The 57,671-nt window shown below is 70.5% G+C and carries 48 protein-coding genes and 1 tRNA gene (1 of these 49 only partly in view); 27 read left to right on the plus strand and 22 right to left on the minus strand.

The genetic code is table 11. From position 1 onward, the window contains the following. Window positions 1–499, minus strand: the 5' portion of a protein-coding gene (locus HNR57_RS08305) for an esterase-like activity of phytase family protein (protein WP_184558398.1). Its footprint begins 464 nt before the window's first position; 499 of the gene's 963 nt are visible here — the first part of the coding sequence; its start codon is at window positions 497–499; its stop codon lies beyond the left edge, outside the window. 199 nt (window positions 500–698) lie between these two features. Beyond that, complete coding sequence (locus tag HNR57_RS08310) at window positions 699–1,550, minus strand: serine hydrolase (RefSeq protein ID WP_184558400.1); 852 nt, start codon at window positions 1,548–1,550, stop codon at window positions 699–701. Between the two features lie 207 nt (window positions 1,551–1,757). On the opposite strand from HNR57_RS08310, the gene HNR57_RS08315 reads away from it, so the two are divergent. The 3 genes from HNR57_RS08315 (at window position 1,758) to HNR57_RS08325 (ending at window position 3,408) form a co-directional block, all read left to right on the plus strand. Continuing rightward, on the plus strand, window positions 1,758–1,895 hold the full coding sequence (locus tag HNR57_RS08315) for a hypothetical protein (protein ID WP_184558402.1): 138 nt from the start codon (window positions 1,758–1,760) through the stop codon (window positions 1,893–1,895). A gap of 111 nt (window positions 1,896–2,006) precedes the next feature. Further along, window positions 2,007–2,627 (plus strand): DUF7691 family protein, encoded by a 621-nt coding sequence (locus HNR57_RS08320; protein ID WP_184558891.1) that lies wholly within the window; start codon window positions 2,007–2,009, stop codon window positions 2,625–2,627. Window positions 2,628–2,805: 178 nt separating this feature from the next. Beyond that, on the plus strand, window positions 2,806–3,408 hold the full coding sequence (locus HNR57_RS08325) for a hypothetical protein (RefSeq protein WP_184558404.1): 603 nt from the start codon (window positions 2,806–2,808) through the stop codon (window positions 3,406–3,408). 16 nt (window positions 3,409–3,424) lie between these two features. Here the strand turns inward: HNR57_RS08325 and HNR57_RS08330 are convergent, their stop codons facing one another. From HNR57_RS08330 to HNR57_RS08340, 3 genes are read right to left on the minus strand one after another with little or no spacing between them, the layout of a single operon-like run. Next, a complete protein-coding gene (locus tag HNR57_RS08330; protein WP_184558406.1) occupies window positions 3,425–5,110 on the minus strand; it encodes a thiamine pyrophosphate-binding protein in 1,686 nt (561 codons plus the stop codon). Further along, window positions 5,107–6,087 (minus strand): agmatinase, encoded by a 981-nt coding sequence (gene speB, locus HNR57_RS08335; RefSeq protein ID WP_030838119.1) that lies wholly within the window; start codon window positions 6,085–6,087, stop codon window positions 5,107–5,109. Before speB ends, HNR57_RS08330 begins: the two co-directional genes overlap by 4 nt. A gap of 56 nt (window positions 6,088–6,143) precedes the next feature. Beyond that, window positions 6,144–7,610 (minus strand): sodium:solute symporter family protein, encoded by a 1,467-nt coding sequence (locus HNR57_RS08340; RefSeq protein ID WP_184558407.1) that lies wholly within the window; start codon window positions 7,608–7,610, stop codon window positions 6,144–6,146. Window positions 7,611–7,731: 121 nt separating this feature from the next. Between HNR57_RS08340 and HNR57_RS08345 the strand changes: the two genes are divergently transcribed. Continuing rightward, window positions 7,732–9,213, plus strand: coding sequence for a PucR family transcriptional regulator (locus HNR57_RS08345; RefSeq protein ID WP_184558408.1), 1,482 nt, complete (start codon window positions 7,732–7,734; stop codon window positions 9,211–9,213). Window positions 9,214–9,306: 93 nt separating this feature from the next. Continuing rightward, entirely contained in the window at window positions 9,307–10,095 is a 789-nt protein-coding gene (locus HNR57_RS08350) for a phosphatase (protein ID WP_184558410.1), read from the plus strand. Between the two features lie 82 nt (window positions 10,096–10,177). Here HNR57_RS08350 and HNR57_RS08355 read toward each other — a convergent pair whose 3' ends face one another. From HNR57_RS08355 to HNR57_RS08365, 3 genes are all read right to left on the minus strand, one after another. Then, on the minus strand, window positions 10,178–11,053 hold the full coding sequence (locus HNR57_RS08355; RefSeq protein WP_184558411.1) for an acyl-CoA thioesterase: 876 nt from the start codon (window positions 11,051–11,053) through the stop codon (window positions 10,178–10,180). A gap of 35 nt (window positions 11,054–11,088) precedes the next feature. Continuing rightward, entirely contained in the window at window positions 11,089–12,246 is a 1,158-nt protein-coding gene (locus HNR57_RS08360; RefSeq protein WP_184558413.1) for an acyl-CoA dehydrogenase family protein, read from the minus strand. A gap of 339 nt (window positions 12,247–12,585) precedes the next feature. Further along, complete coding sequence (locus HNR57_RS08365; protein WP_184558415.1) at window positions 12,586–13,179, minus strand: SACE_7040 family transcriptional regulator; 594 nt, start codon at window positions 13,177–13,179, stop codon at window positions 12,586–12,588. An 87-nt stretch (window positions 13,180–13,266) separates the two neighbouring features. On the opposite strand from HNR57_RS08365, the gene HNR57_RS08370 reads away from it, so the two are divergent. From HNR57_RS08370 to HNR57_RS08385, 4 genes are read left to right on the plus strand one after another with little or no spacing between them, the layout of a single operon-like run. Next, window positions 13,267–14,883: a carboxyl transferase domain-containing protein gene (locus HNR57_RS08370; protein WP_184558417.1), complete on the plus strand. Its 1,617-nt coding sequence runs from the start codon at window positions 13,267–13,269 to the stop codon at window positions 14,881–14,883. 14 nt (window positions 14,884–14,897) lie between these two features. After that, the gene (locus HNR57_RS08375) at window positions 14,898–16,814 is read left to right on the plus strand and encodes an ATP-binding protein (protein WP_184558418.1); all 1,917 of its coding nucleotides are present in this window, start codon (window positions 14,898–14,900) and stop codon (window positions 16,812–16,814) included. Continuing rightward, window positions 16,811–17,761, plus strand: a complete 951-nt coding sequence (locus tag HNR57_RS08380; RefSeq protein ID WP_184558420.1) for a hydroxymethylglutaryl-CoA lyase — start codon at window positions 16,811–16,813, stop codon at window positions 17,759–17,761. The genes HNR57_RS08375 and HNR57_RS08380 overlap by 4 nt, the downstream gene beginning before the upstream one ends. Before the next feature lie 5 nt (window positions 17,762–17,766). Beyond that, the gene (locus HNR57_RS08385) at window positions 17,767–18,927 is read left to right on the plus strand and encodes an acyl-CoA dehydrogenase family protein (protein ID WP_184558422.1); all 1,161 of its coding nucleotides are present in this window, start codon (window positions 17,767–17,769) and stop codon (window positions 18,925–18,927) included. Between the two features lie 75 nt (window positions 18,928–19,002). On the opposite strand, the gene HNR57_RS08390 is transcribed toward HNR57_RS08385, so the two are convergent. The 3 genes from HNR57_RS08390 to HNR57_RS08400 form a co-directional block, all read right to left on the minus strand. Next, window positions 19,003–19,434, minus strand: a complete 432-nt coding sequence (locus HNR57_RS08390; protein WP_184558424.1) for a DUF6234 family protein — start codon at window positions 19,432–19,434, stop codon at window positions 19,003–19,005. A 72-nt stretch (window positions 19,435–19,506) separates the two neighbouring features. Next, window positions 19,507–20,028: a hypothetical protein gene (locus tag HNR57_RS08395; protein WP_184558426.1), complete on the minus strand. Its 522-nt coding sequence runs from the start codon at window positions 20,026–20,028 to the stop codon at window positions 19,507–19,509. Between the two features lie 70 nt (window positions 20,029–20,098). Continuing rightward, a complete protein-coding gene (locus tag HNR57_RS08400) occupies window positions 20,099–24,220 on the minus strand; it encodes an SGNH/GDSL hydrolase family protein (protein ID WP_246554327.1) in 4,122 nt (1,373 codons plus the stop codon). A gap of 618 nt (window positions 24,221–24,838) precedes the next feature. Here HNR57_RS08400 and HNR57_RS08405 point away from each other — a divergent pair. From HNR57_RS08405 to HNR57_RS08430, 6 genes are all read left to right on the plus strand, one after another. Continuing rightward, window positions 24,839–25,882, plus strand: a complete 1,044-nt coding sequence (locus HNR57_RS08405; protein ID WP_184558427.1) for an ABC transporter substrate-binding protein — start codon at window positions 24,839–24,841, stop codon at window positions 25,880–25,882. Between the two features lie 34 nt (window positions 25,883–25,916). Further along, window positions 25,917–26,771 carry a siderophore-interacting protein gene (locus HNR57_RS08410; protein ID WP_184558429.1) on the plus strand — a complete coding sequence of 285 codons (855 nt, stop codon included), beginning with the start codon at window positions 25,917–25,919 and terminating at the stop codon, window positions 26,769–26,771. Window positions 26,772–26,930: 159 nt separating this feature from the next. Next, window positions 26,931–28,373: a lysine decarboxylase DesA gene (gene desA, locus HNR57_RS08415; protein ID WP_184558431.1), complete on the plus strand. Its 1,443-nt coding sequence runs from the start codon at window positions 26,931–26,933 to the stop codon at window positions 28,371–28,373. After that, a complete protein-coding gene (locus HNR57_RS08420; protein WP_184558433.1) occupies window positions 28,357–29,634 on the plus strand; it encodes a lysine N(6)-hydroxylase/L-ornithine N(5)-oxygenase family protein in 1,278 nt (425 codons plus the stop codon). Before desA ends, HNR57_RS08420 begins: the two co-directional genes overlap by 17 nt. Continuing rightward, a complete protein-coding gene (locus tag HNR57_RS08425; protein ID WP_184558435.1) occupies window positions 29,631–30,182 on the plus strand; it encodes a GNAT family N-acetyltransferase in 552 nt (183 codons plus the stop codon). Before HNR57_RS08420 ends, HNR57_RS08425 begins: the two co-directional genes overlap by 4 nt. After that, a complete protein-coding gene (locus tag HNR57_RS08430) occupies window positions 30,179–31,948 on the plus strand; it encodes an IucA/IucC family protein (RefSeq protein WP_184558437.1) in 1,770 nt (589 codons plus the stop codon). Before HNR57_RS08425 ends, HNR57_RS08430 begins: the two co-directional genes overlap by 4 nt. 152 nt (window positions 31,949–32,100) lie before the next feature. Here the strand turns inward: HNR57_RS08430 and HNR57_RS08435 are convergent, their stop codons facing one another. After that, window positions 32,101–33,693 (minus strand): beta-N-acetylhexosaminidase, encoded by a 1,593-nt coding sequence (locus HNR57_RS08435; RefSeq protein WP_184558439.1) that lies wholly within the window; start codon window positions 33,691–33,693, stop codon window positions 32,101–32,103. Between the two features lie 94 nt (window positions 33,694–33,787). Here HNR57_RS08435 and HNR57_RS08440 point away from each other — a divergent pair, with 94 nt between their 5' ends. Further along, a complete protein-coding gene (locus HNR57_RS08440) occupies window positions 33,788–34,672 on the plus strand; it encodes a DUF4429 domain-containing protein (protein WP_184558441.1) in 885 nt (294 codons plus the stop codon). Window positions 34,673–34,681: 9 nt separating this feature from the next. Here HNR57_RS08440 and HNR57_RS08445 read toward each other — a convergent pair whose 3' ends face one another. Further along, a complete protein-coding gene (locus HNR57_RS08445; protein WP_184558443.1) occupies window positions 34,682–36,247 on the minus strand; it encodes a purple acid phosphatase family protein in 1,566 nt (521 codons plus the stop codon). A 186-nt stretch (window positions 36,248–36,433) separates the two neighbouring features. Here HNR57_RS08445 and HNR57_RS08450 point away from each other — a divergent pair, with 186 nt between their 5' ends. Together HNR57_RS08450 and glmS are read left to right on the plus strand one after the other, a co-directional pair. After that, the gene (locus HNR57_RS08450) at window positions 36,434–36,691 is read left to right on the plus strand and encodes a hypothetical protein (protein WP_030838058.1); all 258 of its coding nucleotides are present in this window, start codon (window positions 36,434–36,436) and stop codon (window positions 36,689–36,691) included. 12 nt (window positions 36,692–36,703) lie between these two features. Beyond that, window positions 36,704–38,521, plus strand: coding sequence for a glutamine--fructose-6-phosphate transaminase (isomerizing) (gene glmS / locus HNR57_RS08455; RefSeq protein WP_184558445.1), 1,818 nt, complete (start codon window positions 36,704–36,706; stop codon window positions 38,519–38,521). A gap of 153 nt (window positions 38,522–38,674) precedes the next feature. Here the strand turns inward: glmS and HNR57_RS08460 are convergent, their stop codons facing one another. Continuing rightward, window positions 38,675–39,235: a GPR1/FUN34/YaaH family transporter gene (locus tag HNR57_RS08460; RefSeq protein ID WP_184558447.1), complete on the minus strand. Its 561-nt coding sequence runs from the start codon at window positions 39,233–39,235 to the stop codon at window positions 38,675–38,677. Window positions 39,236–39,350: 115 nt separating this feature from the next. After that, the gene (locus HNR57_RS08465; protein ID WP_010047889.1) at window positions 39,351–39,878 is read right to left on the minus strand and encodes a universal stress protein; all 528 of its coding nucleotides are present in this window, start codon (window positions 39,876–39,878) and stop codon (window positions 39,351–39,353) included. Between the two features lie 305 nt (window positions 39,879–40,183). Here HNR57_RS08465 and HNR57_RS08470 point away from each other — a divergent pair, with 305 nt between their 5' ends. From HNR57_RS08470 to HNR57_RS08490, 5 genes are all read left to right on the plus strand, one after another. Next, window positions 40,184–40,516 (plus strand): hypothetical protein, encoded by a 333-nt coding sequence (locus HNR57_RS08470; protein ID WP_184558448.1) that lies wholly within the window; start codon window positions 40,184–40,186, stop codon window positions 40,514–40,516. Between the two features lie 377 nt (window positions 40,517–40,893). Next, a complete protein-coding gene (locus HNR57_RS08475; RefSeq protein ID WP_184558450.1) occupies window positions 40,894–42,132 on the plus strand; it encodes a helix-turn-helix domain-containing protein in 1,239 nt (412 codons plus the stop codon). Window positions 42,133–42,234: 102 nt separating this feature from the next. After that, the gene (gene orn / locus HNR57_RS08480; RefSeq protein WP_184558451.1) at window positions 42,235–42,837 is read left to right on the plus strand and encodes an oligoribonuclease; all 603 of its coding nucleotides are present in this window, start codon (window positions 42,235–42,237) and stop codon (window positions 42,835–42,837) included. 116 nt (window positions 42,838–42,953) lie between these two features. Then, a tRNA-His gene (locus HNR57_RS08485) sits at window positions 42,954–43,026 on the plus strand. Between the two features lie 96 nt (window positions 43,027–43,122). Further along, entirely contained in the window at window positions 43,123–44,313 is a 1,191-nt protein-coding gene (locus tag HNR57_RS08490; protein ID WP_184558453.1) for an MFS transporter, read from the plus strand. Between the two features lie 181 nt (window positions 44,314–44,494). Here the strand turns inward: HNR57_RS08490 and HNR57_RS08495 are convergent, their stop codons facing one another. Beyond that, window positions 44,495–45,550 (minus strand): LacI family DNA-binding transcriptional regulator, encoded by a 1,056-nt coding sequence (locus HNR57_RS08495; protein ID WP_184558455.1) that lies wholly within the window; start codon window positions 45,548–45,550, stop codon window positions 44,495–44,497. A 410-nt stretch (window positions 45,551–45,960) separates the two neighbouring features. On the opposite strand from HNR57_RS08495, the gene HNR57_RS08500 reads away from it, so the two are divergent. From HNR57_RS08500 to HNR57_RS08515, 4 genes are all read left to right on the plus strand, one after another. Further along, window positions 45,961–47,286, plus strand: coding sequence for an ABC transporter substrate-binding protein (locus HNR57_RS08500; RefSeq protein WP_184558458.1), 1,326 nt, complete (start codon window positions 45,961–45,963; stop codon window positions 47,284–47,286). Between the two features lie 5 nt (window positions 47,287–47,291). Beyond that, complete coding sequence (locus HNR57_RS08505) at window positions 47,292–48,302, plus strand: carbohydrate ABC transporter permease (protein ID WP_184558895.1); 1,011 nt, start codon at window positions 47,292–47,294, stop codon at window positions 48,300–48,302. Window positions 48,303–48,314: 12 nt separating this feature from the next. After that, window positions 48,315–49,220: a carbohydrate ABC transporter permease gene (locus tag HNR57_RS08510; protein ID WP_184558460.1), complete on the plus strand. Its 906-nt coding sequence runs from the start codon at window positions 48,315–48,317 to the stop codon at window positions 49,218–49,220. Window positions 49,221–49,316: 96 nt separating this feature from the next. Continuing rightward, the gene (locus HNR57_RS08515) at window positions 49,317–50,753 is read left to right on the plus strand and encodes a GH1 family beta-glucosidase (protein ID WP_184558461.1); all 1,437 of its coding nucleotides are present in this window, start codon (window positions 49,317–49,319) and stop codon (window positions 50,751–50,753) included. Window positions 50,754–50,808: 55 nt separating this feature from the next. On the opposite strand, the gene HNR57_RS08520 is transcribed toward HNR57_RS08515, so the two are convergent. The 6 genes from HNR57_RS08520 to HNR57_RS08545 all read right to left on the minus strand — a co-directional run bounded on the left by HNR57_RS08520 (window position 50,809) and on the right by HNR57_RS08545 (window position 57,646). Beyond that, window positions 50,809–52,125, minus strand: coding sequence for a glycoside hydrolase family 36 protein (locus HNR57_RS08520; RefSeq protein ID WP_184558463.1), 1,317 nt, complete (start codon window positions 52,123–52,125; stop codon window positions 50,809–50,811). 25 nt (window positions 52,126–52,150) lie between these two features. After that, window positions 52,151–53,038, minus strand: coding sequence for a carbohydrate ABC transporter permease (locus tag HNR57_RS08525; protein ID WP_184558465.1), 888 nt, complete (start codon window positions 53,036–53,038; stop codon window positions 52,151–52,153). After that, a complete protein-coding gene (locus HNR57_RS08530) occupies window positions 53,035–54,018 on the minus strand; it encodes a carbohydrate ABC transporter permease (RefSeq protein ID WP_184558467.1) in 984 nt (327 codons plus the stop codon). The genes HNR57_RS08525 and HNR57_RS08530 overlap by 4 nt, the downstream gene beginning before the upstream one ends. Before the next feature lie 31 nt (window positions 54,019–54,049). Then, window positions 54,050–55,363 carry an ABC transporter substrate-binding protein gene (locus tag HNR57_RS08535; RefSeq protein ID WP_184558468.1) on the minus strand — a complete coding sequence of 438 codons (1,314 nt, stop codon included), beginning with the start codon at window positions 55,361–55,363 and terminating at the stop codon, window positions 54,050–54,052. Window positions 55,364–55,547: 184 nt separating this feature from the next. Beyond that, complete coding sequence (locus tag HNR57_RS08540) at window positions 55,548–56,945, minus strand: sensor histidine kinase (protein ID WP_184558470.1); 1,398 nt, start codon at window positions 56,943–56,945, stop codon at window positions 55,548–55,550. Beyond that, the gene (locus tag HNR57_RS08545; protein ID WP_184558472.1) at window positions 56,942–57,646 is read right to left on the minus strand and encodes a response regulator transcription factor; all 705 of its coding nucleotides are present in this window, start codon (window positions 57,644–57,646) and stop codon (window positions 56,942–56,944) included. Before HNR57_RS08545 ends, HNR57_RS08540 begins: the two co-directional genes overlap by 4 nt. Between the last annotated feature and the right edge of the window lie 25 nt (window positions 57,647–57,671).

Genomic DNA, 57,671 nt, shown 5'->3' on the forward strand with positions numbered 1-57,671 from the left:
CGGGCATCAGGGTGAGGCCCTCGAAGGTGCCGTTGGGCTGTCCCCGGCCCGCGGGGCTCACCCGCAGGTCGTCCGGGACGGGGAGGCGGTCGAGGATCCTGCCGGCGCGAGAGTAGCGGCGTACCGACGGCTCGGTCTCGGAGGTGACGAGGTATGTGCCGTCGCCGTCCACGACCAGGCCCTCGGAGTCGAGCGCGGCTCCGGTCTCGTCGGCGAGCGGGACCACGGACCGGGGGTTCAGGGTCCTCGCGTCCAGGCGGAACAGCGACGAGCGGTCCGAGAGGGCGGCCAGGGAGCCGTCCCGGTCCACGGCGAGCGCCGAGAGGTTGCCGACGAAGGTGCCGTCGTACGTCGTCTTGTCGAGCGCGTCGGAGAAGCGGTCGACGGAGACGGACGGCGAGCAGGCGTGGGACGTCGCCTGGGCGGGGCCGGCGGCGGTCAGGCACGTGGCCGCCGCCAGGCCTGCCGTGAGGAGGGCGAGGCGGGTTCTCAGAGGCATGGGCGTCACCGTAGAGCGGGCCGGTGACGCCGGGTGGACGGCAAGGTGAAGGTCGGCCGTTCCGGTGAGCCGGTCACACGGCGAGCCACTTGCCCCGCCTTATGGATGTTTGCCCGGATATGGAGAACGTCCTTCCCCCGCGCTCTGCACCATCCTCGCCATCGTCAAGAGGCTCCTGGACGTCCTCGGCCGGACCGCGTCAACTCGCCGCCAGATCCTTGTGGATGACCTTGGCCACGGCCTGGATGGTGGCGATGCCGTAGTTCATCGTGCTGTTGCCGTGGGTCAGCACGGTCATCACGTAGTCGTGGCCGCCGCCCTTGAACGCGCCGACGCTGTGCACCCGCCACCCGTTCGTGGAGCGCTGCAGCCAGCCGTTCTTGACGGCCACTGTGACGCCCGAGGGCACTCCGTACGGGGTGCCCCAGCGCTGGGACGAGACGACCTGGCCCATCAGCTTCACGATGTAGGCCCGGGAGTTGTCGCTGAGGACCGCGTTCTTGGCGGTGAGGAGCTTCAGCAGCTTCTGCTCGTCGGTGACGGTGATCTGCGTCAGACCCCAGTAGCCGTTCGCGCCGGGCTTGGTCTGCGTCATGCCGGCGGCCGCGAGGAAGTTCTTGATCTTCGTCATGCCGAGCTGCTTCCACAGGGTGGAGGTCGCCGCGTTGTCCGACTTGGTGATCATCGCCTTGGCGAGGGTGTTCTCGCGGTCGGTGAGGTACCGGTTCGTCTTCTTGGCGTCCCACAGCAGCGCGGCGAGGACGGTCACCTTGACGACGCTGGCCGAGTCGTAGGCGGAACTCGCCCGCAGGGTGCAGGTCGTGTCGGTGCTGCGGTCGTAGAGGCCGACGGCCACCGTACCCTTGCGGGTGGCGAGCGCGGCGGTGATGTCCTTCTTCAGCTTGGCGGCGAGCCCCGCCTTGGCGGACGTGCAGATCACGGCCGGAGCGGCGGCGGAGGCGGGCGTGGCGGTGGCGACGAGCGGCACGAGGACGCCCGTACCCACGGCCGCCGCCAGCACTCTCGCGCGGCGGGATATCCCAGAAGTCATGCACCCCATGACTCCCGGACGGGGGCGAATGGTTGTAGGCGTGACGAAGGCTTGTGCGAGTCGTTACCGGAGGCCGCCCGGTTTCACAGGTTGCGGCCAGCTCCGGCACAGCGGCCTCCCACCACGGCCTCCCACCATGGCCGGCCGTCGCCGGCTTCTGATGGGCCGCGGCCGTGTCGCTGGTCCCGCTTCGAGGTGACGGCGTGGGTGCGGCAGCACGGCACGGTGGTGCGGGAGAGCGACTACCGCAACCGTACGAGTACGGACTCCGGCAACGGCTCCGAATCCTCCTCGCGGTCCGGCCAGTCCGCCGTCTACCGCCTGGACGCGTCCGACGTCAGCTGACCCGAACCACCACACACCGCCGAACGGCCCCGACCCCTCGGTCCGGGGCCGTTCCCGCGTCCCCGATCATGGACACCGGTGTCCGGCGATCGGGTGAAGGGAAGCACAACGGTGGGCTACTGCCTGGAGATGAGCACCGGCGACATGAGAACGGTGGTGCGGCTGCTCACGGCGGTGGAGCGGACCGAGCAGCAGGAGCGCACACTGACCCGGGTGCGCACGGAGTGCGAGCGGACCGACGCCCGTTTCCGGGAGCAGGGCATCGACCTGGACGTCTCCATCAGCCGCGCCCTGGACGAGCTGATCGACGGCACCCCGAGTACCGACCTCTGCCCCGCCTACAGCTACGCCTTCTACCAGGCCGTCGCGGCGCACTTCTCCGACCCCACCGACCTCGGCGCCTGGCGCCGCCCGGCGTGGTTCTACGCCATGGACGACGAACTGGCCCGGCACGGCGTACCGTCCGACCTGCTCCCGGGCACGTTCCTGTTCAGCGGTCCGCCGCTGCGGCTGCCCCACCCCGGTGACGCGGTGCCCGCGATCGGCACCCTGCCGGCCCAGCGGGCCTCCGCTCTGGCCGATGCCTACGGGTCCGTGCTCGGCCGCCTGGATCCCGAATTCCGCGACGCGGCCCGCCGGTTCGCCGAGGTCATGCGGTTCGAGGCGGAGGAGTGGGAGAGCGCCCGGAAGCTCGGGGCGAATCCGGACACCCTGCTCTTCTGGTTCCACTGACCGCTGCCGGAACTCTTGACGCCGCCTTTCCCACCGGGATACTTGCGGTCGACAGCGCGCCAACTGCCGTGTCATACAAGGGTTTTGTGTGGACGGCGGCGCCGCTTGTACGAGATCCCGAACGTCGTGCGAAGTTTCGCAAGTTTCGTGACGACCACCCCCACTGGAGGATCCGCACATGAGCCCACGCAAGGCACTCATAGCCGCCCTGACCGCCGCACTGCTGGCCGGACCCGGCGTCGCCCAGGCCGCCACGGTCCAGGCACCGCCCGCCCCCGCCCGGGAACGCGCCGCGGCGGCCACCATCACCTGGTCCCTGGTCCGCGCGAGCAACCCCACCGCGGACCAGCGCTCGGCCTACGACCTCATCACCAAGGCCATGAACGCGGCGGTGGCCCGCTACAACAACCTCAGCGACCTGGGCAAGACCATCACGGTCCGCTACGAGCCGGGGGTCCCCACCGCCGACGGCAACATCAACGGCACCATCCGCTTCGGCAGCAACCGCAGCTACATGAACGAGCGGACGGCGCTGCACGAGATCGCCCACACCATCGGCGTGGGGACCAGCTCGGGCTGGTCCCGCCTGGGCGGCAGCGGCACCTGGACCGGCGGCCAGGCCACCGCCCTCGTCAAGCAGTACGACGGCTCCGGCGCAAAGATCTCCACCGGCGGCGGCCACTTCTGGCCCTACGGCCTGAACTACGACAACGAGTGGTCGGGAACGGCCGCCGACCGCCACGTCCACATCGTCGCCGCGATGGTCCGCGACGGTCTCTGACCGGTCCGGCCGGCGCTCACCCCAGGTGCGTCGGCGCGAACATCCGCAGCACGGCCGGGAGCAGGACCACCGAGGGCCCGGGCGCCCGGAGCGCCTTGGCGAGGTCCTGCTCCAGGTTCTCCGGGGTCGTCCTGACCCCGGGCACACCGAAGGACTCCGCGAGGGCCACGTAGTCGGGCCGGGCCAGTTCCGTCGCGGTCGCCTGGCCGAACGCGTCGCTCATGTACTCGCGCAGGATGCCGTAGCCGCCGTCGTCGACGATCAGCCAGGTGACGTCCAGGTCGTACTGGCGGGCCGTCGCCAGCTCGGCGATCGAGTACAGGGCCCCGCCGTCGCCGGAGACGGCGAGGACCGGCCGGGTCGGGTCGGCCGCCGCGGCGCCGAGTGCCGCCGGGAAGGCGTAGCCGAGGCCGCCCGCGCCCTGCGCCGAGTGCATGTGGTTGGGGCCCTTGGCGTCGAAGGCCGACCAGGCCCAGTAGGCGAGGATCGTCATGTCCCAGAAGGACGGGGAGTCGGCGGGCAGCGCCTTGCGGACGGAGGCCAGCACGTCCTGTTCCAGGGTGAGTTCCTGGGCGGCGATGCGGTCGGCGACCTTGGCGAGCACCTCCCGGACCCGGTCGGCGGCCGTCGCGTCCTCGCGGGCCGGCACCGTCTCCAGCAGCGCCTGCAACGCCAGGCGGGCGTCCGCGTGGATGCCCAGTGCCGGGTGGTTGGACTCCAGCTTGCCGAGGTCGGCCTCGATCTGGACGACCCGGCCCCGGGGCTTGAACGTGTGGTAGTTCGAGGAGAGTTCGCCGAGGCCCGAGCCGACGACCAGGAGGACGTCGGCGTCCTCCAGGAAGTCGGTGGTGTGCCGGTCCTCGATCCACGACTGGAGCGACAGCGGGTGCTTCCAGGGGAACGCGCCCTTGCCGCCGGGGGTGGTGACGACCGGCGCTTGGAGCCGCTCCGCCAGCTGCCGCAGCTTGCCGGAGGCGTCCGCCCGGACCACTCCCCCGCCCGCGATGATCGCCGGACGGGCCGCCTTGGACAGCAGATCGGCGGCCACGGCGGTCAGTTCGGGGCGCGGCGGCAGCTCCTCGGGGAAGGCGTCGCCGCCCGTGACGACCGGTACGGCCGTCTCGGCGAGCAGGACGTCCTGCGGGATCTCCACCCACACCGGGCCGTGCGGGGCCGACAGGGCCGACGTCCAGGCCGCCTCGATCGCGGAGGGGATCTGGGACTGAGTGCGGACGGTGTGGACGGACTTGACCACGCCACGGAACGAGGCGGCCTGGTCCGGGAGTTCGTGGAGGTAGCCGTGCCGGCCGCCGCCGAGGCCCGCCGTCGGCACCTGGCTGCTGATCGCCAGCACGGGCGCCGAGGCCGCCGCCGCCTCCTGGAGCGCGGCGAGCGAGGTCAGCGCACCCGGCCCCGTCGACAGCAGCAGCGGCGCGGCCTCACCGGTGATCCGGCCGAATGCGTCCGCCGCGAACCCGGCGTTGTTCTCCACCCGCAGGCCGATGTACCTGAGGTCAGAGCGGCGCAGCGCGTCGAACATGCCGAGCGCGTGCTGGCCGGGCAGTCCGAACACGGTCGTGGCGCCGAGAGCGGCCAGCGTCTCCACGACCAGGTCTCCGCCGCGTCGGCCGGGAGGAGGGTTCAGGGCGGCCTCCGTCTGGGCGGGCGTGGGGCGGAGCACCAGGTCGTGGTCGTGAGTCACTTCGCTTCCGAGTCCTTCCGGGCCGCGGCGATCTGGCGCGACATGATCGTGGTCAGTTCGTACGCGGTGTGCGACGCCGCCACCGACGTGATCTCCGCGTGGTCGTACGCGGGGGCCACTTCGACGACGTCGGCCGACACCAGGTTGCAGGATGCCAGGCCGCGCAGGATCTCCAGCAACTCGCGCGAGGTCATGCCGCCGGCCTCGGGGGTGCCGGTGCCGGGGGCGTGGGCCGGGTCGAGGCAGTCGATGTCGATGGAGATGTACAGCGGGCGGTCGCCGATGCGCTGGCGGAGCTGGTCGGCGACCTCGTCGGCGCCGCGCCGGTAGACGTCGGCCGAGGTGACGATGCCGAAGCCCATCTTCTCGTCGTCGGTCAGGTCCTGCTTGCCGTAGAGCGGGCCGCGGGTGCCGACGTGGGACAGGGCGGAGGTGTCGAGGATGCCCTCCTCGACCGCGCGGCGGAACGGGGTGCCGTGGGTGTACTCGGCGCCGAAGTAGGTGTCCCAGGTGTCGAGGTGGGCGTCGAAGTGGAGCAGGGCCACCGGGCCGTGCTTCTTCGCCACCGAGCGCAGCAGGGGCAGCGCGATGGTGTGGTCGCCGCCGAGGGTCATCAGGCGGGCGCCGGTGCCGAGCAGGTCGTCCGCGGCGGCCTCGACGGTCTCGACGGCCTCGTTGATGTTGAACGGGTTCACGGCGATGTCGCCGCCGTCCGCCACCTGCGCGAGGGCGAAGGGCGAGGCGTCCTGCGCCGGGTTGTACGGGCGCAGCAGCCGGGACGCCTCGCGGATCGCATTGCCGCCGAAGCGGGCGCCCGGACGGTACGAGACGCCCGAGTCGAACGGCACGCCCACCACCGCGACATCGGCCCGGCCGACCTCGTCCAGCCGGGGCAGGCGGGCGAAAGTCGCCGGTCCCGCGTACCGGGGAACACGGGAGGAGTCGACGGGCCCGCGCGGAGTCTCGTTGCTGCTCATGGAGAAATGCCTTCTTTCCTACGCTTCATCGCGTATGTACTGCTTGCCCTATGACTCTACTGGGAAGCCGGAACCGGTTCGGACGCGAGTTCGGCAGAGCGCCCGGCGAGCCGCTCGCGCCAGGCGGCCAGCACGGCGGCGTCGGTGGCCGGAGTGGCCAGGGAGACGATCAGGTACGCGGCGAGCGAGGCGAGCAGACCGTAGTAGACGGGCTCGTTGGCGAGGATGCCGTAGGTGGCCATCAGCACGACGACCGCGACTCCGCCGGCCACCACGGAGGCCAGGGCGCCGTACACCGTGCCGCGCTTCCACACCAGGCCGCCGAGGATCGGCACGAGCAGTCCGCCGACGAGGAGGTTGTACGCGACGGTCAGGGCCTCCACGACGTTGTCGATCGCGATGGCCGTGGCGATCACCGCCAGGCCCATGAGCAGGATGAAGGCCCGGTTGCCCTTCACCTCGTCGTGCTCGCCGGCCGGCGCGTTCCCGCCGATTCCGCGCAGCCGCGACCAGATGTCGTTGTTGGCGACGGTGGCGCAGGCGATCAGCGCGCCGGACGAGGTCGACATCACGGCGGCCAACGCCGCGGCGAGCACCAACCCGCGGACACCCACGGGAAGTTCGTCCTTCACGATGGTCGCGAAGGCGTCGTCCGCGCTGCCGAGCTTCGGGTACAGCACCTTGGCCGCGGTCCCGATGACGGCACCGGCGAGGGCGTAGGCGAGGCAGTAGGTGCCGGCGACGGTCCCGCCCCACTTGGCGGTCCGGTCGCTGCGGGCGGTGAAGACGCGCTGCCAGATGTCCTGCCCGATGAGCATGCCGAAGGTGTAGATCAGCACGTACGTGAAGATCGTCTCGCCGCCGATGCCCAGCGGGTCGAAGTACTCCGTGGGCAGCTGCGCCTTCATCTCGCTGAACCCGCCGGCCTTCACGACGGCGATGGGCAGCAGCAGGAGCAGCACCCCGACGGTCTTCACGACGAACTGCACCATGTCGGTCAGGGTGATCGACCACATGCCGCCGAGGGTCGAGTACGCCACGACGATCGATCCGCCGAGGACGATCGCGGCCGTGCGGTGCATGTCGAACAGGACGTCGAAGATCGTGGCGTACGCGATGGTCGAGGTGACCGCGAGCATCAGCGTGTACGCCCACATGACGACACCGGAGATGATCCCGGCCCGGCCGCCGCCGTAGCGCAGGTCGAGCATCTCGGAGACGGTGTAGACCTTCAGCCGGGCGATGCGGGCCGAGAAGAAGACGGACAGGGCGAGCAGGCCGAGGCCGATGGTGAAGACCATCCAGGCGCCGGACAGGCCGTACTGGTAGCCCAGGCCCACGCCGCCGATGGTTGAGGCGCCGCCGAGGACGATCGCCGCCATGGTGCCGGAGTACATGGCCGGGCCGAGGCGGCGGCCGGCCACGAGGAACTCGCTCTTGGAGCGGGCGCGGCGCATGCCCCACCAGCCCATCGCCAGCATGCCGGCCAGGTAGACGACGATGACGGAGTAGTCGACGGCCACGGGGCCTCCTTCGATCGGTCTCGCCGAGGGGGACGAGGACTGACCCTAGGTGGCCGGAAAGCGACTGCGAAGTGTACGTTTCATCCATTCGAGCCGGTGCCGGATGGAGGGAACGCACACCATGCCGGATCCGGCGGTCCCGCCCACCCCGCCCGTACCGCTGACCGCGCTGCTGGCCCGTGAGGACCTGGCGCTGCGGCAGCTCGCGGGGCCGCCCGCCGAGGGGGTCGCCGTCCACTGGGTGCACACCTCGGAGATGGCGGACCCGTATCCGTACCTGCTGGGCGGGGAACTGCTGCTGTCGGCCGGCGTGCACATCCCGGAGGCGGCGGGTCCGGGGACCGCGTACTTCGACGACTACGTCGCCCGGATCGTGGCGGCGGGTGGCGCGGCCCTCGGCTTCGGGGTGGCGCCGGTGCACGACAGGGTGCCGGAGGCGCTGGTCGCGGCCTGTGCGGCACACGGCCTGCCGCTGCTGGAGGTGCCGCCCCGGACCACCTTCTCCGGTGTGGCCCGCGCGGTCTGGCAGCTGATGGCCCGGGCCCGCCTGGCCGAGCTCCGCCGTGTCACCGAGGCCCAGCAGAGCCTGGCCACCGCCGCGTCCCGCCCCGACCCGGTCCCGTCGGTGCTGCGCCGGCTCGCGCAGCGGCTGGGCGGGTTCGCGGTGCTGTACGGGCCGGAGGGGGCGGAGATCGCGCGGGCGGGGCGGGAGCCCGGCGACGAGGTGCGCGAGGCACTCACGCGGCTGGCGGAGGTCGTACGGCCGGCCGACGGCCCGGAGGAACGGCCCGCCCCCGCCTCCGCCACCGACACCGTCGCGGGCAGCCACCTCGCCTCCTACGCCCTCGGCGCCGGGCACGGGTTCGTGCTGGCGGTGGCCGAGCCCGAGCGGGCGGCAGGGGACCACACGATCGCCTCCGCCGCCGCCGTGCTGCTGTCGCTGCTCACCGGCGAGCAGCAGAGCGGCACGGGCGCGGCCCGTTCCTCCGCGCTGGTGCGGCTGCTGCTGGGCGCGCCGCCCGAGGAGGTCGCGCCGCTGCTCGGCGACGGGCCGTGGACCGTCGTGCACGCCCGCCCGGACGGTGACGGCACCCCCGAGCCGCTCGCGGCCTCCGCCCTGGGCGCCGCGCTCGGCTCCGCCCTGGTCGACCCGGCGGGTGACGTCGTGCGCGTCCTGGTCCCGGCAGGCCGGGCACCGGCCCCGCTGCCCGGCTGGACCCTGGGCGTCAGCGCCGCCGTCGCCCCGCACGACTGGCCCGCCGCCGACACCCAGGCCGCCCGCGCCCTGGCCCGGGCCCGCGCCACCCGGAGCCCGCTGCTCCGGCACGGTCCGCGTCCCGCTCTGGCCGACCTCGTCCCGTCCGGTGAGGCGGCGGCCCACGCCCAGGCCCTCCTCGCCCCCGTCGCGGCCCACCCGGCGCTCACCGAGACCCTGCACACCTGGCTCTCCCTGCACGGCAGCTGGGACCGCACGGCCGTCGCCCTGTCCGTGCACCGCAACACCGTGCGGCAGCGCATCGCCCGCTGCGCGGCGCTGCTGGAGACGGACCTGGACGACCCGGACGTACGGATGGAACTCTGGTTCGCGCTACGGCACGTCTGAGTACGTGAGCGGGGTCCCTCTGAGTACGTGACGCACATCCCAGCGCTCGATACGCCAGGGACGCCCCCAGTCGGCTGCCTCACAATGGATGCCATGCCGATACCCGGGACACCCAGCCGCGCCGAACTCGTCGAACACCTCGTCAGGACGCGCATCGCGGGCGACGTCGCCACCCCCCGCGAGAACAACCTCTCCCACTACCGCAAGCTCGCGAACAGCGACCGCCACTACTGGCTCGGGCTGGAACTCGGCGACCGCTGGAGCGACGAGCAGGACGTCCTCGCGGTGATGGCGGAGCGGGTCGGCGTGAACGACGACCCCGAGTACCGGTACGGCCAGGACACCATCGACCCGGAGCTGACCGTCGACGGTCTGGAGCGGATGGCCGGGCGGCTGCGCAAGGCGGCGGACGGGCAGCAGCGCGTCCTCTTCGCCACCGGCCACCCCGGCGGCCTCCTCGACGTGCACCGCGCGACCGCGTCGGCGCTGCGCGCGGCCGGCTGCGAGATCGTCGTCATCCCGGACGGGCTGACGACGGAGGAGGGCTACGTCATGCAGTTCGCGGACGTGGCGGTGCTGGAGCACGGCGCCACCCTGTGGCACACCCACTCGGGCGAACCGATGAAGGCGATCCTGAGGGCCCTGGAGCGCGCGGGCCGCCCGCTGCCCGACCTGGTGGTCGCCGACCACGGCTGGGCGGGCTACGCGGGGCAGCACGGCGTGGACTCCGTCGGCTACGCCGACTGCAACGACCCGGCCCTCTTCATCGCCGAGGCCGAGGGCACCGTGCAGGTGACGGTCCCCCTCGACGACCATGTGGTCAGCCCCCGCCACTACGACCCGATGACGGCGTACCTGCTGGCGGCGGCCGGGCTGGACTGACCGACAGGCCCGGCCGGCCAGGCTCCCCGTCCTCTCCCCAAGGGCGGTACGGGGAACGTCGGGCCGGCCTTGCGCATCCCTGTCAGCGGGGAACGCGCACCACGCCCTCCTGGATGACCGACACGGCGAGCCGGCCGTCCTGGGTGTAGATGCGGGCCTGGCCGAGGCCGCGGCCGCCCGACGCCGAGGGGGACTCCTGGTCGTACAGCAGCCATTCGTCGGCCCGGAAGGGCCGGTGGAACCACATGGCGTGGTCCAGGGAAGCCCCGACGACGTCGCCGACCGCCCAGCCGCCGCGGCCGTGCGCGAGCAGGACCGAGTCGAGCAGGGTCATGTCGGAGACATAGGTGGCGAGGACGATGTGCAGCAGGGCACTGTCGACGGGCCCGTCGAGCTTGCCGTTGGTGCGGAACCACACCTGGGAGTGCGGCTCGCGAGGCTGCCCGAACTGCCCGTAGGGCGGCTCCTCGACGTAGCGCAGGTCGATGGCCTCACGGGCGGCGAGGAAGTGCTCGACGACCTTGGGGTCGAGGTGGTCGTAGCCGCGGAAGCGCTCCCGCGAGGTGGGCAGCGCCGCCGGGTCCGGGGCGGGCGGCATGGGCGTCTGGTGGTCCATGCCCTCCTCGTGCTCCTGGAAGGACGCGGACAGCGAGAAGATCGGCCGGCCGTGCTGGACCGCGACCACCCGGCGGGTGGTGAAGGAGCGGCCGTCGCGGATGCGCTCGACGTTGTAGACGATGGGCGCGCCGGGGTCGCCCATGCGCAGGAAGTACGCGTGGAGCGAGTGGGGCGGCCGGTCCGCCGGGACGGTCCGCCCGGCGGCGACCAGCGCCTGGGCCGCGACCTGGCCACCGAAGACCCGGGGGACCACGGCGGACCGGGACTGGCCGCGGAAGATGTTCTCCTCGATCGGCTCGAGGTCGAGCAGATCGAGGAGATCCTGGAGTGCCTGGCTCATGAAGTCAGTTGTATACGCCAGTGATTGCGGGGGCCTTACAGGCCCATGTCCTTGGCGATGATCGACTTCATGATCTCGCTCGTGCCGCCGTAGATGCGGTTGACGCGGTTGTCCGCGTACAGGCGGGCGATGGGGTACTCGTTCATGAAGCCGTAGCCGCCGTGCAGCTGGAGGCAGCGGTCGATGACGCGGTGGGCGACCTCGGTGCAGAACAGCTTCGCGGAGGCGGCCTCGGCGGGGGTGAGTTCGCCGGCGTCCAGGGCCTCGGTCGCGCGGTCGGCGACGGCCTCGGCGGCGTCCACCTCGGCCTGGCAGGCGGCCAGCTCGAACTTGGTGTTCTGGAAGGACGCGACCGTCTTGCCGAAGACGGTGCGGTCCTGGACGTACTGCTTGGCGAACCGGACGGCGGCCTTGGCCTGGGCGTAGGCACCGAAGGCGATGCCCCAGCGCTCGGAGGCCAGGTTGTGGCCGAGGTAGTAGAAGCCCTTGTTCTCCTCGCCGAGGAGGTCCTCGACGGGCACCTTGACGTCGACGAACGCCAGCTCGGCGGTGTCGGAGGTCTTCAGGCCGAGCTTGTCGAGCTTGCGGCCGACCGAGTAGCCCTCGGACTTGGTGTCCACGGCGAAGAGGGAGATGCCGTGGCGGCGGTCCTCGGCGGTCGGGGCGGAGGTGCGGGCGCAGACGATCATCCGGTCGGCGTGCACGCCGCCGGTGATGAAGGTCTTGGCGCCGTTGAGGACGTAGTGGGTGCCGTCCTCGCTCAGCTTGGCGGTGGACTTCATGCCCGCGAGGTCGGAACCGGTGCCCGGCTCGGTCATCGCGATGGCCCACATCTCCTCGCCGGAGACGAACTTGGGCAGGAACCGCTTCTTCTGCTCGTCGGTGGCGAGCATCTTGATGTACGGCAGGGCGAGCAGCACGTGCACGCCGGAACCGCCGAAGGCGACGCCCGCGCGAGCGGTCTCCTCGTAGAGGACGGCCTCGAACTTGTGGCTGTCCAGGCCCGCGCCGCCGAACTCCTCGGGGACGTTGATGCCGAAGATGCCCAGCTCACCGAGCTTGTAGTAGAAGTCGCGGGGCGCCTGGCCCGCCGCGAACCACTCGTCGTACACGGGTACGACCTCGGCCTCGATGAAGGCGCGAAGGGTCTCCCGGAACGCCTCGTGATCCTCGTTGAACACCGTACGGCGCACGCCGCCACCTCCACGACTTCGCATGTCTAAGCGCTTGCTCAGCCAAAGATACCGGCGAGTATCGAGAGGCGTCCAGGGTGCGGGCGGGGTGGACGGCGTAACGCTCGTCACGCCGGGAGGGGGTGGGGGGTGGATGGGGTGAGGCTCGCGGGGTGGAGTCTGGAGGTGCCGGGGGGCGGAGCCGCTCGGGGTGCTGGGGGCAGAGCTACTCGGGGGGGCAGGGGCGGAGCACCTCGGGGGTGCAGGGGGGCGGAGCCCCCGCCGGGGTACGGGGCGGAGCCCCGGGGCAAGGCCGACCTCTTGGCCGACAGTTCCGGGCGGGTGGGTGGGAAAAGGCCCTCAGACCTCCGCCGCGGCGAACGCCCCCCGGGCCATCCGGTGCAGCAGCTCCGCCGTAGCCCCCCGCCCGGGAAGCGACCCACCCCTCCCCAGATGCGGCGTCGAGTTCAGCAACCCGAACACCGAGTGCACCGCAGACCGCGCCGCCGGCTCCCCCAGCCCCGGGTACACCTCCCGCACGACCCCCACCCACAGCTCCACGTACTGCCGCTGCAACTGCCGCACCATCTTCCGGTCGCTGTCCCGGAGGCGATCCAGCTCCCGGTCGTGCAGGGTGATCAGAGGCCGGTCATCGAGCGCGAAGTCGATATGCCCCTCGATCAGCGAGTCGAGCACCCCCTCCGCCCCACCCCCGTCCGCCTCCGCCAGCCTCCGCTTCGCCCCGGTCAGCAACTGCCCGCTGATCCCCACCAGCAGCTCCGCGAGCATCGCGTCCTTGCCCGCGAAGTGCCGGTACAGCCCGGGCCCGCTGATCCCGACCGCGGCGCCTATCTCGTCGACCCCGACCCCATGGAAGCCCCGCTCGGCGAACAGCCGCGCGGCCTCCTTGAGGATCTGCTCGCGGCGGGTGGGGGCGTCGGTTCTGGTGGCCATGAAAACAATTCTAGACAGGGAGGTTAGCGGTCGTTAACCTGAAGGAAATGCGTTAACGCTCATTAACAAGGTGAGGGGACCCGCAGGATGCACGAGGCACCGGAGCTCACGAGCGCGGCAGACCCCGCGTCGGAGGCCTTTCGGGCCAACGAGGAGGCGCACCACGCCCTCGTCGAGGAGCTGCGCACCAAGCTCGCCACCGCCGCACAGGGCGGCGGCGAGAGGGCCCGCGCCCGCCACACCGCGCGCGGCAAGCTGCTCCCCCGCGACCGCGTGGACACCCTCCTCGACCCGGGCTCGCCGTTCCTGGAACTGGCCCCGCTCGCGGCCGACGGGATGTATGACGGCCAGGCCCCGGCCGCGGGCGTCATCGCCGGCATCGGCCGGGTCAGCGGCCGTGAGACGGTGGTCATCGCCAACGACGCCACGGTCAAGGGCGGCACCTACTACCCGATGACGGTGAAGAAGCACCTCCGCGCCCAGGAGGTCGCCCTCGACAACCGCCTCCCCTGCGTCTACCTGGTGGACTCCGGCGGCGCCTTCCTCCCCATGCAGGACGAGGTCTTCCCGGACCGGGACCACTTCGGCCGCATCTTCTACAACCAGGCCCGCATGTCCGGCGCGGGCATCCCCCAGATCGCTGCGGTCCTCGGCTCGTGCACGGCAGGCGGGGCGTACGTCCCGGCGATGAGCGACGAGGCGGTGATCGTCCGCAACCAGGGCACGATCTTCCTGGGCGGCCCGCCCCTGGTGAAGGCGGCCACCGGCGAGGTCGTCACGGCCGAGGAGCTGGGCGGCGGCGAGGTCCACTCCCGCGTCTCGGGCGTCACGGACCACCTCGCGGAGAACGACGCGCACGCCCTGCGCATCGTCCGCACGATCGTCTCCACCCTCCCCACCCGAGGCCCCCTCCCCTGGGAGGTCACCGAGGCGACGGAACCCAAGGTCGACCCGCTCGGCCTCTACGGCGCGGTCCCGGTCGACTCGCGCACCCCGTACGACGTGCGCGAGATCATCGCCCGCGTCGTCGACGGCTCCCGCTTCGCCGAGTTCAAGTCCGAGTTCGGCCAGACCCTGGTCACCGGCTTCGCCCGGATCCACGGCCACCCGGTGGGCATCGTCGCCAACAACGGCATCCTGTTCTCCGAGTCCGCCCAGAAGGGCGCCCACTTCATCGAGCTGTGCGACCAGCGCGGCATCCCCCTGGTCTTCCTGCAGAACATCTCGGGCTTCATGGTCGGCAAGGACTACGAGGCGGGCGGCATCGCCAAGCACGGCGCCAAGATGGTCACGGCGGTGGCCTGCACCCGCGTGCCGAAGCTGACGGTCGTGGTCGGCGGCTCCTACGGCGCGGGCAACTACTCCATGTGCGGCAGGGCGTACTCCCCCCGCTTCCTGTGGATGTGGCCGAACGCCAAGATCTCGGTCATGGGCGGCGAGCAGGCCGCCTCGGTCCTCGCGACCGTCAAGCGGGACCAGCTGGAGGGCCGCGGCGAGTCCTGGCCCGCGGAGGACGAGGACGCCTTCAAGGCCCCGATCCGCGCCCAGTACGAGCGCCAGGGCAACGCCTACTACGCCTCGGCCCGCCTCTGGGACGACGGTGTGATCGACCCGCTGGACACCCGCCAGGTCCTGGGCCTGGCCCTGACCGCGTGCGCCAACGCGCCCCTGGGTGACCCCCAGTTCGGCGTCTTCCGGATGTGAGGGGACGGACGACGATGTTCGAGACAGTTCTGGTGGCCAACCGCGGCGAGATCGCCGTACGGGTGATCCGTACGCTGCGGTCGATGGGCGTGCGCTCGGTGGCCGTCTTCTCCGACGCGGACGCCGACGCCCGGCACGTCCGCGAGGCGGACACGGCGGTGCGGATCGGCCCGGCCCCCGCGTCCGAGAGCTACCTCTCGGTGGAGCGCCTGCTGGAGGCGGCGGCCCGCTCGGGCGCGCAGGCCGTCCACCCGGGCTACGGCTTCCTCGCCGAGAACGCCGCCTTCGCGCGCGCCTGCGCCGAGGCGGGCCTGGTCTTCATCGGCCCCCCGGCGGACGCGATCGCGCTGATGGGCGACAAGATCCGCGCCAAGGAGACGGTCCGGGAGGCCGGGGTGCCGGTCGTCCCGGGCGGCCGCGACCCGGAGCTCGCCGAGGCGGCCCGCGAGCTGGGCGCGCCGGTGCTGCTGAAGCCCAGCGCGGGCGGCGGCGGCAAGGGCATGCGCCTGGTGCGTGACCTCACCCGGCTGGAGGAGGAGATCGCCTCGGCCCGGCGCGAGGCCCGGGCCTCCTTCGGTGACGACACACTCCTCGTGGAGCGCTGGATCGACCGCCCCCGCCACGTCGAGATCCAGATCCTGGCCGACGCCCACGGCCATGTGGTCCACCTAGGCGAGCGTGAGTGCTCCCTCCAGCGCCGCCATCAGAAGATCATCGAGGAGGCGCCGAGCGTCCTCCTCGACGAGGAGACGCGCTCCGCGATGGGCGAGGCGGCGGTCCAGGCGGCCCGCTCCTGCGGTTACCGGGGCGCGGGCACGGTGGAGTTCATCGTCCCCGGCAACGACCCGTCGTCGTACTACTTCATGGAGATGAACACCCGCCTCCAGGTGGAGCACCCGGTCACGGAGCTGATCACCGGCCTGGACCTGGTGGAGTGGCAGCTGCGCGTGGCGGCCGGCGAGCCGCTCGGCTTCACCCAGCAGGACGTACGGCTGACCGGCCACGCGGTGGAGGCCCGCATCTGCGCCGAGGACCCGGCCCGCGGCTTCCTCCCCTCCGGCGGCACGGTGCTGCGGCTGCGCGAGCCGCAGGGCGACGGCGTTCGCACCGACTCGGGCCTCACCGAGGGCACGGAGGTCGGCAGCCTCTACGACCCGATGCTGTCCAAGGTCATCGCGTACGGCCCGGACCGCGCGACGGCCCTGCGCAGACTCCGCGCGGCCCTGGCGGAGACGGTCACGCTCGGCGTGCAGACCAACGCCGGTTTCCTGCGCCGTCTGCTCGCCCACCCGGCGGTGGTGTCGGGCGACATGGACACCGGCCTGGTCGAGCGCGAGGTCGAGGGTCTGGTTCCGACGGACGTGCCCGAGGAGGTGTACGAGGCGGCGGCGGCCGTACGTCTGGAAGCCCTGAAGCCGGAGCCGGGCGGGTGGACGGACCCCTTCTCGGTGCCGAGCGGCTGGCGCCTGGGCGGCGAACCGAAGCCGGCCGCCTTCCCCCTGCGGGTGCAGGAGCCCCTGGAGTACACCCCGCGCGGCACCGCCACGGTCACCGCCGACCGGGTCGCCGTGACCCTCGACGGCGTGCGCCACACCTTCCACCGCGCCGCCGACTGGCTCGGCCGTGACGGCGACGCCTGGCACGTGCGCGACCACGACCCGGTCGCCGCGTCCCTCACCCGCGCCGCCCACGCGGGCGCCGACTCGCTGACCGCGCCGATGCCCGGCACGGTGACAGTGGTGAAGGTCGCCGTCGGCGACGAGGTGAGCGCCGGTCAGAGCCTGCTGGTGGTGGAGGCGATGAAGATGGAGCACGTCATCGCGGCGCCGCACGCGGGCAAGGTCACCGAGCTGGACGTGGCACCCGGCACCACGGTCGCCATGGACCAGGTGCTGGCGGTCATCGCACCGCACGAGGAGGCGGCGGAATGACGGTCCCAGGACTCCCGATGGCCGTCCCGAGCAGGGACCTGCCCACGCGCGTCCGCATCCACGAGGTCGGCGCCCGCGACGGCCTGCAGAACGAGAAGGCGACGGTCCCCACGGAGGTCAAGGCGGAGTTCGTCCGCCGCCTGGCCGGCGCCGGCCTGACCACGATCGAGGCGACGAGCTTCGTCCACCCCAAGTGGGTCCCTCAGCTGGCGGACGCCGAAGCGCTGTTCCCGATGGTCGCGGACCTCCCCGTCGCGCTCCCGGTCCTGGTCCCGAACGAACGCGGCCTGGACCGCGCCCTGGCGCTGGGCGCCCGGCGGGTGGCGGTCTTCGCCAGCGCCACGGAGTCCTTCGCCAAGGCCAACCTCAACCGCACGGTGGACGAGGCCCTGGCCATGTTCGAGCCGGTGGTGAGCCGTGCGAAGGCCGAGTCGGTCCATGTGCGCGGCTACCTCTCGATGTGCTTCGGCGACCCGTGGGAGGGCGCGGTCCCCGTCCCCCAGGTGGTGAAGGTCTGCCGGGCCCTGCTCGACATGGGCTGTGACGAACTGAGCCTGGGCGACACGATCGGCGTGGCAACGCCGGGCCATGTGGTGGCGCTCCTCGCGGCGCTGGACGAGGCGGGCGTCCCGCCCACCGCCCTCGGCGTGCACTTCCACGACACCTACGGCCAGGCCCTCGCCAACACGCTCGCGGCGCTCCAGCAGGGCGTCACCACGGTCGACGCCTCGGCGGGCGGCCTGGGCGGCTGCCCGTACGCGAAGTCGGCCACGGGCAACCTCGCCACCGAAGACCTGGTGTGGATGCTGCGGGGCCTCGGCATCGACACCGGAATCGACCTCGGCCGCCTCGTCGCCACAAGCACGTGGATGGCCGCCCAACTGGGCCGACCGAGCCCGTCCCGCACCGTCCGAGCCCTGTCCCACGAGGACAGCGAGGAGCACTGATCACCATGGACTACCGTCTCTCCCCCGAGCTGGAGGAACTCCGCCGTACGGTCGAGGAGTTCGCGCACGAGGTGGTGGCGCCGAAGATCGGCGACTTCTACGAGCGGCACGAGTTCCCGTACGAGATCGTCCGGGAGATGGGCCGCATGGGCCTGTTCGGGCTGCCGTTCCCCGAGGAGTACGGCGGCATGGGCGGCGACTACCTGGCCCTCGGCGTGGCCCTGGAGGAACTGGCGCGGGTCGACTCCTCGGTGGCGATCACCCTGGAGGCCGGCGTCTCGCTCGGCGCGATGCCGATCCACCTCTACGGCACCGAGGCCCAGAAGCGCGAGTGGCTCCCCCGCCTCTGCTCGGGCGAACTCCTGGGCGCCTTCGGCCTGACGGAGCCGGACGGCGGCAGCGACGCGGGCGCGACACGCACCACGGCGCGACTGGACGAGTCGACGAACGAGTGGGTGATCAACGGCACGAAGTGCTTCATCACCAACTCGGGCACGGACATCACGGGCCTGGTCACGGTCACGGCGGTCACGGGCCGCAAGCCGGACGGCAAGCCGCTGATCTCCTCGATCATCGTCCCGTCCGGCACCCCCGGCTTCACGGTCGCGGCCCCGTACTCCAAGGTCGGCTGGAACGCCTCGGACACCCGCGAGCTGTCCTTCTCGGACGTCCGCGTCCCGGCGGCGAACCTCCTGGGCGAGGAGGGCCGCGGCTACGCCCAGTTCCTGCGCATCCTCGACGAGGGCCGCATCGCGATCGCGGCCCTGGCGACGGGCCTGGCGCAGGGCTGCGTCGACGAATCGGTCAAGTACGCCCTGGAACGCCACGCGTTCGGCAAGCCGATCGCCGCGAACCAGGCCATCCAGTTCAAGATCGCCGACATGGAGATGAAGGCCCACACGGCCCGCCTCGCCTGGCGTGACGCGGCGGCCCGCCTGGTGTCCGGCGCCCCGTTCAAGAAGGAAGCGGCCCTGGCGAAGCTCCACTCGTCGACGGTGGCCGTCGACAACGCCCGCGAGGCCACCCAGATCCACGGCGGCTACGGCTTCATGAACGAGTACCCGGTCGCCCGCATGTGGCGCGACTCCAAGATCCTCGAAATCGGCGAGGGCACGAGCGAGGTCCAGCGGATGCTGATCGCCCGGGAGTTGGGGCTGGCCGGCTGAGCGACGCCGAAGGGCCTGCGCCGGCCACGGCGCGGGCCCTTCGGATGCGGGAGGCCGGCGGGGAGCCGCCCCGGATCACCTGGCCGTCATCGAGGCTGCCTCGGCCCGGGTACCGCGGTGTTCGTCGATCTGTGCGCCACCCACCGCGGCGACCAGTACGGCGATGCCGAGGAGCACCTGCAGGCAGGTGCTGACGATGGCGCGGAGCCGGTACAGCAGGGCTGCGGTCAGCAGCATGACACCCCCGGCGATGCCCACGTACAGCCAGTTGGGGGCGAGGGTGATGTCGGAGTTGTCCGCGCCGGGATCGAACGGCTTCCAGCCGCTGTAGTCGATGCCGAGCAGGAAAGCCGCCACGGCCCCGATGCCGTCCAGGACGAGCAGCCCTGCGGCCAGGGCGATGTCACCGGCGAGGGGCAGCCACCGGCGTCGGCTGTGCGGGGGCGGCACGTTGTCACCACGGAACTGCGGCAGGCCGGGGGACCTCGGAGAGGCGGGGTCGGTCATGGGTACGAGTCTGCCTCGAAGGCCGGGCCGGGCCCTGAGTACCTGTACTCAGGGCCCGGCGGTGTGCGGTGGTCAGCCGTGGATCAGAGGCGAACCGAGGAGCTCCTGGGTGATGGCACCCTTGCCGTCGCCCTCGATGTCGTAGACGATCGTCGCGTCGGTCGACCACCACAGCTCGCCGTCGTACACGGCGGACGGCGCGACGCAGGTGTTCGCGGGCTCGGTCCGGAACCACGAGTAGTTGTCGTTGACGAGCTTGGTCAGGTCACACGTCTTCGACGTGTGGACGTGGTCCTCGCCGGTCTTGGTCAGACGCTCCTCGATCCGCGTCGTGATCTTGAAGCTGGTGAACCGCTTGGAGTTGTCGACGACCTGGTCGTCGATGATCTGCCACCTCATGACCGACTTGCCGGTCAGGCTGCTGGAGAGGGTCGCGGTGTTCTCGACGTAGTACGTGGTCTGCGGCTTGTCGCCGGGGAAGACCACGTCGAAATCCGAGTCGGCCGTGCCGGCCGCGGCCGGCGCCGCGGCCAGGGCGACGAGGGCGAGGGCGGCGGCGCCGCCCGCGACAGCGGTGGACAGGCACTTCTTCATACTGGTGTCCCTTCCAAGGTGAGATCGGGTGGGGCCCCGCCCGTGCGGGGCCCCGGGGACGACGGTGGGCTTACAGGCCCATGCCGGCGAGGGTGCGCTCCAGGGAGTCGGCGTACAGGCGGGCGCCGCCGATCTTCGGGTGGAACGACTGGGCCGACAGGCCGTAGCCGCTGATGATCGGGTAGTCCATGGCCGGCTGGTCGGAGTCCACCAGCGTCTTGACGATGCCGTGGACGGTCTCGGGGTTACCGCAGACGGCCTTGCCCGCGAAGTTCTGCTTCGGGTTGGAGAACCAGGCCTTGATGCCCTTGGCCTTCGCGTCGTCCACAGCCCGCTGCATCGAGGCCGCGAGCGAGTCGGCCACGCTGTTGAGCCAGTCCGTGGACGAGGCGGACAGACCGATCTGGCCGAGGCCCGGGACCGTGACGCTCATGCACGCACCCCTGTCCTCGATCAGTGGCGGGTAGCCCATCAGCACGATCTTGGCGTTGGGCGCCTTCTGGCTGATCTCCGTCAGGACCTTGGTGATGTCCGGCCGGACGACTTCGTTGATCACACCGACCGCGGCCTTCTCCAGCGGCTGCCCGATGAACTTGCGGTCCCGACCGCCGACGGACTGGTCGACGTCACCGTCCTCGAAGGTCTTGTCCTTGCAGTTGCCGCCGTTGAACGCGACCAGGCACTTCTGGATGACGTCGGCGAAGCGTGCGTCGTTGCCGCCGATGGAGATGGTGACCAGAGTGGTGTTCTGGTCCAGGTAACCCTTGTCGATCTGCGTCACCTCACCACCGTTGGACTGCACGATCCCGTTGTGCACCACGTTGTAGGTGCGGGCGCCCGAGCAGGCGATCAGGTGGTAGTCCATGGCGGTGCCGTGGCTGTCGGCCAGGGCGCCGACGGACTGCGAGCGGCCCGGGATCTTCGCCTGGCGCGACCACGCCTGGGTGGAGCGGTGGCAGGCGTTGCGGGTCTTCTTGTTCTGCTCGTCGAGGTAGTTGGTCTCCGGGTAGTAGTCCCGGTTGCCCTCGGACGCGCCTTCACCGGAGGAGTACGAGTCGCCCATGCCGACGACGAAGTCCTTCGGCTTGGCCGACAGCGGCTGGAAGGCCACCGAGTCCCAGGCGATGTCCTCGTCGCCGGTGCCGTCCTCGGTGTCGGAGTCCAGGGTCACGGTCGGCGTGCCGGTGAAGTTGAACACGCCCAGGTCGACCCACTTGTTGGAGCCGATCCGCTGCGGGTGCACCCGGACCGGCGACGTGGAGTCGGTGCCGCCGACCCGGTAGGCGGCCTGCCGGGTGTGGGCGCCGTGGTCCGGCATGTGCACGAAGACGCGCATCCAGCCGCGCTGGGTGCCGCCCAGCGTCCACTTCCCGGCGACGTTCAGCCGCTTTCCGTCCGAGGTCGCGAGCCAGCGGGTGTGCCCCATCCAGAAGTGGTTGTTGTTGCCCGCGCCGATCTGGTGCAGGTCCATCTTCGACGGGTACTTGCCGCCCTCGCCGGCGAAGGTGAACTGGAATGTGCCCTTCGACGCCACGGTGCAGGTACGTCCCGAGGAGCCCGCGGGGATGCTGCCGCTGGGCAGGTCGTCCACGATCAGCGCCCCGGCCGGCAGGCCGGTGTTGCAGCGGGGCGGGTAGGAGTTCTCGTCGGGCTGCTCGGGATAGGTGTCGTCGAACCGGTGGACCGGGTTGCCGCACCGGGCCTCGGTCGTGCAGTTCTTCCAGGCGACGCGTTGGTTCCACCAGCACTTCAGGTAGAGCGGATTGTCGTCGTGGGGGTCACCGGGCAGTGCGCACGGGCCCTTGCCGTCGTCGTTGGAGGCGCCCTCGGTGATCTTCGTGGGCACGCAGTCGTTCTGTGTGCCGCAGAAGGTGAAGACGGGCGGCTTGGCCGAGGTCCGGGCGTCGTTGGAGTTCCACCAGGCGGCGCGGTAACCCGCCTGCATGTCACCCGGCTTGAACATGGCGGCGATCGGACGGGCGGCCCAGCCGATCACCTTCTCCTCGTACGGCCAGTCCTGTGGGTGCGAGGCGTGGCTGTAGTCGTCCTTGCCAGCGGAGTTCTCCAGGAACGGGGTCCGGTTCTCCTTCCACAGCGGGTTGGCCGGGTTGTTCGTCCAGCCCACGCCCCACTTGCCGTTCTGTGGCGAGGACTTCGGGTAGTACCCGGAGTTGTAGGCCCACAGGGCGTAGAACCAGTTCTCGATGTACTTCGGATGGCCGTCGTTGATCTCCAGGCCGTCCTTGCGCGTGGTGTTCCACTTCTCGATGAGGATGTTGACACCCGACGCGATGTTCGCCGCGTAGTCCAGCGCGACGGCCTCCTGCTGCGCCGTCGTCTTGGGCTTCTCGTCCTTCTTCTCCTTTCCGTGCACCCGCATGCCGTCGGTGACCTGCGTGATGCCGTAGCCGCAGTCGGCCTCGGCGAAGTCGATCGCCCACGGGTCCTGCTGCTGCCCGCTGGCCGCGTACTCGACGCCGTAGAAGTTGCCGATCAGGGAGTTGGCCGTGACACCGGGCACCGCCAGGCGAGTGGCCTGCCACATGTTCGACTCCTGCGCCGTGATGCCGAGCATCACCTGCGCGGGCACGTGCCAGTCCTCCCCGGAGCCACCGGCCAGCGGCGTCAGCGGGAAGAGCGTCTGCGGCGCGTAGGCCGCCATGCCGGTGTTCTTCCAGTTCGCCGGGCGGGTGGCGCCCTTGTTGAGCTTGCCGACGACGGCCTGGTCAACGGCCCACTCGACCTGGCGAGGGGTGGGCTGGAAGGCCTGCTTCTTGGGGTCGTTGCGCGGGACCGAGCAGTAACGGTCGGCTTCGACCGTGTCGTTGCCCGCGGCGCGTGCGCCGAACGAGGCCTTCTCGCCCTGGCCCCTCGCGCCCTGTGCGAGCAGGACCGGGCTCGTCCGGGTTCCCTGCGCGATCTCGCGCTGCCCGCCGACGGGCTCGGAACCGGGGGGAGCGTCGAGGACGACGGTCTTGCGGGTGTCCAGGGTCTCCACCGTGGTGCGGACGGTGCGGGCTTCCAGGGCTTCCTGCGGGCGGATCCGGGAGTCCTTGCCGTCCGCCCAGCGGGCGGCGACGACGGCCTGGCCCCGGCTGGAGACACGGGCGTCCTTGTCGAGGCCGCCGGGGTTGTTCAGCGCGCCGGCCTCGGCGCGGGCGGTGGAGGCGGCCTTGCCGGTCACGTACACGCGGCCCGAGGGGGTGGCGGTGAGGTCGAACTCGTCGAGCTTGCCCTGCGCGAGCCCGGCGGCCCTGCTCCGGCCGTCGGCCTTCTTGATCTGCCCGGGGCTGACCCGGGAGACCGTGGCGGTGTTCTGGGCGGCCGCGGCGCTGCGCGCGTTCGACGGCTTGGGAGCCGGGTCGATGAAGGTGACACCGCCGTCGGCGTCGGCCTTGAGCTGGAACGGCCAGGCCTTCGTGGTGGCGACGTCGCGGGCCTTGCCACCCTCGACCCTCACGATGTGGTTTCCGGCGGCGGCGACGATGCCCTGGTCGGTGGGCACGGCCGAGGTGACCTGCCCGGTGACCGTCTGCTTGGCGCCGACGATCCCCGTGCCGGCGTCGACCGTGACCAGCCGGGTCTGGTTCTTCGCGGACCGGTCGTCGGTCAGCGCCGTGAACACCGCCTCCTCGCCCTGGCCGCAGCCCGGCGAGAAGTAGCCCAGCGTGGCCTGGAAGGGCAGCTTGGTGACATGACCGTCGGTCAGGTCGACGACGGCGGTGAACGCTCCGCGCGTCATCAGCTCCGGCTTGTTGGTGAAGGTGCGGGGCGCGTAGGCGACGGCCGCGTGCTTCCCGGACTCGGTCAGGCAGGCGTTGCCGATCCAGGAGTCGGTGTCGAAGCCGGGCTCGGACAGAGTGGCCGCCGTCTTCCAGGCGTACCCCTGCTTCTCGTCCGCTATGAGGACGTGGAAGCCGGTTCCGTCACCGGAGGTGGTGAAGGCCTGGTCGGACGACTTCTTGTAGTCCTCGCCCAGGACCTCCGGGCGTCGGTCGGTCGGGACGGCGGCGGGTTGGTCGCCGGGCTTGGTCCCCGGGTCGTGGGCGGCCGGTGCCGACCAGCCCTTGGCTTCCCCCTGCGGGTGGGCCGCAGCGAATGCCTGCGTCGTGGCGACACCGGCGGACAGAGCCAGGGTGAGGGCTGCCGTCAGCGGTAACCGCGCACGCCTCAGCATGGCGTTGCGTCTCAAGTGGGTCTCTTTCTACGGATGTGCTTTCCGATTGCGATGGAACGCACGGCGCCGTCAGCGAAGGGAGGAGTTGCTGTCACGCAGAGCGAGAGATCACGCAGTCACCGGCCGCGGTGGTCAGGACGCGGCCGCGCCGGGCACATGAGTGCGATGGGCTGCAAGGTGACACGTAAGGCGTCGCGAGACATAGCGCAGCATTCCCCCGTGAAAAGCGCGCATTGGGAACCGATGTTCGGTTCGGTGGTCACCGGGAACGTATCAGTCCGCCACGCTGGGTGTCACTCACAATTTTCACAGCAGGATCACATGTGACTCACATTACGCATTCCCGGAGCCCTCAACGACTACTGGCCGGCCGCGATTTGAGCGACCGTCCATCACCCCTGTGCAACTGCACACGGCGTGGCGGGATTTCACGCTTGCCTGGGTGAAGTCTCCCTGCCCTTGCGCCTCGTGATCCGGATCACCGCCCCTACGGGCATCGCCTCACACACCTCGGGCACGAACAAGGGGGGCCCTGGACACAAATGCAGGTTAGGCTAACCTAAGCTTGTTTCCAGCCAAGCGGCTGACAGCCGTGCCCGCAGTGGCTCCGTACGCACGAAAGCAGACCCCGTCATGTCGAACGCCAGAACCGCCCGTTTCTCCCGTCGCGGCCTGCTCGCCGCCGGTGGCGCTCTCGGGCTCGGCGCCCTCGTGACCGCGTGTGGCAGTGAGGACTCCAAGAGCGGCGGCTCGGACGCGAAGGGCGCCGCCAAGTCCGGCCCCTGGTCCTTCAAGGACGACCGCGGCAAGACCGTGAGCCTGGACCAGGTCCCCACGAAGATCGTCGCGTTCACCGGCGTCGCCGCCGCGCTGTACGACTACGGCATCGAGGTCGAGGGGGTCTTCGGCCCGACCAAGACCAAGGACGGCAAGGCCGACGTCCAGGCCGGCGACATGGACGTCAGCAAGCTGACCGTCTTCGGCAACCGGTTCGACCAGTTCAACGTGGAGCAGTACGCGGCCTTCCAGCCCGAGGTGCTCATCACCACCACGTTCGACGCGGCCGGCACCCTCTGGTACGTCCCGGAGGCGTCCAAGGACAAGATCGCCAAGCTCGCCCCGAGCGTGGCCCTCTCGGTCTTCGACCGTCAGATGCCGAAGCCGCTGCAGCGCATGGCCGAACTCGCCGAGTCCCTCGGCGCCGACCTGAAGGCCGCGAAGGTCGTCGAGGCGAAGAAGCGGTTCGAGGCCGCCTCCGAGCGGCTGCGCAAGGCCGCCAAGTCCCGCCCCGAGATCAAGGTGCTGGCCGGTTCCGCCTCGGACGCCATCTTCTACGTCTCCGGCTCCAACTTCTCCATCGACCTGGAGTACTTCAAGGCCCTCGGCGTGAACCTCGTCGAGCCCCCGAAGAAGGCCATGGAGGCCAACGGCGGCTGGTTCGAGAACCTCAGCTGGGAGAACGTCGACAAGTACCCGGCGGACATCATCATGATGGACGACCGCGCCTCGACCATCCAGCCGGCCGACATCACCGAGGCGACCTGGAAGAAGCTGCCCGCGGTCAAGGCCGGGCAGGTCATCGCGCGTTCGCCCGAGCCGATCCTGTCGTACGACAAGTGCACGCCGCTGGTGGAGAACCTCGCGAAGGCCATCGAGTCGGCCAAGAAGGTCGCCTGAACCCCCCTCACTTCCTGACGCCCAGGAGCCGCACGTGACTACCGCCGTAGCCGCCCCGTTCCGCTTCTTCTCCCTTCAGGTCGTGCGGACGAGGCGGCTCGGCCCGTCCCTGGTCCGTGTCACCTTCGGCGGGCCGGACCTGCACGCCTTCCACTCCGACGGGCACGACCAGTCCCTGTCGCTGTTCCTGCCGCACCCGGGGCAGCCCGAGCCGGTCGTCCCGCTCGAACTGGGGGACGGCTGGTGGCAGGGCTGGCGCGAACTCCCGGAGGACGTACGGGCCGTGATGCGCTCGTACACCCTGCGCGGTCTGCGCCGTGACCCGGACGAGATCGACATCGACTTCGCCCTGCACGGCATCGAGCCGGGCGCCTCGGTCCAGGCCGGTCCGGCCTCCCGCTGGGCCGCCCGGGCCACCGCCGGGGACCGCGTCCTGCTGCTCGGCCCGGCCGTCGCCGACAACCGGGCGATCCGCTTCCGGCCGCCCCAGGACACCGACCTCGTCGTCGTATGGGGCGACGAGACCGCCGTACCCGCCGCCTCGGCCATCATCGAGGCGCTGCCGGCCGGCACCCGCGCCCGGGTCTGGCTGGAGGTCCCGCACGCCGGCGACATCCAGGACCTGGCGACCGAGGCCGACGCCGAGATCACCTGGCTCGTCAGGGAGGAACGGGGCACCGAGGGCGCTCTCATGGCCCTCGACGCTCTCCGCGCCGCCCGTCTCCCGTCCGCCGAGCGGCCGTACGTCTGGATCGCCGGCGAGTCCGGGTGCGTGAAGGAGCTGCGCCGGCACTTCGTGCGCGAGCGCGGGATCGACCGCCGCAGCGTGACCTTCGTCGGCTACTGGCGCCGGGGCGTGAGCGAGGAGCAGCTGCGGGCCGAGGGGTAGCCGCAGCTCCCACCAGGACCGTGGTGACACGAGTGACCACGGTCACGGCAGAGCCCGCCCTCAACTCGATCAAGTCAGGTTAGGCTTACCTAAGTTTCGGACGCCGGAGATCAGCCCATCCCGTCCCACACCGGACTGTCCCCACCGGAGGACCCCCACATGCGCTCGCACCTGCTCAACGACACCACCGCGGAGCAGTACCGCCGCTCCGTGACCGACGGAGTCGAGCGGGTGGCCGCCAAACTCGCCACCACCGACCGGCCGTTCACCGGCATCACCGTCGACGCGCTCTCCCCGCGCATCGACGAGATCGACCTCGACCAGCCGCTGCACGACACCACCGCGGTGCTCGACGAACTGGAGGACGTCTACCTCCGGGACGCGATCTACTTCCACCACCCCCGCTACCTCGCCCACCTCAACTGCCCGGTCGTCATCCCGGCCGTGCTCGGCGAGGCCGTCCTGTCCGCCGTCAACTCCTCCCTCGACACCTGGGACCAGTCGGCCGGCGGCACGCTCATCGAGCGGAAACTCATCGACTGGACGACCGAGCGGATCGGCCTCGGCCCGGCCGCCGACGGCGTGTTCACCTCCGGCGGCACCCAGTCCAACCTCCAGGCACTGCTGCTGGCCCGTGAGGAGGCGAAGACCGACTCCCTGGCCAAACTGCGCATCTTCGCCTCCGAGGTCAGCCACTTCAGCGTGAAGAAGTCCGCGAAGCTGCTCGGCCTCGGCCAGGACGCCGTCATCTCCATACCCGTCGACCACGACAAGCGCATGCAGACCGTCGCGCTCGCCCGCGAGCTGGAGCGCTGCACGAAGGACGGCCTCGTCCCCATGGCCGTCGTCGCCACCGCCGGCACCACCGACTTCGGCTCCATCGACCCGCTGCCCGAGATCGCCGAACTGTGCGAGCAGTTCGGCACCTGGATGCACGTCGACGCCGCGTACGGCTGCGGCCTGCTGGCCTCCCTGAAGCACCGGGACCGCATCAGCGGCATCGAGCGCGCCGACTCGGTCACCGTCGACTACCACAAGTCCTTCTTCCAGCCGGTGAGTTCGTCGGCCGTGCTGGTGCGGGACGCCGCCACGCTGCGCCACGCCACCTACCACGCCGAGTACCTCAACCCGCGCCGCATGGTGGAGGAGCGCATCCCCAACCAGGTGGACAAGTCCCTGCAGACCACCCGCCGCTTCGACGCCCTCAAGCTGTGGATGACCCTGCGGACCATGGGCGCCGACGGCATCGGGCAGCTCTTCGACGAGGTGTGCGATCTGGCCCGGGAGGGCTGGAAGCTGATCGCCGCCGACCCGCGCTTCGACGTCGTCGTCGAGCCGAGCCTGTCGACGCTGGTCTTCCGCTACATCCCGGCGGCCGTCACCGACCCCGCCGAGATCGACCGCGCCAACCTCTACGCCCGCAAGGCCCTGTTCGCCTCCGGTGACGCCATCGTCGCGGGCACCAAGGTCGGCGGCCGTCACTACCTGAAGTTCACCCTGCTCAACCCCGAGACGCAGGCGTCCGACATCGCCGCCGTCCTCGACCTGATCGCCGGCCACGCCGAGCAGTACCTGGGAGAGTCCCTTGACCGCGCGTCCTGACAACCCGACCAGAACCCATGACTTCGTGGGGATCGGGCTCGGCCCCTTCAACCTCGGCCTGGCCTGCCTGACCGAGCCGATCGACGAGCTCGACGGCGTCTTCCTGGAGTCCAAGCCCGACTTCGAGTGGCACGCGGGCATGTTCCTGGACGGTGCCCACCTCCAGACCCCGTTCATGTCGGACCTGGTCACCCTCGCCGACCCGACGTCCCCGTACTCCTTCCTGAACTACCTGAAGGAGAAGGGCCGGCTGTACTCGTTCTACATCCGCGAGAACTTCTACCCGCTGCGCGTCGAGTACGACGACTACTGCCGCTGGGCCGCGGGCAAACTGAGCAGCATCCGCTTCGGCACGACGGTGACCGAGGTGACGTACGAGGACGAGCTGTACGTCGTGCGGACCACGGCCGGCGACACCTACCGGGCCCGTCACCTGGTCCTGGGCACCGGCACCCCGCCCCACATACCCGAGGCCTGCCAGGGCCTGGGCGGCGACTTCATCCACAACTCCCGCTACCTGGACAACAAGGCGGAGCTGCAGAGGAAGGACTCGATCACGCTGGTCGGCTCCGGCCAGTCGGCCGCCGAGATCTACTACGACCTGCTCAGCGAGATCGACGTCCACGGCTACCGGCTGAACTGGGTCACCCGCTCGCCGCGCTTCTTCCCGCTGGAGTACACCAAACTCACGCTGGAGATGACGTCCCCCGAGTACGTCGACTACTTCCGCGAGCTGCCGGAGGCGACCCGCTACCGCCTCACGGCCGAGCAGAAGGGCCTGTTCAAGGGCATCGACGGCGACCTCATCAACGAGATCTTCGACCTGCTCTACCAGAAGAACCTCGGCGGCCCGGTCCCCACCCGGCTCATCACCAACTCCGCCCTGACCAGCGCGCGTCACGAGAACGGCACGTACACGCTCGGCTTCCGCCAGGAGGAGCAGGGCAAGGAGTTCGAGCTGGCCTCGCAGGGCCTGGTCCTGGCCACGGGCTACAAGTACGCCGAGCCGGAGTTCCTGGCCCCGGTCAAGGACCGCCTGGTCTACGACTCCCACGGCAACTTCGATGTCGCCCGCAACTACGCGATCGACGTCACCGGCCGGGGCGTCTTCCTGCAGAACGCCGGCGTGCACACGCACAGCATCACCAGCCCGGACCTGGGCATGGGCCCCTACCGGAACGCGTACATCATCCGCGAGCTGCTCGGCAGCGAGTACTACCCGGTGGAGAAGACCATCGCGTTCCAGGAGTTCGCCGTATGAGCGCCACCACCGGCATCGGAACGCTCACCGTCCGCCCGCTGGACCCCCTGAGGGACGCCGAGCTGCTGCACTCCTGGGTCACCCACCCCAAGGCGGCCTACTGGATGATGCAGGACGCGAAACTCCAGGACGTCGAGCGCGAGTACATGCGGATCGCCGCGCACGAGCACCACGACGCGTTCATCGGCCTGCACGAGGGCCGGCCGGCGTTCCTGATGGAGAAGTACGACCCCCGGTATGTCGAGCTGGAAGGCCTGTACGACCCGGAGCCCGGCGACGTCGGCATGCACTTCCTGGTCGCACCGACCGACCGTCCGATCCACGGTTTCACCAGGGCCGTCATCACCGCCGTGATGGACGAGCTGTTCGCCGACCCGCGCACCCGCCGGGTCGTGGTGGAGCCCGACGTGAGCAACAAGGCAGTCCACGCGCTCAACGAGGCCGTCGGCTTCGTGCCCGAGCGTGAGATCGACAAGCCGGAGAAGCGCGCCCTGCTCAGCTTCTGCACGCGCGCACAGTTCCTGGCCGCCCGAGGAGTAGCCGTATGACCCTGTCCGACGCCGTAGCGCATCTGTCCCCCCACCGCTGGGCGCGGGCCAACCGCCTCCTGATCCGCAAAGCCCTCGCCGAGTTCGCGCACGAGCGGCTGATCACCCCCGAGGAGGACGGGGAGCAGTACGTCGTCCGCAGCGACGACGGCCTGACGAGCTACCGCTTCACGGCCGCCCGCCGGGCCCTGGACCACTGGCAGGTGGACGCCGAGTCGATCACCCGCCACCGGGACGGCTCCGAACTCCCCCTCGCCGCGCTGGACTTCTTCATCGAACTGCAGAAGTCCCTCGGCCTGGGCGACGACATCCTGCCGGTCTACCTGGAGGAGATCTCCTCCACCCTCTCCGGCACCTGCTACAAGCTCACCAAGCCGCACGTCACGGCGGCCGAACTCGCCCGCGGCGACTTCCAGGCCATCGAGACCGGCATGACCGAGGGCCACCCCTGCTTCGTCGCCAACAACGGGCGGCTCGGCTTCGGCATCCACGAGTACCTGTCGTACGCGCCGGAGACGGCGAGCCCGGTGCGGCTGGTGTGGCTGGCCGCGCACCGGTCCCGTGCCGCGTTCACCGCCGGTGTCGGCATCGAGTACGAGTCGTTCCTGCGCGAGGAGCTGGGCGCGGAGACCGTGGAGCGCTTCCACGGCGTCCTGCGCGAGCAGGACCTCGACCCGGCCGACTACCTGCTCATCCCGGTCCACCCCTGGCAGTGGTGGAACAAGCTCAGCGTCACCTTCGCCGCCGAGGTCGCCCGCCGGCACCTGGTGTGCCTGGGAGAGGGCGACGACGAGTACCTGGCCCAGCAGTCCATCCGGACGTTCTTCAACAGGACCAGCCCCGAGAAGCACTACGTCAAAACCGCCCTGTCGGTCATCAACATGGGCTTCATGCGGGGCCTGTCGGCGGCCTACATGGAGGCCACCCCGGCGATCAACGACTGGCTGGCCCAGCTCATCGAGGGCGACCCGGTGCTGCGGTCCACGGGCCTGTCGATCATCCGGGAGCGGGCGGCCGTCGGCTACCGGCACCTGGAGTACGAGCAGGCGACGGACCGCTACTCGCCCTACCGCAAGATGCTCGCCGCGCTGTGGCGGGAGAGCCCGGTGCCGTCCCTCCGGGAGGGCGAGCAGCTGGCCACCATGGCCTCGCTGGTCCACGTCGACCACCAGGGGGCGTCGGTCGCGGGCGCCCTGATCGAGCAGTCGGGTCTCGCCCCCACGGAGTGGCTGCGCCGCTACCTCCAGGCCTACTTCACTCCCCTGCTCCACAGCTTCTACGCCTACGACCTGGTGTTCATGCCGCACGGGGAGAACGTCATCCTCGTGCTGAAGGACGGGGTCGTGCAGCGGGCGATCTACAAGGACATCGCCGAGGAGATCGCGGTCATGGACCCGGACGCGGTGCTGCCGCCGACGGTCGAGCGGCTGCGCGTTGAGGTCCCGGAGGACAAGAAGCTCCTGTCGATCTTCACGGACGTCTTCGACTGCTTCTTCCGCTTCCTCGCGGCGAACCTCGCCACCGAGGGCATCCTGGAGGAGGACGACTTCTGGCGCACGGTCGCGGACGTCACCCGCGCCTACCAGGCGTCGAAGCCCGAACTCGCCGACAAGTTCAAGCAGTACGACATGTTCGCCCCCGAGTTCGCCCTCTCCTGCCTCAACCGCCTCCAGCTCCGCAACAACGAACAGATGGTGGACCTGTCGGACCCGTCCGGCGCCCTCCAGCTGGTGGGCACCCTGAGGAACCCCATAGCGGACCTCTGATCACCCCGAGCAGACGGGCACCCCGGAGTACGGTCCTCCGGGGTGCCCGTCATCTTGCTTGCGGGGGGCGCCCCTTCAGGGGCGCGGGGAACCGCGCATCTTTCAGGGGCGCGGGGAACTGCGCGACCAGCCCCCACGCACCCGCAGCCGAGTCACCGACCGCCGGCCGCAGGCCACGGCACTTGGGGCGACCGGTAATAGTCGATCCCCAGGGCGTCCCACCGCTCAGCCTGCGCGGCAAGCCGAACCTTGTACCGCTCCCAGTCGTGAGAAGCCGCCGACGACCACCCCAGCTCGGCAACACCGGGCAACCGCGGAAACGCCATGTACTCGATGTGCCGGGAATTCTCCAGCGTCTCCGACCACATCGGCGCCTCGACCCCCCGCACCGCATCCCCCGGCACCCCCGGCAGATACGCCCCGGGATCCCAGTCGTACGACCGCCGCACCTCGACATACCCCGCCCAGGACAGCCCCAGCGGCGTCTCCTTCGTGTACTTCATGTCGAGATACACCCGGTCGGCCGGAGACAGGATCAGTCCCGTCCCGTTCCGCGCGGCCTTCGCGACCCGCTCCTTCTCCTCGGCACTGGTGCCGTCGAGCCCCCAGTACTGCGCGAGAGCGCCCGGCGCCGGGGTCGCCCCGGTCAGCTGGTGCCACCCGACCACGGTCTTGCCGTACTGCGCGACGACCGGCTGCACCCGGTCCATGAACGTCACGTAGTCCTCGTGGCTCGTGGAGTGCGCCTCGTCGCCCCCGATGTGGAGGTACCTGCCCGGCGTGAGCGCGGCGAGTTCCCGGATCACGTCGTCCACGAAGTCATACGTGATCTCCTTGCCGACGCACAGCGAGCTGAAGCCGACCTCGGTGCCGGTGTACAGCGGCGGCGCCACGCCGTCGCAGTTCAGGTCGGCGTACGAAGCCAGCGCCGCATTCGTGTGGCCGGGCATGTCGATCTCGGGCACGACCTCCAGATGGCGCGAGCCGGCGTACCGCACGATCTCCTTGTAGTCGGCCTTCGTGTAGAAGCCGCCGGGCCCGCCGCCGACCTGCGTCGAACCGCCGTAGGTCGCGAGCCGCGGCCAGGAGTCGACGGCGATCCGCCAGCCCTGGTCGTCGCTGAGGTGCAGATGCAGCTTGTTGATCTTGTAGAGGGCCAGCTGGTCGATGTAGCGCTTGACCTGGTCGACGGTGAAGAAGTGCCGGGAGACGTCGAGCATGGCGCCGCGCCAGCCGTAGCGGGGGGTGTCCTTGATCGTGCCGCCCGCGACCAGCCACGGGCCGGGCTGGACGGAGTCCCTCTCGACGCCCGCGGGCAGGAGCTGGCGCAGGGTCTGGACGCCGTGGAAAAGCCCGGCGGGCCGGGCGGCGGTGATGGTGACGCCGCCCCGGCCGCTGTCGAGCCGGTACCCCTCGGCGCCGAAGGGACCCTCGGCGATGCGCAGCCGGATGCCGCCCGCGCCCTGGGCGGTGACCGGGAGGCGGTAGCCGGTCGAGGGGCGCAGGATCCTCGCGAGGTACTCGCCGACACCCCGGGTCTCGCGGGAACCGTCGACGCGGATGTGCGTGCCGCGGGTGATCCGGTACGGGGATCCGCCCGGGTCCGCCGACGCGGGCGCGGGGACCACCCGGTCGAGCGGGGTGGGCGATGCCGCCGGTGCGGGAGCGGCCCCGGTCACCGAGGCGGTCATCGCGACCAGCAGCAGGGAGCCGAGAAGGCGGAGCGTTCTGGGGTGCTGTCTCACACGGCCATCTCTCACAAGCGTGTCCCTTCACGAGCCGTTGAGCTCCAGGAGGTCTGGACCACTCTCTCGTGAGACGGGTGGAACAATCCACCCCATGGCGGAAATCATCCAGAAGGACGGCACATGGGCCTTCGACGGGGACGCACTGCGGCTGACTCCGGGACGGGACAAGAACGTCAGCCTGTTACGCAAGGAGCTGGGTGAACTGGTCGTGCCGCTGGGGGCGTTGGCCGGCATCTCGCTGGAGCAGGGCAAGAAGGCCGGGCGGCTCAGGCTGCGGCTTCGTGACGGCGCCGACCCGCTGCTGCACGCCACCGGCGGCCGGCTCACCGAGCCCCACGACCCGTACCAGCTGATCGTGGAGTCCGACCGGTACGGCGTCGCGGAGTACTTCGTGGACGAGGTCCGCAGCGCCCTGCTCCTCGACCAGGTCCCCGCCGGGCCGGTCGACGCGTACCTGCTGCCGGGCCCCTCCGTCCCCCTGTCGGTGTCCGCCGGGGACGGCACCGCCGGTTTCGACGGCGAGCGCATACGCCTGGAGTGGAACTGGAAGACGGAGGACGCCAAGGCCGCCGCCGGCGCCCGCACGCTGGCGCTCGCCGACATCACGGGCGTGGAGTGGCACCCGGCGGCCGGTCTGGAGAACGGCCATCTGCGCTTCACCGTGCGGCACGCGCCCACCAAGACGCCGCCCAAGTACGACCCCAACGCCGTGGAGCTGTGGGGCTTCAAGAAGGACCCGCTGATGGCGCTGGTCGCGGCGGCGGTCCAGGCCAGGCTTCCGCACCCGGCCCGGTCCGCCGACGACGACCCGGTGGACGCGCGGCCGGCACTGCCTTCCGCTCCGGCCGCGTCCGCCGAGGACGATCACGACGCCCTGCTGCGCCGCCTGCGCGAGCTCGGTGATCTGCACCGCTCGGGCGTGCTGACGGACGAGGAGTTCGCCCTGGCCAAGCAGGCGGTCCTCAAGCGGATGTAGGACGCGCGCCTACTTCGCCCGGCGGGCCACCGTGAAGTGGTCGACCTGGTCACCGTTCTCGGCGATGCCGCGCACCGTCAGCGTGGCCAGGCGTCCCGTCGGCGCGGGGGTGACGTCGACGCGCAGGAAGGAGTAGTCGAGGTAGCGCACCCGTGACCAGGCGACGGTCTCGTTCTGCTTGCCGCCCTTGACGTTGACGAACGAGGCCACGGACTCCACGTCGTGCTCGTTGCCCTCGTACGACAGCGGGGCGCTGAAGGCGTAGAGACTGCGCCCGGCCGCACCGGCCGTCACGTAGACCACGCCCTCGGTCTCGGGGTAGGCCGTGCCGCCGATCGGGAGTTTTTTGGCGACCTTGTCGCCCTTGATCACGTCGGTGCGCTCGTACTGGTGGTTGTGGCCGTTGATGACCAGGTCCACGGTGTACTTCTCGAACAGCGGCACCCACTCCTGCCGCACCCCTCCCTCGGAGGCGTGGGAGGTGGAGGTGCAGTAGGCGCAGTGGTGGAAGAACACGACGATGAAGTCGATGTCGTGCGCGGCCCGGTACTTCCTGAGCTGGGCTTCCAGCCACGTGGTCTGGGTGCCGCCGGAGATGCCCAGGTTGGCCGGGATCTCGAAGGAGATGTCGTTGGCGTCGAGCGAGATGACGGCCGTGTTGCCGTGGATGAAGGAGTAGACACCCGGGAGGTTCTTCCTGTCGGGGCCGTTGTCCGGGAGGGTCCAGCGGGCCTCCTCGCCGCCGTAGCCGTTGGGCGAGTACCAGGCCTCCATGTCGTGGTTGCCGAAGGCGGGCATCCACGGCACGGACTTGGCGACGGACTCCGTCTGGGCGAGGAACTGGTCCCAGATCCGCGAGTCGAAGCCGGTGTCGTCGGTCCTGCCCTGGCCGGCCGGGTCGCCGTACGCGATGTCGCCCGCGTGCAGGTGGAACGCCGGGTTCTGGCCGAGCAGCAGGCTGTTGTTGGCGAGCGCGTGGTAGCTGACGCCCTCGTCGCCGAAGGCCGTGAAGGTGAACGGTTTCTTGTGCGCGGGGGCGGTGGTGAAGGTGCCGAGGGTGCCCAGCAGGTGCGGCTCGGCCGGGTCGAAGCCCTGGTGGCCGACGCCGTAGTAGTACGTCCGGCCCGGGCGCAGGTGGGTCAGCCTGGCGTGGACGTAGTACTGGGTGTGGTTGCCGCTCGCGCCGACACCGGCCGGGGTGAAGAGGGTGCGGACCTCGGCGTCGATCCTGCGGGAGAGGTCCGTGGGGTGGGCGCCGATGCGGATGAACGGCTTCTTGACGGCTACCGGGACCTGCCAGGAGACGGTCATCTCCGTGCGCGGGTCGGTGCCGTAGGCGAGGTGGCGGCCGAAGGGGGCGACGAGCGCGCCGTCGACGGTCTCGGTGGCGGGGGCGGTGCGGGCGGTCGGTACGGCCGCCTGTGCGGTGGCGCCCGGCACGAAGGCGCCACCCGCGACGGCGCCGAGTGTGACGGCTCCGCCTCTGATCATCGTGCGCCGGGAGAACCGGGTGCGCAGGTACTCGTGCTGCTCGGCCATGCTCATGCGCTCGGCGAGCCGCTCGGGTACGCCCATACGAGGAGTGTCCATGGCGTCCAAAAATCGACGCCTCGGGCAACGGAATGCCGGACATCCGGTGGACGCCTCACGAACAGGCGCTCATGACACGTTCAACGTTCCCCCAAGGGATCCCAACAGGCGCTTGCCCGAAAACGGGCAGAATTCTTGCGAAAGAGTCGCCGGTACCCCAGGATCTAGCGAGTGCACGACGAACTCGTTGATCATCTGACGCGGTCCACCGCCCTCGGCCGGGGCGAGGCGCTGCGTGTGATCCAGGACGTGCTCGCCTACTTCGACGAGACGACCGAGGAGTACGTCCGTCGCCGCCACCGCGAGCTCCAGGCCCAGGGCCTGGTGAACGCGGCGATCTTCGAGCGGATCGAGGCGGACCTCAAATACCGCGCGGTGGCCCCGCCGGAGCTCTCGCTCCGGCAGCTGCGGCGCATCGTCTACGGCTAGGAATACGTATATATGTGCGGAATCGTCGGTTACATCGGGAAGCGTGACGTCGCGCCCCTCCTCCTGGAGGGCCTCCAGCGGCTGGAGTACCGCGGCTACGACTCCGCGGGCATCGTCGTCACGTCCCCGAAGGCGTCCGGCCTGAAGATGGTCAAGGCCAAGGGCCGCGTCCGTGACCTGGAGGCGAAGGTCCCGGCCCGCTTCAAGGGCACGACCGGCATCGCCCACACCCGCTGGGCGACCCACGGCGCCCCGTCGGATGTCAACGCCCACCCGCACATGTCGGCCGACGACAAGGTCGCCGTCGTGCACAACGGCATCATCGACAACGCCTCCGACCTGCGCCGCAAGCTGGAGGCGGACGGCGTCGAGTTCCTCTCCGAGACCGACACCGAGGTCCTGACCCACCTCATCGCCCGCTCGCAGGCGACCAAGCTGGAGGACAAGGTCCGCGAGACCCTCCGGCTCGTGGAGGGCACGTACGGCATCGCCGTCATGCACGCCGACTTCCCCGACCGGATCGTGGTCGCCCGCAACGGTTCCCCGGTCGTCCTCGGCATCGGCGAGAAGGAGATGTTCGTCGCGTCGGACATCGCCGCGCTGGTCGCTCACACCCGCCAGATCGTCACCCTCGACGACGGCGAGATGGCCACCCTCAAGGCCGACGACTTCCGCACCTACACCACCGAGGGCACCCGCACCACCGCCGAGCCCACCACCGTCGAGTGGGAGGCCGCCTCCTACGACATGGGCGGCCACGACACCTACATGCACAAGGAGATCCACGAGCAGGCCGACGCCGTGGACCGCGTGCTGCGCGGCCGCATCGACGACCGCTTCTCCACCGTGCACCTGGGCGGCCTGAACCTCGACGCCCGCGAGGCCCGGCGGATCCGCCGCGTGAAGATCCTCGGCTGCGGCACCTCGTACCACGCGGGCATGATCGGCGCCCAGATGATCGAGGAGCTGGCCCGCATCCCCGCCGACGCCGAGCCGGCCTCGGAGTTCCGCTACCGCAACGCGGTCGTCGACCCCGACACCCTCTACGTCGCGGTCTCCCAGTCGGGCGAGACCTACGACGTGCTGGCCGCCGTGCAGGAGCTGAAGCGCAAGGGCGCGCGCGTCCTGGGCGTGGTGAACGTGGTCGGCTCGGCGATCGCCCGTGAGGCGGACGGCGGCATCTACGTGCACGCCGGACCCGAGGTCTGCGTCGTCTCCACCAAGTGCTTCACCAACACCACGGTCGCCTTCGCCCTCCTCGCCCTCCACCTCGGCCGCACCCGTGACCTCTCCGTCCGGGACGGCAAGCGGATCATCGAGGGCCTGCGCAAGCTGCCCGCGCAGATCGCCGAGATCATGGAGCAGGAGGAGGACGTCAAGAAGCTGGCCCAGCAGTTCGCCGAGGCCCGCTCGATGCTCTTCATCGGCCGCGTCCGGGGCTATCCGGTGGCCCGTGAGGCCTCCCTGAAGCTCAAGGAGGTCTCCTACATCCACGCCGAGGCCTACCCCGCCTCGGAGCTCAAGCACGGCCCGCTGGCCCTCATCGAGCCGGCCCTCCCGACGGTCGCGATCGTCCCCGACGACGACCTCCTGGAGAAGAACCGCGCCGCCATGGAGGAGATCAAGGCCCGCAGCGGCAGGATCCTCGCGGTGGCCCACCAGCCCCAGGAGAAGGCGGACGAGACGATCGTCGTCCCGAAGAACGAGGACGAGCTGGACCCGATCCTGATGGGCATCCCGCTCCAGCTCCTGGCGTACCACACGGCCCTGGCGCTCGGCCGTGACATCGACAAGCCCCGCAACCTGGCCAAGTCGGTGACGGTGGAGTAGAGGCCTTCTTCTCAGGGGCGCGGGGAACGGCGCGAACAACCCCAACGCACCTGCACAGGCCGAACGATGAGGACGGACCCCCACGTGCTGCCACCAAGCACAGGGGGTCCGTTTTCATCGCCGGGAAGCCGCCCAACTCCCCGGCCCGCGCGGCTAACCGGTGGCCGTCACGCCCCGGCCGGCAGCACGCCGCGGAAGGGCCGTGGGCCAGTGCGCCGGCATCGCGGTCGCCGCATACCAGGCCACCGCCCCCGCGGCCACGGCGAACCACCCGCCCACCTTGGTGAGTCCGTCGTTGCCGGCGAACTCGGCGACCGCCATGAGCAGCAGCGCGACGAAGAACAGCCCGTACATCACCTGACCGAGCTGCTCCCCGCCCGCGAGCGTCAGCGACAGCGCCGCCAGGGCGAACAACAGCAGGAACAGACCTGCCCCGTTGCCGGAGGCACCGTCGGACACGGCCCACGTGAACCACAGCGCCCCGAGCACCGAGAACGCCGTACCACCGACGCCGTCACCCTCCCGCAGGGCCACCAGCCCCGCGACGAAGAGCGCAATACCCCCCACGTACTGGGCGATTGATGAGGCGTCAGCGGCCGATACGCCGTCGATCACAGCGGTGTGCCCCAGCCCGAAGGCCAACAGGGTGATTCCCAGGGCGAGTCGACCGGCCACGGTCGTGATTCCGCTTCCCGCGGAGACGTCTTTGTCCACGGCGGGCTCCCTTCGTGCATGTGCAGTTGTGCGGTGTCCCGTATATGCCCTTCACAAGGGCACAAACACCTTCTACGCACGAGTAGATTCGCGCGTCGCACGAAGGAACCGAGCGTCAGGGAATGACGATGACGGGCCGCTGCGCCCGCTTGGCGAGGCGCCCCGCGACCGAGCCGAAGATGCGCCCCACGATGCCGTGGGTGGAGCCGACGACGATCGCGTCGGCCTCGTACTCCCGGCCGACCTCTTCGAGTTCGTGGCAGATGTCACCGCCGCGCTCGACCAGGATCCAGGGCACCTCGGCGAGGTAGTCCGCACAGGCCAGTTCGAGACCGAGCACCTCGGTGCGGTGGTCCGGCACGTCCACGAACACGGGCGGCTCGCAGCCGGCCCACACCGTGGTCGGCAGGCGGTTGGCGACGTGCACGATGATCAGGCCCGACCCGGAGCGGTGGGCCATGCCGATCGCGTACGCCAGGGCGCGCTCACTGGACGTGGAGCCGTCGAAGCCGACGACGACCCCGTGCTTGAAGGCGGGATCGCAGGAATGGCGTGGCTCTTCCGCCGCCAGGGGCTCGGCCGCCGTGGGATCGGCGACGGGCCGCTTGCGGTCCGCGGGTTCGAAGAATTCGTGACCGGCCATGGCTGTCTCGGCGTTGTGATCCTTATATGGGGGACAACAGTGTGCGGCGGAGCTGTGTCCGGGAATGGTCTTCCCACCCCCATACCCTCAAGGGTACGGCGGCACGCCTCCTTAGCCCAGATCCCGCTCACGGTGCGCGCGGGTTCCAGGGAGCATGCACGAGGCACCGCCCGTAACGCAATGGTTGCTGCCCTGTACAGGCGGTTTGCACAGGATTCACTTACCCGCGGAGGTGATCGGGGCAACCAGTGACCGACGCCCCCGCCGCACGTTGAACCCCGAGAGTCACGCCACAGGGAGCACGCATGTCCGGACCCCGCCCCGCCGCCGAGGCGGACCGCGCGACCCCGCCGCCGCGGGACACCGCGACGGATGTGGTTCGCTGGGCCGTCTTCAGCTGCCTGCTCGTCCCGGTGGTACTCCTCGCCTACGGCGCCTCTCTGGCCGGCGCCGCCGGCACGGCCCTCGGGCTCGCGGCCGTCACGGGCGCCTGCCGGGTCCTGCTGCGCCAGTCCGAGCGCGGCGCGGCCCGGCTCACGGCCGAGGACCGGGCACCCCACCGGGGCCGGCACCACCGCACCGGAACCGGGTCCCACCGTGGCGGACGGCACACCGGAGGAGATACACCGGTCGGCTGACCGGTTTCCGCGCACGCGCACGTCACTTTTCAGCCAACTTCACGCCCCCGTGCATCCCCCGCTCCCCCTACCCCCCAGACCCCGTTCGACCTGCACGGAAAGGGCCTCAGGGGGTCTGCGCACCCTACGTGGATTGGCCACTGCGACAAGGCGCACTTCCCTGCACGCCCCACGAGTGCAACGCTTCGTGATCGAATGCTTCACGCCAAGTTGCCAAGTCGACAATGTGCCGAGTGGTGAACCGGCCACTCCGGCACGACGCGACACAGTAGATTCGATCTTGACTGTCTACGGCGGGGGACTCGTGCAGGACCGAGGGGAAACGTGCAGGAGCGACACAACCGAGGAGCCGCGACCACCGAGGGGGGCTTAGCAGTATGAGCCACGACTCCACTGCCGCGCCGGAAGCCGCGGCCCGGAAACTTTCCGGGCGACGCCGCAAGGAGATCGTCGCGGTGCTGCTGTTCAGCGGCGGCCCCATCTTCGAGAGTTCCATACCGCTGTCGGTGTTCGGGGTTGACCGCCAGGACGCCGGCGTACCGCGCTACCGATTGCTGGTGTGCGGGGGCGAGGACGGTCCGCTACGGACCACCGGGGGACTCGAACTCACCGCACCACATGGCCTGGAAGCGATCTCACGCGCGGGCACGGTCGTCGTACCGGCCTGGCGTTCGATCACTTCTCCGCCACCGGAGGAGGCGCTCGACGCGCTGCGCCGCGCCCACGAGGAGGGCGCCCGCATCGTCGGGCTGTGCACCGGCGCCTTCGTCCTCGCGGCGGCGGGCCTGCTGGACGGCCGCCCCGCGACGACACACTGGATGTACGCACCGACGCTGGCCAAGCGCTATCCGTCGGTGCACGTGGACCCGCGCGAGCTGTTCGTCGACGACGGCGACGTGCTGACGTCGGCGGGCACGGCCGCGGGCATCGACCTGTGCCTGCACATCGTGCGCACGGACCACGGCAACGAGGCGGCCGGGGCCCTGGCCAGGCGCCTCGTCGTGCCACCGCGCCGCAGCGGCGGGCAGGAGCGCTACCTCGACAGGTCTTTACCAGAGGAGATCGGCGCCGACCCGCTCGCCGAGGTCGTCGCCTGGGCGCTGGAGCACCTCCACGAACAGTTCGACGTGGAGACCCTGGCGGCACGCGCGTACATGAGCCGGCGTACGTTCGACCGCCGCTTCCGCTCGCTGACCGGCAGCGCTCCGCTGCAGTGGCTGATCACCCAGCGGGTGCTCCAGGCGCAGCGCCTGCTGGAGACGTCGGACTACTCGGTGGACGAGGTGGCCGGGCGCTGCGGCTTCCGGTCGCCGGTGGCCCTGCGCGGGCACTTCCGCCGCCAGCTGGGCTCGTCCCCGGCCGCCTACCGGGCCGCCTACCGCGCCCGGCGCCCGCAGGGCGAGCGGCCCCAGGAGACCGAGAGCGCTCCGGGCGGCTCCGGCATGCCGAGCCATCCGGGCCACGCCGGGCACCCGGGGCAGCCCGGCCAGGCACCGACCCCGCTCCACCCGGAGCACCCGGTGCCGCTGCAGTCCCGTCGTACGGCGGCGGCGAGCGCGGTCGGCCAGTCCCCCGCCCTGTCGGCGAGCCTGCCCGGGCAGCGCAGCGCACCCTGATCCGGTAGCCGGGGCCCGGGAGGAGCACGTCTCCTCGCGGGCCCTCCGGCTTTCCCGGCACGGGCGGCCCGGCCGGTGGCGGCGGGCCGTAAGGTTAGACACATGAACGATCGCATGGTGTGGATCGACTGCGAGATGACCGGCCTCTCGCTGTCGGACGACGCGCTCATCGAGGTGGCCGCCCTCGTGACCGACTCCGAGCTGAACGTGCTCGGTGAAGGCGTGGACATCGTCATCCGGCCGCCGGAGCAGGCGCTGGAGACGATGCCGGACGTGGTGCGTCAGATGCACACCGCCTCCGGGCTGCTCGAGGAGCTCGCCGCCGGGACCACCCTGAAGGACGCCGAGGACCAGGTCCTGACGTACGTGAGGGAGTTCGTCAAGGAGCCCGGCAAGGCCCCGCTGTGCGGCAACTCCGTCGGCACGGACCGCGGCTTCCTGCTGCGCGACATGCCGACGCTGGAGAACTACCTCCACTACCGGATCGTCGACGTGTCGTCGGTCAAGGAACTGGCCCGCCGCTGGTACCCGCGGGCGTACTTCAACAGCCCGCAGAAGAACGGCAACCACCGCGCGCTCGCCGACATCCGCGAGTCGATCGCGGAACTGCGGTACTACCGCGAGGCCGTGTTCGTCCCCCAGCCCGGGCCCGACTCCGACACCGCGAAGACCATCGCGGCGAAGCACGTTCTGCCTGCTCAGTAGGGCCGGCCGGGGGCTCGTCGAGGGGCGCCGCGAAAGCCGGGCGCGAGCACCCCTTCGGACCCTGTACACTTTTTCTCGGCCGGTCAGGGAAGTCACTGACCTCCAAGCCGGTCATGGTGGGTGTAGCTCAGCTGGTAGAGCACCTGGTTGTGGTCCAGGATGCCGCGGGTTCAAGTCCCGTCACTCACCCTGAGTAATCAGCCGGTGGCTTCGGAAGAAGCCACCGGCTGAAGCTTTTTGCGCGCCTCTCCGGGGCGGCGCGGCGCTCTGGCTACCGTCGGCGGCATGGACGGTCGACGCCCGGGATGGCGCGCGTGTGTGCTCAGCGGGGCGGTGTTCGCCGTCTGCATGGCCGGCACCACACTGCCGACGCCCCTCTACCCCCTCTACCAGGACAAGTTCGGCTTCTCCGAGCTGACGGTCACCGTGGTGTACGCCCTCTACGCCTTCGCCGTGATCGGTGTGCTGCTGCTGGCCGGCAACGCCTCGGACGCCGTGGGCAGGCGCCCGGTGCTGCTGTGCGGCCTGGGCTTCGCGGCGCTGAGCGCCGTCTGCTTCCTGTGCGCCACCGGCCTCGGCTGGCTCTACGCGGGGCGGCTGCTGTCGGGGCTGTCCGCCGGGCTGTTCACCGGCGCCGCCACGGCGTACGTGATGGAGCTGGCCCCCGAGGGCGGCACCTCCCGGGCCACGTTCGTGGCGACGGCCGCCAACATGGGCGGGCTGGGCTGCGGTCCCCTGCTCTCCGGGCTGCTCGCCCAGTACGCCGCATGGCCGCTGTACCTGCCGTTCGTCACCCACCTCGCCTTGGTGGCCGCCTCGGCCGCCGTCCTGCTGCGGCTCGCGGAGACGGTCAGGGAGCGGCAGCCGCTGCGCACCGTACGCCCGCAGCGGCCCGCTCTGCCCCCGCAGGTGCGCGCGGTGTTCGGCCCCGCGGCCACCGCCTCCTTCGTCGGCTTCGCCCTGTTCGGGGTGTTCACCTCGGTCAGCCCGGCCTTCCTCGCCGAGTCCCTGCACGTGGACGACCACGCCGTGAGCGGGCTGATCGTCGCGCTGGCCTTCTTCTCCTCGACGGCCGGGCAGCTGGCGGTCGGCCGGGTCGGCGTACGGCACTCCCTCCCGCTGGGCTGCGCCGGGCTCCTCGCCGGGCTGGCGCTGCTCGCCGGCGCGCTGCGGTGGGACCAGATGTCCCTGCTGATCGCCAGCGCGCTCGTCGGCGGAGTCGCCCAGGGCCTGGCCTTCCGCGGCGCCCTCACCGACGTGGCCGCGGCCAGCCCCGAGCGCCGGCGCGCGGCGGTGATCTCGACCCTGTTCGTGGTCGCCTACACGGGCATCTCCGTACCCGTGATCGGCGTCGGCCTCCTGACCGGCCCGATCGGCCTGGAGGGCGCGGGGCTGGTGTTCATCGCCTGCATGGCCGTCCTGGTCGTGACGGCGGCGGCATACCTACTGCGACGGCCGGAACCGGCGCGGGTCTGAGGGGCTGCGGTTCGAACTCCGCGAGGCGCTCCGGGCGCGGCTGTTCGTGCACGACGGCGTGGAGGCCCTGCGGCGCCACCGCGCCAACCTTCCCACCCCGGGGAACCGTTCCGCCGGGTCGGACCGAACGGCCCGGTCCACCCCGGCCAGTTGCTCCACCGGTCCAGCAGCGGGTGTCACGTCACGACGACGACCGGGACACCAGCTCCGTGGCCAGGACCATCTGCCGGCGCTCCAGGCCGCGGGACGCGAGCGGGCGGCGGTCGGCGACCTCGGTGAGGAGGAGGTCTATCATCCGGCGGCCCATCTCCTCGATCGGCTGGCGGACGCTGGTCAGCGGCGGTTCCATGTGGCGGGCGATGGCGGAGTCGTCGTAGCCGACGAGCGCCACGTCCTCCGGGATGCGGCGGCCCGCGTCGCGCAGCGCCCGGCGGGCGCCGGATGCGGTGACGTCGGAGGCGGCGAAGACCGCGTCGATGTCGGGGTGGCGCTCCAGCAGGGCCACCATGGCCCGGTGCCCGCCCTCCTCGGTGAAGTCCCCCGCCTCGATCATCCCCTCGTCCACCCGGTGGCCGGCGTCGCTCATGGCCTCGCGGTAGCCGTCGACACGGCGCTGGGCGCCGTAGACGTCGAGGCGGCCGGTGATGTGGGCGACCCGGGTCCGGCCCCGGGACAGCAGGTGCTCGACGGCCTGGCGGGCGCCGCCGTAGTTGTCCGAGTCGACCGACGGCAGGGTCTCCGCCGACGAGCGCGGGCCGCTGATCACCGCCGGGATCTCCAGCTGGGCCAGCAGGTCGGGCAGCGGGTCGTCCGCGTGCACCGACACCAGCAGGACACCGTCGACCCGGTGCGCCGCCAGGTACTGCGCGAGGCGGCGGCGTTCGCGGTCGCTGCCCGCGAAGATCAGCAGCAGCTGCATCTCCGTGTCGGACAGCGCCGCCCCGACGCCCTTCAGCATGTCCGAGAAGTACGGCTCCGCGAAGAACCGGGTCTCCGGCTCGGGCACGACCAGCGCGATCGCGTCCGTACGGTTGGCGGCCAGCGCGCGGGCCGCGGTGTTGGGGACGTAGCCGAGCTCCGCGACCGCCGCCTCGACGGCCGCGCGGGTCGCGTCGCTGACCCGGGGCGAGCCGTTGATCACCCGCGAGACGGTGCCGCGGCCGACACCGGCGCGCGCCGCCACCTCTTCGAGGGTGGGCCGGCCACCACTTCGGCCCCGCGCTCCGTGGGTTGCCATGGGCTCCGCCTTCCCGTCCACGCCCGCACTCTGCGACTGGCCTGGAATTTAACAGGCTCGTCAGCCCTGTGATTGCCGCCGAGGGCTTACTGCCCCCGGTCTTCCGCTTCGGCCGGGAAAGCCGGTACGACCGGCGCCCGGATCGGCTTGATATCACTTGCCCGGGCCTCAACCGAGCCCGTTCCGGGTCCAGTTAACAGCCCGATAACTGAACGCATCTCTCCCTGTCCGGTCCCTTGACACCCCCGCCGCGACCGGGGACTCTTCAACACATCACTGGTGGGAGCGCTCCCACACTACCTGACACATACACAACCCGCACGTTCCCCGCCCGAGCCTTAAGCGCGTGAAAACGGTCCGACGATGCAGTTGGCCGGGGGGTCGGCACGTCAGGGCAACAGGAGGACGACATGCGAGCACGCATCCGAACCGCCCGCAAGGCGATGGTCGTCGCGGCCGTCGCGTCGCTGGGCGCCGGGCTGCTGGCCGGCTGTGCCGACGACGGCGGAAACGGCGGCTCCGACTCGTCGGACGGCGACAGCGGCGGCAAGACCACGATCTCGGTGGGCCTCTTCGGCACCATGGGCTTCAAGGAAGCCGGTCTCTACGCCGAGTACGAGAAGCTCAACCCGAAGATCAAGATCGAGCAGAACGTCGTCGAGCGCAACGAGAACTACTACCCGGCGCTGCTGAACCACCTGACCACCAACAGCGGTCTGCTGGACGTCCAGGCCGTCGAAGTCGCCAACATCGCCGAGGTGACGGCCACCCAGGCCGACAAGCTCGAGGACATGTCGAAGGCTCCGGGCGTGGACAAGAGCAAGTGGCTGCCCTGGAAGTGGCAGCAGGCCACCACCAAGGACGGCAAGACGATCGGCCTCGGCACCGACGTCGGCCCGATGGCGATCTGCTACCGCACGGACCTCTTCAAGCAGGCCGGTCTGCCCACCGATCCGGCCGAGGTCGGCCAGCTGTGGGCCGGTGACTGGGCCAAGCTCGTCGACGTCGGCGAGCGGTACAAGGAGAAGGCTCCCAAGGGCACCTTCTTCATGGACTCCCCCGGCGGTCTGATCAACGCGATCCTCGGCAGCGAGAAGGAGAAGTTCTACGACTCCTCCGGCGAGGTCATCTACAAGACGAACCCGGCCGTCAAGGCCGCCTTCGACCTAACCGCGGAGGCCGCCGAGAAGGGCCTCGTCCAGTCGCAGACCCAGTTCCAGCCGTCCTGGAACTCCACGATCGCCAACAACAAGTTCGCCGCGATCGCCTGCCCGCCGTGGATGCTGGGCACGATCAAGGGCAACGCGAAGCCCGACGCCGCCGGCAAGTGGGCCGTGGCCGTCGCGCCCAAGGGCGGCAACTGGGGCGGCACCTTCCTCACCGTGCCGAAGAGCGGCAAGAACGTGAAGGAAGCCCAGAAGTTCGTGACCTGGCTGACCGCGCCGGAGCAGCAGGCGAAGCTGTTCAAGGTGCAGGCCAGCTTCCCGAGCGCCCCGTCCGCCTACACCATGCCCGAAGTGACGGGCGCGACGAACGAGATGACCGGTGACCAGAAGATCGGTCCGATCTTCGCCGAGGCCGCCAAGGCCGCCCCGGTCCAGGTGATCGGCCCGAAGGACCAGATCATCATGCAGGGCCTGTCGGACAACGGCGTGATCCTGGTGACGAAGGGCAAGTCGGCCAAGGACGCCTGGGAGTCCGCGATCAAGACCATCGACAACAAGCTGGACCAGTGACCCGTATGGCCACCCGCAACGACACCGCCGCGCCCCCCGTGAAGGGGGGCGCGGCCCCGGGCCGCCCGCCCGAGGACGCCGCCGCGGAGAAGGAGCGGCGCCGCCGGGACCGGCTGTCCCGGCGCTGGCAGCGGGACATCCGCTGGAGCCCGTACGCGTTCGTGTCCCCGTTCTTCCTGCTGTTCATCGCGTTCGGCCTGTTCCCGCTGATCTACACGGGCTGGGCCTCGCTGCACCAGGTGGAGCTGACCGCGCCGACCGACATGAACTGGGTCGGGCTGCGCAACTACACCCGGATCTTCGACGACGACTTCTTCTGGAACGCGGCGAAGAACACCCTGACCATCGGCATCATCTCCACCGTTCCGCAGCTGCTGATGGCGATGGGCATCGCCCACATCCTCAACTACAAGCTGCGGGCCTCGACGTTCTTCCGGGTCGCGATGCTCGCGCCGTACGCGACCTCGATCGCCGCCGCCTCGCTGGTGTTCGTGCTGCTCTTCGGCCGTGACTACGGCATGATCAACTGGGCGCTGGACACGGTCGGCATCAACCCGGTCGACTGGCAGAACGACAAGTGGCCCTCGCAGATCGCCGTCTCGTCGATCATCATCTGGCGCTGGACCGGCTACAACGCGCTGATCTACCTCGCCGCGATGCAGGCGATCCCGCACGACCTCTACGAGTCGGCCGCCCTGGACGGGGCCAACCGCTGGCAGCAGTTCATCCATGTGACGCTGCCGGCGCTGCGTCCGACGATCCTGTTCACCTGTGTCGTCTCGACGATCGGGGCGAGCCAGGTGTTCGGCGAGCCGCTGCTGTTCGACGCCAACAAGGGCACCTCCGGCGGCGCGGAGCACCAGTTCCAGACGCTGGGCCTGTATCTGTACGAGCAGGGCTGGGTCGCCCAGCACCTGGGCCGTGCCTCGGCGATCGCCTGGACGATGTTCCTGATCCTGATCGTCATCGGCATCGTCAACTACGTCATCTCGCGCCGGCTGCGCGCCAGTAGCTAAGGAGTTGTGGCCGTGACGACGACTGTGACGCCCCCGGAGACCAAGCCCGTCGAGAAGACCAAACGCCCCCGGCTGCCGAAGTCCGCGCGGGCCGGCGGGCAGCTGCACGGTGGCCCGATCGCGTACGCGATCCTCATCGTGTTCACGCTCGTGTCGCTGTTCCCGCTGGTGTGGACGGCGATCGCCGCCTCGCGTGACAACCAGCGGCTCGCGCAGACGCCGCCGCCGTTCTGGTTCGGTTCGGGTCTGTTCGACAAGCTGGAGATCGCCTGGAAGGACGCCAACCTGGGTGAGGCGTTCCTCAACACCACGATCGTGGCGGGCACTTCGGCACTGACCATCGTCTTCATGTCGACGATCGCCGGTTTCGCCTTCGCCAAGCTGCGGTTCAGGGGCCGCGGCGCGCTGATGCTGATCGTGATCGGCACCATGATGGTGCCGCCGCAGCTGAGTGTGATCCCGCTGTACATGATGGTCGCCAAGCTCGACTGGACCGACCAGTTGCAGGCGGTGATCCTTCCGTCGCTGGTGAGCGCGTTCGGCGTGTTCTTCATGCGGCAGTACCTGATCCAGGCGCTGCCGGACGAGATCATCGAGGCGGCTCGTGTGGACGGCGCGAGCAGCTGGCGCGTGGTGTGGCACGTGGTGTTCCCGGCGGCCCGGCCCGCGATGGCCGTGCTCGGGATGCTGACGTTCGTGCAGACCTGGAACGACTTCATGTGGCCGTTCCTCGTGCTGACCCAGATGGGCAACCCGACCGTGCAGGTGGCGGTCGCGGGCCTGGGTCGCGGTTACACCCCCGACCAGTCCCTGATCATGGCCGGCGCGCTGCTGGGCACGCTGCCGCTGCTGCTGGTCTTCGCGATCTTCGGCAAGCAGATCGTGGGCGGCATCATGCAGGGCGCCGTCAAGGGCTGATCTTTCCCGGGGGCCGGGTCAGCGCCGCTCCGGCCCCTTCTCTCCTCCCCTCCCCCTCCGACATCGGTCTCCTCGACCCCCTTTGGGAGCGCTTCCATGCCTGACTCCGAGAACCCGGCCACTGCGGTGACCTTCCCGCCCGCCTTCCTGTGGGGCGCGGCGACGTCCGCGTACCAGATCGAGGGCGCGGTGCGGGAGGACGGCCGTACGCCGTCGATCTGGGACACCTTCAGCCATACGCCGGGCAAGACGGCCGGTGGTGAGACCGGTGACATCGCTGTCGACCACTACCACCGCTACCGCGACGACGTGGCGCTGATGGCGGAGCTGGGCCTGGGCGCCTACCGCTTCTCCATCTCGTGGTCGCGGGTGCAGCCGACCGGCCGGGGCCCGGCGGTGCAGAAGGGCCTGGACTTCTACCGGCGGCTGGTGGACGAGCTGCTGGCCAGGGACATCAAGCCGGCGGTCACGCTCTACCACTGGGACCTGCCGCAGGAGCTGGAGGACGCGGGCGGCTGGCCTGAGCGTGACACGGCGTACCGGTTCGCGGAGTACGCGCAGATCGTCGGCGAGGCGCTGGGCGACCGGGTGGAGCAGTGGATCACGCTCAACGAGCCGTGGTGCAGCGCGTTCCTGGGCTATGCCTCCGGGGTGCACGCCCCGGGCCGTACGGACCCGGCGGCCTCGCTGCGCGCCGCGCACCACCTGAACCTGGCGCACGGGCTGGGCGCGTCCGCGCTGCGGTCGGTGATGCCGGCCCGCAACACGGTCGCGGTCAGCCTCAACTCCTCGGTGGTGCGGCCGCTTTCGCAGGACCCGGCGGATCTGGCGGCGGCCGCGAGGATCGACGACCTGGCCAACGGTGTGTTCCACGGGCCGATGCTGCACGGCGCCTACCCGGAGTCGCTGTACGTGGCGACGGCGGGTCTCACGGACTGGGACTACGTCCTCGACGGCGATCTGGAGCTGATCAACCAGCCGCTGGACGCGCTGGGTCTCAACTACTACACGCCCGCGCTGGTGTCGGCGGCGGACGCGTCGGCGGAGGTGCCGCGCGCCGACGGGCACGGGGCGAGCGACCACTCGCCGTGGCCGGGCGCGGACGACGTCGCCTTCCACCAAACGCCCGGCGACCGCACGGAGATGGGCTGGACGATCGACCCGACCGGCCTGCACGAGCTGATCATGCGCTATACCCGGGAGGCACCGGGTCTGCCGCTGTACATCACGGAGAACGGCGCGGCCTACGACGACAAGATCGACTCCGACGGCCGGGTGCACGACCCGGAGCGGGTGGCCTACCTGCACGGCCACCTGTCGGCGGTCCGCCGGGCGATCGCCGACGGCGCGGACGTCCGCGGCTACTACCTGTGGTCCCTGATGGACAACTTCGAGTGGTCCTACGGCTACGGCAAGCGCTTCGGCGCGGTGTACGTGGACTACGCGACGCTGGAGCGCACGCCGAAGACGAGTGCCCGGTGGTACGGCCGGGCGGCGCGGACCGGGGCGCTGCCCGAGGTCGAGGCGGTCTGACCGACGGGGGAACGGGGCGCGGCACGATTAGGGGAGTGCCGCGCCCCACTCCGTGTCAGTGGCGGGTGCCCGACAGGAGCCGGCGGGTCGTCTCCACGCCCCACTGGTCGAGGGAGAGCAGGCGGTCGCTGGAGGCCATCAGGCCTCCGGTGGACTCCACGTGGGCGGCCCAGCGCTCGCGGGTCTCGACCGCCGGGCGGGCCATCAGGCAGTCCGGGTCGTTGGTCCAGAGGCGGTTGTGCTGCCACTGGCGGGCCGCTCCGGTGAACTCGGCCGGGTCCTGGCCGGGTTGGCTGTGGTCATCGGCCTCGGGGCGGCGGTGGGGGGCCGTGTCCGGGCTGACGCGCATGGCGTCGAACAGGCCGATGGAGGGGAGCATCGGGGCGCCGCAGCCCAGGAGGTAGGCGTCCTCGCCGATCGCCTCGCGGATCAGGGCGATGCCGGCCCGGTAGGCCGTGAGGGCGTCGGTGTCGGCGTGGCGTACGCCGTCCAGGGCGCCCGCGTAGAGGAAGTCGGTCTTGAAGTAGTCGTAGCCCTCGGCGCGCAGGGTCGTGAAGACCTCGGTCAGGTACGCGGCGGCGTCCGGGTGGGTGGTGTCCAGGACGCGCAGGTCGTGGCCCCAGTTGCGGCCGGCGTGCGCGAAGCCGCCGGTGGTGTCGCGGACCAGCCAGCCGGGGTGGGCGGCGGCCAGTTCGCTCGCCGGGTCGACGAGGAACGGGGCCGTCCAGATGCCTGCGCGGCGGCCGCGGGAGCGGATCTTCTCGGCGATACCGGCGCGGGAGCGGAAGCGGCCGGAGAGGGTGAGCCAGTCGCCGAGGGCCCGCTGGTAGCCGTCGTCGATCTGGACGACGTCGACGGGCAGGTCGAGGGTGTCCATCGCGCGGAGGTTCTCGTGGATGTCGTCCTCGGTGACGGCGGTGAAGTACTCGTACCAGGAGCACCAGACGGTCGGTGCCGGGCGGGGGGCGTCGAGGCCGAGGCCGGTGGCCCAGTCGCCCAGGACGGTCTGGACGTCCGGGCCGGTCCACTCCTTCACCGGGCCGTCGGCGCTGATCTCGGCGATCTGCCCGTCCCCGGGGGTCAGCCGGATCGACGGCACGTCGTGCGTCGGCTCGGCCGCGGCCCAGAGGCGGACCGGTGAGCCGTCGCCGGGGTCGAGCGCGAGCAGGCCCTCGCCCTGGAAGGTGCCGGCCGGGACGGTGACGCCGGGGCGGTAGCAGACCGTGGCCCAGTTGGCGTTGGCCGGGCGGTGCGGCGTCGCGTCCAGGGCGTAGGTGCCGCTGGGGCTCCAGGACTGCCAGCCCTCCTCGTGGACGCGGGCCCTGCGCGGGTTTACCGGCACGGAGGCGACCGGGGTGAAGGGGTGGTGCACGGAGGCTCTCTTTCGGGGGTGGGCGTCAGCCCTTGTTGGCGCCGAGGGTGAGGCCGCTGACGAACTGGCGCTGGAGCGCGAAGTACACGATCAGGGTCGGGATCGCGGTGAGCAGGGCGCCGGCGGCGACCAGGTTGGGGTCGGTGAAGTACTGGCCGGAGAGGTTGTTCAGTGCCGAGGTGATCGGCATGTTCTCGCCGGTGGAGATCAGGACGATGGCCCAGAAGAAGTCGTTGTAGATCCAGATGGACAGCAGGGTGGCGAGGGCGGCCATGGCGGGCTTGCACAGCGGCAGGACGATCTGCCAGTACAGCCGCCAGACGGAGGCGCCGTCGACGAGGGCGGCCTCGGTCAGTTCGTGCGGCAGGGAGCGCATGTAGTTGCTGAGCACGAAGGCGCAGAAGCCGGACTGGAACGCCACGTGGATCAGTACCAGGCCGAGGGCTGAGTCGTAGAGCTTGCCGCTCATGGTGATGCCGGGCAGGTCGATCAGCAGGTACAGGCGGTACAGCGGGGTGATGATGACCTGCTGGGGCAGCAGGTTGCCGGCGGTGAACACCAGCAGCAGGAACAGGTTGAGCCGGAAGTCGAAGCGGCTGACGTAGAAGGCGACCATCGACGACAGCAGCAGCGTCAGCAGCACGGCCGGGACAGCGATCAGCAGCGTGTTGCCGAAGTAGTGCAGCATGTCCGACTGCTGGAAGGCGTTGGTGAAGTTGTCGAGGGTGAGTTTGTCGGGCCAGGAGACGTAGCCCTTGGCGCTGGTCTCCGCGTAGGGCCGCATGGCCGCGAGCAGGGCCCACAGCAGGGGCGCGAGCCAGGCCAGTGCCGTGACGACGAGGAAGGTGTGCAGCAGGACCCGGGCCGGGCGGATCGGGGTGCGCTGCCCCCGCGGGCCGCTCAGGGTGCTCATGCGCGCCGCTCCTTCCGGAAGGTGGCGATCAGGTAGGGGATGATCACCGCGAGGGAGATGACCAGCAGGACGACGGCGATCGCGGAGCCGTATCCGATGCGGCTGGACTCGCCGATGATGTTGTTGGTCACCAGGATCGACAGCAGTTCGGTGCCCTGGGCGCCCTTGTTGAAGACGAAGACCAGGTCGAAGGCGCGCAGCGCCTCGATGATCGTGACGACCAGGACGACGGTGTTGGTGGGCCGCAGGGTCGGGAAGACGACGTTCTTGAACGTCTGCCACTCGTTCGCGCCGTCCAGGGCGGAGGCCTCGCGCAGGGCGGGATCGACGCTCTTCAGGCCGGCCAGGTAGAGGATCATCATGTAGCCGGCGTGCCGCCAGGACGCGGCGATGAGGATCGCCCACAGGTTGAGGTCCGGGTCGCCGATCCAGTCGATGTAGTGGCCGGGCTTGTTGGCGCCGATGATGCTGTTGATCAGGCCCGTGTCGGGGTTGTAGATCAGCTGCCAGACGAACCCGATGACCGCCAGCGACATCACGACCGGCAGGAAGAACGCGGTCTGGTAGACGCGGCTGAAGCGGATCTTCTTGTCCAGCTGCACGGCGAGGAACAGGCCGAAGGGCGTGGGCAGCAGGATGAGCACCACGAACCAGATCACGTTGTGCTCGACGGCGGGCCAGAACTGCGGGTTGCTGGTGAACAGTTCCCGGAAGTTCTGCAGGCCGACCCACGTGATGGAGTCGAAGCCGATGCCGTCCCAGGTGGTGAAGGCCAGCGCGATCGAGGCGAGGGCCGTCAGCCACACCAGGGCGACGTGCAGGATCGTGGGCAGGCCCGCCATCAGGCCGAGCGTGAGGCGGTCGCGGCGGGTGAGCAGCCGCCGGTGGCCGTGGGGCGCCTTGGCGGGCGTGGGGGTGGGGGCGGGCCCCGGAGCCGGCTGGGTGGCCGGCTCCGGAGCCTTCGCGGGGGTGGCGGTCATGTCGGATCCGAGTCGTCGAGTCTCCGTTCGGTCAGGAGGAGGCGAAGATCGTCTTCTTCTGGCGTTCGATCGACGAGAGGATGCTGTCGACGTTCTTCGGGTTGCGGATGAAGTTCTGCAGCGCGGGCTGCATCACCGTGGACGTGAAGTCCGGGCGGGAGTCGCGGTCCATGAACTGGGTGAGGCTCTTCCCGCCGGAGATCATCTCGTAGGACTTCTTCTGCAGCGCGGTGTACGAGGAGGTGTCGGCCTTGGTGGAGGCGGCCACCACGCTGGAGTCGGCCTTGAGGTAGATCTGCTCGGCCTCGGGGGTGCCCAGGTACTCCAGGAGCTTGACGGCGCCGTCGCGGTTCTTAGGGGCCTTGGAGAGCATGAAGCCGTCGGTCGGCGCCTCGACGGTGTCCTGCCCGAACTGCGGGTCGATCTCAGGGAAGGCGAAGAAGTCGAGGTCGTCCAGGTCGGCCTTGTCGGTGAACTGCTGGCCGACGAAGGTGCCCAGGAGGTACATGCCGGCCTTCTTGGCCACCAGCGTCTGCGCCGCGTCCTGCCAGGTGCGGCCCACCGCGCCCTCCTGGTGGTAGGGCAGGATCTCCGTCCAGTGGTCGAAGACCTTGCGCACCTTGGGGTCGGTCCAGGAGGCCTTGCCGGCCATCAGCTCGACGTGGAAGTCGTAGCCGTTGGTGCGGAAGTTGATCTGGTCGAAGGTGCCCATCGCGGGCCAGGCGTCCTTGTCGCCGAAGGCGATCGGGACCAGCCCGTCCTTCTGCATCCGCTTGCACAGGGCGACGAAGTCGTCCCAGTTGGCCGGGACCTCGTAGCCGTGCTGCGCGAAGACGCTCTTGCGGTAGAACACCGCCCACGGGTACGTGTACAGCGGCACGAAGTAGTACTTGCCGTCCTCGCCCTTGCTGAGCTTGTGCATCGCCTCGGGGAAGTTGCCGCCGATCTTCTGCCACACGTCGTCGATCGGCGTGGCCAGCTTCTTCGAGGCGAAGAACTGCATGCGGTAGCCGGCGAACCAGGTGAACACGTCGTCGGGCGTGCCCTGCAGGTAGGAGTTGATCTGCTCCTGGAACGTGTTGTGGTCCTTGGTGTTCACGTCGACCTTGATGCCGGACTTCTTGGTGAAGGCGGCGTAGATCTCCGCGAAGGCCTTCTTCGGCACGGCGTCGGACGAGTTGGAGCCGAGACTGACCGTCTTCGGGTCGGCGGACGAGCCGCTGCCGCCGCAGGCGCTCAGCAGGGGTATGCCGGCGCCGAGCAGGGCCGCGCCGCCCATGCCGCGCAGCAGGGTGCGGCGGCTGGGAGCGGGGAGGGAGAAACCGGAGGGCGAGAGGTCGTGCATGAACGGCTCCTGAGGGCAGGGTTCGGCCACAGGGTGTGGCGTGAAATCCAGTCTTAATCGACCAGAAATCAACTTGACCGAACACGGTGGCGCAATGACAGCCGCATGTCCGGTCATGCGTCAAGAGTCGTTTCCTTCATTTGTCGAAACGTGACCGTCCCGTGAAGGCGGCTCGCGGGAGCGCTCAGCGGGACCGGGAGCGGTGCTGGAGGGCCGCGAGCCTGCCGGGGCGGCGGCGCCGCATCTGCCGGTGGCCTCCGCTCGCCGGTGCGCGGCCGTCGAGCTGGATCCAGATACGCACCTCGGTGCCGCCGAGCACCGAGGAGCCGATCCGTACGTCCCCGCCGGTGGACTCCGCCAGCCGGCGCACGATGTCCAGGCCGAGCCCGGTCGAGCCGTCGCTCCCGGAGCCGCGGCCCCGCGCCATCGCGGCCTCGGGGTCGGGTATGCCGGGGCCGGCGTCGGAGACGAGGACGATCACCGCGTCCTCGCCGTTGTGCACGTCGACCGCGAAGGCGGTGCCCTCCGCGGTGTGCCGGAAGACGTTTCCGAGCAGCGCGTCGAGCGCGGCGGCCAGGTCGGCGCGGGCCACGGGTATGCGCACCGGCCGGTCGGCCCCGGCCACCCGCCACTTGCGGCCCTCGTCCTCGGCGAGCGCCGACCAGAACGCCATCCGTTCCCGGACCACCTCGGCCGCGTCGCAACCGGCGCCCGGACCGGCCGCGGCCGTCTGCGGCTTGGCCTCCCGGGCCGTACGGATGATGGTGTCGACCTCGCGCTCCAACTGCTCCACCGCCGTGCGGGTCTGGTCGGCGGCCGGTCCCTCGCCGAGGGAGGCGGTGTTGAGCCGCAGCACCGTCAGGGGCGTCCGCAGCCGGTGGGACAGATCCGCCGCCAGCTCCCGCTCGTTCGCCAGGAGCTGGACGACCTGGTCGGCCATGGAGTTGAACGCGACCGCCGCGAGCCGCAGTTCGGTCGGGCCCTCCTCGGGGACGCGGGCCCCCAGCCGGCCCTCCCCCAGGTCGTGCGCTCCCTCGACCAGGCGCTGCGCGGGCCGGACCATGCGCACGCCCAGCCGGTCGGCGACCGCGACCGAGCCGAGGATCAGCGCCACCCCGACCGCGGCGAGCACCGCCCAGGCCGTGCCCACGCCGTTGGTGACGTCGGACTCCGGCACGTACACCTCGACGACCGCGATCTTGCCGGTGCTGAGGGCGACCGGCTGGAGCAGCGTCGAGCCGCCGGGGACGCCGGTGGTGGAGGCGCGGCCCAGTTTCCGCACGGCCGCGATGTCGGCTTCGGCGGCGCGCCGGCGACCGAGTTCGAGGGCCTCCTGCCCGTCGCCAGCCGGGAGGTGCACGGCCATCCCGGCGTCGGAACCGGCCGAGGCGACGACCCGCTCCAGCTGGTCGCGGTCGGTGGTGATGGACAGGGCGGGGGCGACCGCCGCGGCCTCCCGCTCGGCGCTGGAGAAGGCGCGGTCGCGGGCCATCTCGCGGATGACGAGCCCGAGCGGCACCGCGAAGGCGACCACGACCATGGTGGTCACGGCCAGCGACACCTTGACCAGGGCCCACCTCATCGGGGAGCACCCGCTCCCGGCGGTTCGAGCTTCACTCCGACGCCCCGGAGGGTGTGCAGATAGCGCGGGTTGGCCGCCGTCTCGCCCAGTTTCCTGCGCAGCCAGGACAGATGGACGTCGATGGTCTGGTCGTCGCCGTAGGACTGCTGCCACACCTCGGCGAGCAGTTCCTTGCGGGGGACGACGACGCCGGGCCGGCGGGCCAGGAAGGCGAGCAGGTCGAACTCGCGGCGGGTGAGGTCGAGTCGGGCGCCGTCCAGCTCGGCCTGGCGGCGCAGCGGGTCGACGGTCAGGCCGCCGACCCGGATCACGGGGGACGGCTCCCCTTCCGCGGCGCCGGAGCGGGCGCGGCGCAGCACGGCCGCCATGCGGGCCGAGAGGTGCTCGACCGAGAAGGGCTTGGTCAGGTAGTCGTCCGCTCCGGCGTTCAGCAGCCGGACGACCTCCGTCTCGTCGTCCCGCGCTGTGGCGACGATCACCGGCACGTCGGTGATCCCGCGCAGCATCTTCAGGGCCTCGGACCCGTCGAGATCGGGCAGTCCGAGATCCAGGATCACCACGTCGAAGCGGAGATGGGCGACCTCGCGCAGCGCCTCCAGTGCCGTCCCGACGCTGCGCACGGTGTGCGAGGCGTCGGTCAGGTGCCGGATCAGCGCCGAGCGTACGAACTGGTCGTCCTCGACCACGAGCACACTTGCCATGCGCCGCACCGTACGCCATCTCGAA

The organism is Streptomyces paradoxus (assembly GCF_014202475.1).
Lineage (GTDB): Bacteria > Actinomycetota > Actinomycetes > Streptomycetales > Streptomycetaceae > Streptomyces > Streptomyces paradoxus.

Excerpts from the sequence above, each read along its gene's own strand:
- HNR57_RS08310 (WP_184558400.1), bottom strand. The coding sequence starts at position 1,550 with ATGACTTCTGGGATATCCCGCCGCGCGAGAGTGCTGGCGGCGGCCGTG.
- HNR57_RS08325 (WP_184558404.1), top strand. The coding sequence starts at position 2,806 with ATGAGCCCACGCAAGGCACTCATAGCCGCCCTGACCGCCGCACTGCTG.
- speB (WP_030838119.1), bottom strand. The coding sequence starts at position 6,087 with ATGAGCAGCAACGAGACTCCGCGCGGGCCCGTCGACTCCTCCCGTGTT.
- HNR57_RS08345 (WP_184558408.1), top strand. The coding sequence starts at position 7,732 with ATGCCGGATCCGGCGGTCCCGCCCACCCCGCCCGTACCGCTGACCGCG.
- HNR57_RS08350 (WP_184558410.1), top strand. The coding sequence starts at position 9,307 with ATGCCGATACCCGGGACACCCAGCCGCGCCGAACTCGTCGAACACCTC.
- HNR57_RS08355 (WP_184558411.1), bottom strand. The coding sequence starts at position 11,053 with ATGAGCCAGGCACTCCAGGATCTCCTCGATCTGCTCGACCTCGAGCCG.
- HNR57_RS08365 (WP_184558415.1), bottom strand. The coding sequence starts at position 13,179 with ATGGCCACCAGAACCGACGCCCCCACCCGCCGCGAGCAGATCCTCAAG.
- HNR57_RS08370 (WP_184558417.1), top strand. The coding sequence starts at position 13,267 with ATGCACGAGGCACCGGAGCTCACGAGCGCGGCAGACCCCGCGTCGGAG.
- HNR57_RS08375 (WP_184558418.1), top strand. The coding sequence starts at position 14,898 with ATGTTCGAGACAGTTCTGGTGGCCAACCGCGGCGAGATCGCCGTACGG.
- HNR57_RS08380 (WP_184558420.1), top strand. The coding sequence starts at position 16,811 with ATGACGGTCCCAGGACTCCCGATGGCCGTCCCGAGCAGGGACCTGCCC.
- HNR57_RS08385 (WP_184558422.1), top strand. The coding sequence starts at position 17,767 with ATGGACTACCGTCTCTCCCCCGAGCTGGAGGAACTCCGCCGTACGGTC.
- HNR57_RS08390 (WP_184558424.1), bottom strand. The coding sequence starts at position 19,434 with ATGACCGACCCCGCCTCTCCGAGGTCCCCCGGCCTGCCGCAGTTCCGT.
- HNR57_RS08395 (WP_184558426.1), bottom strand. The coding sequence starts at position 20,028 with ATGAAGAAGTGCCTGTCCACCGCTGTCGCGGGCGGCGCCGCCGCCCTC.
- HNR57_RS08405 (WP_184558427.1), top strand. The coding sequence starts at position 24,839 with ATGTCGAACGCCAGAACCGCCCGTTTCTCCCGTCGCGGCCTGCTCGCC.
- desA (WP_184558431.1), top strand. The coding sequence starts at position 26,931 with ATGCGCTCGCACCTGCTCAACGACACCACCGCGGAGCAGTACCGCCGC.
- HNR57_RS08425 (WP_184558435.1), top strand. The coding sequence starts at position 29,631 with ATGAGCGCCACCACCGGCATCGGAACGCTCACCGTCCGCCCGCTGGAC.
- HNR57_RS08430 (WP_184558437.1), top strand. The coding sequence starts at position 30,179 with ATGACCCTGTCCGACGCCGTAGCGCATCTGTCCCCCCACCGCTGGGCG.
- HNR57_RS08440 (WP_184558441.1), top strand. The coding sequence starts at position 33,788 with ATGGCGGAAATCATCCAGAAGGACGGCACATGGGCCTTCGACGGGGAC.
- HNR57_RS08445 (WP_184558443.1), bottom strand. The coding sequence starts at position 36,247 with ATGGGCGTACCCGAGCGGCTCGCCGAGCGCATGAGCATGGCCGAGCAG.
- glmS (WP_184558445.1), top strand. The coding sequence starts at position 36,704 with ATGTGCGGAATCGTCGGTTACATCGGGAAGCGTGACGTCGCGCCCCTC.
- HNR57_RS08465 (WP_010047889.1), bottom strand. The coding sequence starts at position 39,878 with ATGGCCGGTCACGAATTCTTCGAACCCGCGGACCGCAAGCGGCCCGTC.
- HNR57_RS08470 (WP_184558448.1), top strand. The coding sequence starts at position 40,184 with ATGTCCGGACCCCGCCCCGCCGCCGAGGCGGACCGCGCGACCCCGCCG.
- HNR57_RS08475 (WP_184558450.1), top strand. The coding sequence starts at position 40,894 with ATGAGCCACGACTCCACTGCCGCGCCGGAAGCCGCGGCCCGGAAACTT.
- orn (WP_184558451.1), top strand. The coding sequence starts at position 42,235 with ATGAACGATCGCATGGTGTGGATCGACTGCGAGATGACCGGCCTCTCG.
- HNR57_RS08490 (WP_184558453.1), top strand. The coding sequence starts at position 43,123 with ATGGACGGTCGACGCCCGGGATGGCGCGCGTGTGTGCTCAGCGGGGCG.
- HNR57_RS08495 (WP_184558455.1), bottom strand. The coding sequence starts at position 45,550 with ATGGCAACCCACGGAGCGCGGGGCCGAAGTGGTGGCCGGCCCACCCTC.
- HNR57_RS08500 (WP_184558458.1), top strand. The coding sequence starts at position 45,961 with ATGCGAGCACGCATCCGAACCGCCCGCAAGGCGATGGTCGTCGCGGCC.
- HNR57_RS08505 (WP_184558895.1), top strand. The coding sequence starts at position 47,292 with ATGGCCACCCGCAACGACACCGCCGCGCCCCCCGTGAAGGGGGGCGCG.
- HNR57_RS08515 (WP_184558461.1), top strand. The coding sequence starts at position 49,317 with ATGCCTGACTCCGAGAACCCGGCCACTGCGGTGACCTTCCCGCCCGCC.
- HNR57_RS08525 (WP_184558465.1), bottom strand. The coding sequence starts at position 53,038 with ATGAGCACCCTGAGCGGCCCGCGGGGGCAGCGCACCCCGATCCGCCCG.
- HNR57_RS08530 (WP_184558467.1), bottom strand. The coding sequence starts at position 54,018 with ATGACCGCCACCCCCGCGAAGGCTCCGGAGCCGGCCACCCAGCCGGCT.
- HNR57_RS08535 (WP_184558468.1), bottom strand. The coding sequence starts at position 55,363 with ATGCACGACCTCTCGCCCTCCGGTTTCTCCCTCCCCGCTCCCAGCCGC.
- HNR57_RS08540 (WP_184558470.1), bottom strand. The coding sequence starts at position 56,945 with ATGAGGTGGGCCCTGGTCAAGGTGTCGCTGGCCGTGACCACCATGGTC.
- HNR57_RS08545 (WP_184558472.1), bottom strand. The coding sequence starts at position 57,646 with ATGGCAAGTGTGCTCGTGGTCGAGGACGACCAGTTCGTACGCTCGGCG.